Annotated in this window: 54 protein-coding genes and 2 tRNA genes (1 of these 56 cut by a window edge); 32 read left to right on the forward strand and 24 right to left on the reverse strand. The window is 71.5% G+C overall.

What is annotated here, in order from left to right; all coding sequences use genetic code 11:
• Nucleotides 1-128 (reverse strand): helix-turn-helix domain-containing protein (locus tag L6241_RS15285; protein ID WP_368247009.1); only part of this gene is annotated, 128 nt, incomplete at its 3' end.
• A gap of 303 nt (nucleotides 129-431) precedes the next feature.
• Here L6241_RS15285 and L6241_RS15290 point away from each other — a divergent pair.
• From L6241_RS15290 to L6241_RS15305, 4 genes are all read left to right on the forward strand, one after another.
• Nucleotides 432-950: an SRPBCC domain-containing protein gene (locus L6241_RS15290; protein WP_368246958.1), complete on the forward strand. Its 519-nt coding sequence runs from the start codon at nucleotides 432-434 to the stop codon at nucleotides 948-950.
• A gap of 261 nt (nucleotides 951-1,211) precedes the next feature.
• Nucleotides 1,212-3,053, forward strand: a complete 1,842-nt coding sequence (locus L6241_RS15295) for a phosphoenolpyruvate carboxykinase (GTP) (protein ID WP_368246959.1) — start codon at nucleotides 1,212-1,214, stop codon at nucleotides 3,051-3,053.
• Between the two features lie 252 nt (nucleotides 3,054-3,305).
• Nucleotides 3,306-3,944, forward strand: coding sequence for a type IV toxin-antitoxin system AbiEi family antitoxin domain-containing protein (locus tag L6241_RS15300; RefSeq protein ID WP_368246960.1), 639 nt, complete (start codon nucleotides 3,306-3,308; stop codon nucleotides 3,942-3,944).
• Nucleotides 3,945-3,973: 29 nt separating this feature from the next.
• Nucleotides 3,974-4,282: an endonuclease domain-containing protein gene (locus tag L6241_RS15305; RefSeq protein WP_252975251.1), complete on the forward strand. Its 309-nt coding sequence runs from the start codon at nucleotides 3,974-3,976 to the stop codon at nucleotides 4,280-4,282.
• A gap of 163 nt (nucleotides 4,283-4,445) precedes the next feature.
• On the opposite strand, the gene L6241_RS15310 is transcribed toward L6241_RS15305, so the two are convergent.
• On the reverse strand, nucleotides 4,446-4,667 hold the full coding sequence (locus L6241_RS15310) for a hypothetical protein (protein ID WP_368246961.1): 222 nt from the start codon (nucleotides 4,665-4,667) through the stop codon (nucleotides 4,446-4,448).
• 1,969 nt (nucleotides 4,668-6,636) lie between these two features.
• On the opposite strand from L6241_RS15310, the gene L6241_RS15315 reads away from it, so the two are divergent.
• The 3 genes from L6241_RS15315 (at nucleotide 6,637) to L6241_RS15325 (ending at nucleotide 11,246) form a co-directional block, all read left to right on the forward strand.
• On the forward strand, nucleotides 6,637-7,962 hold the full coding sequence (locus tag L6241_RS15315) for an acyl-CoA dehydrogenase family protein (protein ID WP_368246962.1): 1,326 nt from the start codon (nucleotides 6,637-6,639) through the stop codon (nucleotides 7,960-7,962).
• A 64-nt stretch (nucleotides 7,963-8,026) separates the two neighbouring features.
• Complete coding sequence (locus tag L6241_RS15320; protein ID WP_368246963.1) at nucleotides 8,027-9,289, forward strand: acyl-CoA dehydrogenase family protein; 1,263 nt, start codon at nucleotides 8,027-8,029, stop codon at nucleotides 9,287-9,289.
• A gap of 169 nt (nucleotides 9,290-9,458) precedes the next feature.
• Nucleotides 9,459-11,246 carry a S8 family serine peptidase gene (locus L6241_RS15325; protein ID WP_368246964.1) on the forward strand — a complete coding sequence of 596 codons (1,788 nt, stop codon included), beginning with the start codon at nucleotides 9,459-9,461 and terminating at the stop codon, nucleotides 11,244-11,246.
• 70 nt (nucleotides 11,247-11,316) lie between these two features.
• Here the strand turns inward: L6241_RS15325 and L6241_RS15330 are convergent, their stop codons facing one another.
• Genes L6241_RS15330 through L6241_RS15340 form a run of 3 tightly spaced genes read right to left on the reverse strand, consistent with a single transcriptional unit; the run spans nucleotide 11,317 to nucleotide 12,779 of the window.
• Nucleotides 11,317-12,066 (reverse strand): helical backbone metal receptor, encoded by a 750-nt coding sequence (locus L6241_RS15330; RefSeq protein WP_368246965.1) that lies wholly within the window; start codon nucleotides 12,064-12,066, stop codon nucleotides 11,317-11,319.
• 10 nt (nucleotides 12,067-12,076) lie between these two features.
• Nucleotides 12,077-12,403 carry a DUF202 domain-containing protein gene (locus L6241_RS15335; RefSeq protein ID WP_068272668.1) on the reverse strand — a complete coding sequence of 109 codons (327 nt, stop codon included), beginning with the start codon at nucleotides 12,401-12,403 and terminating at the stop codon, nucleotides 12,077-12,079.
• A gap of 10 nt (nucleotides 12,404-12,413) precedes the next feature.
• Nucleotides 12,414-12,779, reverse strand: coding sequence for a YidH family protein (locus tag L6241_RS15340; RefSeq protein ID WP_368246967.1), 366 nt, complete (start codon nucleotides 12,777-12,779; stop codon nucleotides 12,414-12,416).
• Nucleotides 12,780-13,109: 330 nt separating this feature from the next.
• Here L6241_RS15340 and L6241_RS15345 point away from each other — a divergent pair, with 330 nt between their 5' ends.
• Entirely contained in the window at nucleotides 13,110-15,506 is a 2,397-nt protein-coding gene (locus L6241_RS15345; RefSeq protein WP_368246968.1) for an SIR2 family protein, read from the forward strand.
• A gap of 39 nt (nucleotides 15,507-15,545) precedes the next feature.
• Here the strand turns inward: L6241_RS15345 and icmF are convergent, their stop codons facing one another.
• Nucleotides 15,546-18,779 carry a fused isobutyryl-CoA mutase/GTPase IcmF gene (gene icmF / locus L6241_RS15350; RefSeq protein ID WP_368246969.1) on the reverse strand — a complete coding sequence of 1,078 codons (3,234 nt, stop codon included), beginning with the start codon at nucleotides 18,777-18,779 and terminating at the stop codon, nucleotides 15,546-15,548.
• Nucleotides 18,780-18,858: 79 nt separating this feature from the next.
• On the opposite strand from icmF, the gene L6241_RS15355 reads away from it, so the two are divergent.
• Together L6241_RS15355 and L6241_RS15360 are read left to right on the forward strand one after the other, a co-directional pair.
• Entirely contained in the window at nucleotides 18,859-19,359 is a 501-nt protein-coding gene (locus L6241_RS15355) for a MarR family winged helix-turn-helix transcriptional regulator (RefSeq protein ID WP_068272677.1), read from the forward strand.
• Between the two features lie 156 nt (nucleotides 19,360-19,515).
• Nucleotides 19,516-20,052: a hypothetical protein gene (locus L6241_RS15360; protein ID WP_368246970.1), complete on the forward strand. Its 537-nt coding sequence runs from the start codon at nucleotides 19,516-19,518 to the stop codon at nucleotides 20,050-20,052.
• A gap of 114 nt (nucleotides 20,053-20,166) precedes the next feature.
• On the opposite strand, the gene L6241_RS15365 is transcribed toward L6241_RS15360, so the two are convergent.
• From L6241_RS15365 to L6241_RS15380, 4 genes are all read right to left on the reverse strand, one after another.
• Entirely contained in the window at nucleotides 20,167-20,544 is a 378-nt protein-coding gene (locus L6241_RS15365) for a CrcB family protein (protein ID WP_251719923.1), read from the reverse strand.
• Entirely contained in the window at nucleotides 20,541-21,011 is a 471-nt protein-coding gene (locus tag L6241_RS15370) for a CrcB family protein (RefSeq protein WP_251719924.1), read from the reverse strand. The genes L6241_RS15365 and L6241_RS15370 overlap by 4 nt, the downstream gene beginning before the upstream one ends.
• Nucleotides 21,008-22,225, reverse strand: coding sequence for a pyridoxal phosphate-dependent aminotransferase (locus tag L6241_RS15375; RefSeq protein ID WP_191563748.1), 1,218 nt, complete (start codon nucleotides 22,223-22,225; stop codon nucleotides 21,008-21,010). Before L6241_RS15375 ends, L6241_RS15370 begins: the two co-directional genes overlap by 4 nt.
• A 123-nt stretch (nucleotides 22,226-22,348) precedes the next feature.
• A complete protein-coding gene (locus tag L6241_RS15380) occupies nucleotides 22,349-23,026 on the reverse strand; it encodes a 4a-hydroxytetrahydrobiopterin dehydratase (RefSeq protein WP_354587427.1) in 678 nt (225 codons plus the stop codon).
• 116 nt (nucleotides 23,027-23,142) lie between these two features.
• Here L6241_RS15380 and L6241_RS15385 point away from each other — a divergent pair, with 116 nt between their 5' ends.
• From L6241_RS15385 to pntB, 3 genes are all read left to right on the forward strand, one after another.
• Entirely contained in the window at nucleotides 23,143-24,162 is a 1,020-nt protein-coding gene (locus L6241_RS15385; RefSeq protein ID WP_368246972.1) for a hypothetical protein, read from the forward strand.
• A 162-nt stretch (nucleotides 24,163-24,324) separates the two neighbouring features.
• A complete protein-coding gene (locus tag L6241_RS15390) occupies nucleotides 24,325-25,866 on the forward strand; it encodes a Re/Si-specific NAD(P)(+) transhydrogenase subunit alpha (RefSeq protein WP_368246973.1) in 1,542 nt (513 codons plus the stop codon).
• Nucleotides 25,866-27,296, forward strand: coding sequence for a Re/Si-specific NAD(P)(+) transhydrogenase subunit beta (gene pntB, locus L6241_RS15395; RefSeq protein ID WP_368246974.1), 1,431 nt, complete (start codon nucleotides 25,866-25,868; stop codon nucleotides 27,294-27,296). The genes L6241_RS15390 and pntB overlap by 1 nt, the downstream gene beginning before the upstream one ends.
• A 98-nt stretch (nucleotides 27,297-27,394) precedes the next feature.
• Here pntB and L6241_RS15400 read toward each other — a convergent pair whose 3' ends face one another.
• Entirely contained in the window at nucleotides 27,395-28,312 is a 918-nt protein-coding gene (locus L6241_RS15400) for a hypothetical protein (protein ID WP_368246975.1), read from the reverse strand.
• Nucleotides 28,313-28,562: 250 nt separating this feature from the next.
• Between L6241_RS15400 and L6241_RS15405 the strand changes: the two genes are divergently transcribed.
• Both L6241_RS15405 and L6241_RS15410 read left to right on the forward strand, forming a co-directional pair.
• Nucleotides 28,563-28,898, forward strand: a complete 336-nt coding sequence (locus tag L6241_RS15405) for a PadR family transcriptional regulator (protein ID WP_368246976.1) — start codon at nucleotides 28,563-28,565, stop codon at nucleotides 28,896-28,898.
• Complete coding sequence (locus L6241_RS15410) at nucleotides 28,895-29,890, forward strand: permease prefix domain 1-containing protein (protein ID WP_368246977.1); 996 nt, start codon at nucleotides 28,895-28,897, stop codon at nucleotides 29,888-29,890. Before L6241_RS15405 ends, L6241_RS15410 begins: the two co-directional genes overlap by 4 nt.
• On the opposite strand, the gene L6241_RS15415 is transcribed toward L6241_RS15410, so the two are convergent.
• From L6241_RS15415 to L6241_RS15430, 4 genes are all read right to left on the reverse strand, one after another.
• Entirely contained in the window at nucleotides 29,884-30,597 is a 714-nt protein-coding gene (locus tag L6241_RS15415) for a PH domain-containing protein (protein WP_368246978.1), read from the reverse strand. The genes L6241_RS15410 and L6241_RS15415 overlap by 7 nt on opposite strands.
• A gap of 5 nt (nucleotides 30,598-30,602) precedes the next feature.
• Nucleotides 30,603-30,776, reverse strand: coding sequence for a hypothetical protein (locus L6241_RS15420; protein ID WP_191564115.1), 174 nt, complete (start codon nucleotides 30,774-30,776; stop codon nucleotides 30,603-30,605).
• Nucleotides 30,777-30,902: 126 nt separating this feature from the next.
• Nucleotides 30,903-31,541, reverse strand: coding sequence for a uracil phosphoribosyltransferase (gene upp / locus L6241_RS15425; RefSeq protein ID WP_368246979.1), 639 nt, complete (start codon nucleotides 31,539-31,541; stop codon nucleotides 30,903-30,905).
• Nucleotides 31,542-31,551: 10 nt separating this feature from the next.
• Entirely contained in the window at nucleotides 31,552-31,935 is a 384-nt protein-coding gene (locus L6241_RS15430) for a DUF2500 domain-containing protein (RefSeq protein WP_368246980.1), read from the reverse strand.
• 27 nt (nucleotides 31,936-31,962) lie between these two features.
• On the opposite strand from L6241_RS15430, the gene tadA reads away from it, so the two are divergent.
• From tadA to L6241_RS15445, 3 genes are all read left to right on the forward strand, one after another.
• The gene (gene tadA, locus L6241_RS15435) at nucleotides 31,963-32,448 is read left to right on the forward strand and encodes a tRNA adenosine(34) deaminase TadA (protein WP_354587435.1); all 486 of its coding nucleotides are present in this window, start codon (nucleotides 31,963-31,965) and stop codon (nucleotides 32,446-32,448) included.
• Between the two features lie 37 nt (nucleotides 32,449-32,485).
• Nucleotides 32,486-32,575 (forward strand) — tRNA-Ser (locus tag L6241_RS15440).
• Between the two features lie 194 nt (nucleotides 32,576-32,769).
• Nucleotides 32,770-32,892, forward strand: coding sequence for a hypothetical protein (locus L6241_RS15445; protein WP_354587436.1), 123 nt, complete (start codon nucleotides 32,770-32,772; stop codon nucleotides 32,890-32,892).
• Nucleotides 32,893-33,025: 133 nt separating this feature from the next.
• On the opposite strand, the gene L6241_RS15450 is transcribed toward L6241_RS15445, so the two are convergent.
• The gene (locus L6241_RS15450; RefSeq protein WP_368246981.1) at nucleotides 33,026-34,120 is read right to left on the reverse strand and encodes a hypothetical protein; all 1,095 of its coding nucleotides are present in this window, start codon (nucleotides 34,118-34,120) and stop codon (nucleotides 33,026-33,028) included.
• 180 nt (nucleotides 34,121-34,300) lie between these two features.
• Here L6241_RS15450 and L6241_RS15455 point away from each other — a divergent pair, with 180 nt between their 5' ends.
• Together L6241_RS15455 and L6241_RS15460 are read left to right on the forward strand one after the other, a co-directional pair.
• The gene (locus L6241_RS15455; RefSeq protein ID WP_368246982.1) at nucleotides 34,301-34,840 is read left to right on the forward strand and encodes a DUF1990 family protein; all 540 of its coding nucleotides are present in this window, start codon (nucleotides 34,301-34,303) and stop codon (nucleotides 34,838-34,840) included.
• 54 nt (nucleotides 34,841-34,894) lie between these two features.
• Nucleotides 34,895-35,269, forward strand: a complete 375-nt coding sequence (locus tag L6241_RS15460; protein WP_368246983.1) for a hypothetical protein — start codon at nucleotides 34,895-34,897, stop codon at nucleotides 35,267-35,269.
• Nucleotides 35,270-35,282: 13 nt separating this feature from the next.
• On the opposite strand, the gene L6241_RS15465 is transcribed toward L6241_RS15460, so the two are convergent.
• On the reverse strand, nucleotides 35,283-35,780 hold the full coding sequence (locus L6241_RS15465) for a LytR C-terminal domain-containing protein (RefSeq protein WP_123091395.1): 498 nt from the start codon (nucleotides 35,778-35,780) through the stop codon (nucleotides 35,283-35,285).
• Between the two features lie 2 nt (nucleotides 35,781-35,782).
• On the reverse strand, nucleotides 35,783-36,082 hold the full coding sequence (locus tag L6241_RS15470) for a type II toxin-antitoxin system VapB family antitoxin (RefSeq protein ID WP_068272770.1): 300 nt from the start codon (nucleotides 36,080-36,082) through the stop codon (nucleotides 35,783-35,785).
• A gap of 105 nt (nucleotides 36,083-36,187) precedes the next feature.
• On the opposite strand from L6241_RS15470, the gene L6241_RS15475 reads away from it, so the two are divergent.
• Complete coding sequence (locus L6241_RS15475; protein ID WP_368246984.1) at nucleotides 36,188-37,765, forward strand: helicase HerA-like domain-containing protein; 1,578 nt, start codon at nucleotides 36,188-36,190, stop codon at nucleotides 37,763-37,765.
• A 16-nt stretch (nucleotides 37,766-37,781) separates the two neighbouring features.
• On the opposite strand, the gene nadC is transcribed toward L6241_RS15475, so the two are convergent.
• The 5 genes from nadC to L6241_RS15500 all read right to left on the reverse strand — a co-directional run bounded on the left by nadC (nucleotide 37,782) and on the right by L6241_RS15500 (nucleotide 43,614).
• On the reverse strand, nucleotides 37,782-38,666 hold the full coding sequence (gene nadC, locus L6241_RS15480; protein WP_123091394.1) for a carboxylating nicotinate-nucleotide diphosphorylase: 885 nt from the start codon (nucleotides 38,664-38,666) through the stop codon (nucleotides 37,782-37,784).
• The gene (locus L6241_RS15485) at nucleotides 38,666-40,147 is read right to left on the reverse strand and encodes an L-aspartate oxidase (RefSeq protein WP_368246985.1); all 1,482 of its coding nucleotides are present in this window, start codon (nucleotides 40,145-40,147) and stop codon (nucleotides 38,666-38,668) included. Before L6241_RS15485 ends, nadC begins: the two co-directional genes overlap by 1 nt.
• Nucleotides 40,144-41,160, reverse strand: a complete 1,017-nt coding sequence (gene nadA, locus L6241_RS15490) for a quinolinate synthase NadA (RefSeq protein WP_368246986.1) — start codon at nucleotides 41,158-41,160, stop codon at nucleotides 40,144-40,146. Before nadA ends, L6241_RS15485 begins: the two co-directional genes overlap by 4 nt.
• Nucleotides 41,161-41,469: 309 nt before the next feature.
• Nucleotides 41,470-42,348, reverse strand: coding sequence for a hypothetical protein (locus L6241_RS15495; protein ID WP_123091391.1), 879 nt, complete (start codon nucleotides 42,346-42,348; stop codon nucleotides 41,470-41,472).
• Between the two features lie 33 nt (nucleotides 42,349-42,381).
• On the reverse strand, nucleotides 42,382-43,614 hold the full coding sequence (locus tag L6241_RS15500; RefSeq protein ID WP_368246987.1) for an acetyl-CoA hydrolase/transferase family protein: 1,233 nt from the start codon (nucleotides 43,612-43,614) through the stop codon (nucleotides 42,382-42,384).
• A gap of 133 nt (nucleotides 43,615-43,747) precedes the next feature.
• Between L6241_RS15500 and L6241_RS15505 the strand changes: the two genes are divergently transcribed.
• The 11 genes from L6241_RS15505 to L6241_RS15555 all read left to right on the forward strand — a co-directional run bounded on the left by L6241_RS15505 (nucleotide 43,748) and on the right by L6241_RS15555 (nucleotide 54,910).
• Nucleotides 43,748-45,604: a glycoside hydrolase family 3 protein gene (locus tag L6241_RS15505; protein WP_368246988.1), complete on the forward strand. Its 1,857-nt coding sequence runs from the start codon at nucleotides 43,748-43,750 to the stop codon at nucleotides 45,602-45,604.
• A gap of 13 nt (nucleotides 45,605-45,617) precedes the next feature.
• Nucleotides 45,618-46,925, forward strand: a complete 1,308-nt coding sequence (locus L6241_RS15510; RefSeq protein ID WP_368246989.1) for an exo-beta-N-acetylmuramidase NamZ domain-containing protein — start codon at nucleotides 45,618-45,620, stop codon at nucleotides 46,923-46,925.
• Between the two features lie 10 nt (nucleotides 46,926-46,935).
• Complete coding sequence (locus tag L6241_RS15515; RefSeq protein ID WP_368246990.1) at nucleotides 46,936-48,249, forward strand: serine hydrolase domain-containing protein; 1,314 nt, start codon at nucleotides 46,936-46,938, stop codon at nucleotides 48,247-48,249.
• Nucleotides 48,250-48,258: 9 nt separating this feature from the next.
• A complete protein-coding gene (locus L6241_RS15520) occupies nucleotides 48,259-49,146 on the forward strand; it encodes a MurR/RpiR family transcriptional regulator (protein WP_368246991.1) in 888 nt (295 codons plus the stop codon).
• 45 nt (nucleotides 49,147-49,191) lie between these two features.
• Nucleotides 49,192-50,190: an N-acetylmuramic acid 6-phosphate etherase gene (murQ, locus tag L6241_RS15525; RefSeq protein WP_368246992.1), complete on the forward strand. Its 999-nt coding sequence runs from the start codon at nucleotides 49,192-49,194 to the stop codon at nucleotides 50,188-50,190.
• Complete coding sequence (locus tag L6241_RS15530; RefSeq protein ID WP_368246993.1) at nucleotides 50,187-51,485, forward strand: ABC transporter substrate-binding protein; 1,299 nt, start codon at nucleotides 50,187-50,189, stop codon at nucleotides 51,483-51,485. Before murQ ends, L6241_RS15530 begins: the two co-directional genes overlap by 4 nt.
• 49 nt (nucleotides 51,486-51,534) lie before the next feature.
• On the forward strand, nucleotides 51,535-52,434 hold the full coding sequence (locus L6241_RS15535) for a carbohydrate ABC transporter permease (protein WP_123091385.1): 900 nt from the start codon (nucleotides 51,535-51,537) through the stop codon (nucleotides 52,432-52,434).
• Nucleotides 52,431-53,255, forward strand: coding sequence for a carbohydrate ABC transporter permease (locus L6241_RS15540; protein ID WP_123091384.1), 825 nt, complete (start codon nucleotides 52,431-52,433; stop codon nucleotides 53,253-53,255). Before L6241_RS15535 ends, L6241_RS15540 begins: the two co-directional genes overlap by 4 nt.
• 13 nt (nucleotides 53,256-53,268) lie before the next feature.
• A complete protein-coding gene (locus tag L6241_RS15545; protein WP_368246994.1) occupies nucleotides 53,269-54,228 on the forward strand; it encodes an N-acetylglucosamine kinase in 960 nt (319 codons plus the stop codon).
• Nucleotides 54,225-54,755 carry a hypothetical protein gene (locus tag L6241_RS15550; protein WP_368246996.1) on the forward strand — a complete coding sequence of 177 codons (531 nt, stop codon included), beginning with the start codon at nucleotides 54,225-54,227 and terminating at the stop codon, nucleotides 54,753-54,755. The genes L6241_RS15545 and L6241_RS15550 overlap by 4 nt, the downstream gene beginning before the upstream one ends.
• A gap of 65 nt (nucleotides 54,756-54,820) precedes the next feature.
• Nucleotides 54,821-54,910 (forward strand) — tRNA-Ser (locus L6241_RS15555).
• A 62-nt stretch (nucleotides 54,911-54,972) separates the two neighbouring features.
• On the opposite strand, the gene L6241_RS15560 is transcribed toward L6241_RS15555, so the two are convergent.
• Nucleotides 54,973-55,969 carry the 3' portion of a benzoate/H(+) symporter BenE family transporter gene (locus L6241_RS15560; RefSeq protein ID WP_368246997.1) on the reverse strand. The gene runs 209 nt beyond the window's last position, so 997 of the gene's 1,206 nt are visible here — the last part of the coding sequence; its start codon lies beyond the right edge, outside the window; the stop codon is at nucleotides 54,973-54,975.

Below are 55,969 nucleotides of genomic sequence, written 5' to 3' on the forward strand. Positions count from 1 at the left end.
CCCTCGGCTCGGTACCTGGCCATCCACCGTGACACGGTGGGCTGAGAGACCCCGTACTGCTGCGCGGCTTCGGCCTGGGTCAGACCCAGCCGGGTGATCGCGGTGATGACCAGCTTGGCTTTCAACACCTACGTATCGCAGCCGTCCCGGAGTATTCACATGTCGCGAGACATGCCTTTCACATGTCGTGAGACTCCACACCTTCGGGCGCACTCTGTGTTGAGACAGAGGGACGAGGGCCTCGGCCCGGCGGATGCGCCGGCCGAGGCCCTCGTCGTGTCCCCAGGGGTGGTCGAGGTGTGAGAGCCGACCGCGGCCGCGACCTCATGACGGTCCACGCCGACCTGCTGCCCTACGCTCGCCGGCATGGGGACGATGCTGCTCTCGGACCGTCGGCTGCTCCAGTCAGGTGCGCGGCGGGGGTGGCCGGCGTGACGACGCCCGAGGAGCACGAGAGCGCACGGGTGCTCGGCAGCCTGCGCGCCGAGGACGGCCGCGGCGTGGTGCGTCTCGAGGACCGCGTCCGGGCGGCGCCCGACGACGTGTGGTCGGCGCTCACCAGTCGTGACCGCCTGGCGGTGTGGCTCGGTGAGGTCGACGGCGACCTGCGCGAAGGGGGCGAGCTGAGAGCCCGCTTCGTCGCGACCGGCTGGGAGGGCGTGGTCCGGGTGCGCGAGTGCCGACCGGGCGAGCGCCTCGTCGTCGAGACGAGCACCCCGGACCAGCCCGACGGGCGCTTCGAGATCAGCCTCGACGTCGAAGGGGAGCGCACCCACCTCGTCGTCGAGGACCACGGCGTCCCGCTCGACCAGGTCGCCGCCTACGCAGCGGGCGACCAGGTGCACGTCGAGGACCTCGTCTCCCACCTCGGCGGAGGTGAGCGCTGCGACGCCCGCGCGCGCTTCGAGGTGCTGCACCCGCTCTACCAGCGGCTCGGCCTGCTCGGCTGACCGACAATGTCGGGGCTCGTTTCTTGCAGGACGTTGCAAGTTCGGGGCCGTTCTCTGCCCGGCATCAGGCCTGGTCAGCAGGCTCGTGACGAGTGGCTCACACTTTCCTGGCGATCCCCGGCCGGGTGGTCTAGCGGGGGTCCCAGGCGTGGTTAGGTGGGCCCGCGGACGCCGTCGCCCGTGGTGACGAGACGAGTCACCCGACGACGTCCTGCGGTCCCGGCGCGGACGCGCCGGGGTGTCATCGAAGGGCGGAGAAGCGTGATCACGACGACGGCCGATGTGGACCAGGCGCTCGAGGCGGCAGGTCTGACCAACGAGTCCGTGGCGCAGTTCGTGCGCCAGTGGGCCGAGCACACCGGTGCAGAGCGGATCGAGGTCGTGAGCGCTGCTGACGACGCGCGCCTTGTGCAGGAGGCGCTCGAGGCCGGCGAGCTCAAGCCGGCGGGCGAGGGGATGTACTACTCCCGCTCCTTCAGCAAGGACACCGCCCGCTCCGAGGAGCGCACCATCGTCGCGACGAGCGACGAGGCCGACCGCGGCCAGTACAACAACTGGAAGCCGGCCTCCGAGGTGCGCCCGGTCGTCGAGGGCCACATGAAGGACGCCCTCGCCGGCAAGACGATGTACGTCATTCCCTACCTCATGGCGCCGAAGGGGTCCGCCCTCGCGAAGTTCGCGGCGGGCGTCGAGCTCACCGACAACCGCAACGTCGTCATGCAGATGATCCGCATGGCCCGCGTGGGCGTCGAGTACATCAACGACATGGGTGACGACTTCGTGCGCGCCGTCCACGTCACCGGTGACCTCGAGAACCTCAAGCAGGGCACGCCCGACGACATGCGCAACTTCGTCACCGTCGCCGACGAGCGCACGATCCTGCACTTCGGCAGCTCCTACGGCGGCAACGCGCTGCTCGGCAAGATCGCCCACGGCCTGCGCCAGGGCTCCTACGACGGGTGGAAGAACGGCTTCCTCGTCGAGCAGTTCATGCTCCTCGGCATCACCGACAAGCAGACCGGCAAGAAGTACAACATCGCCGGCGGCTTCCCCAGCGCCTCGGGCAAGACCAACCTCGCGATGACCCTGGCGCCCGACGCCCTCGGTGACCGCTACTACGTCGAGTTCTACGGCGACGACATCGCGTGGATCTGGGTCGACGAGGACGGCGTCTTGCGCGGCTTCAACCCCGAGAACGGCGTCTTCGGCGTCGCCAAGGACACGAACGAGAAGACCAACCCGACGGCGATCGAGTCGATCCAGCCCGGCTCCGGAGCGATCTTCACCAACGTCGCCTACAACGAGAAGACCGGCGACGTGTGGTGGGAGGGTCGCGGCGAGCGCCCGAGCGACCTGGACGGCTGGCTGGACTGGAAGGGCGAGCGCATCGCCGACCGGCCCGAGGACGAGATGGACGCCCCCTGGGCGCACCCGAACTCGCGCTTCACGACAGTCCTGTCGCAGGTGCCCAACGTCGCCGATGACTACGAGGACCCTCGCGGCGTCGAGATCCACGGCATCATCTTCGGCGGCCGCACCCGCGACCGCGAGCCGCTCATCCGCGCCATCGACGACCTCGCAGAGGGCGTCTACGACGGGCTGACGCTCGGCGCCGAGGCGACCGCGGCGGCGGACGGCAAGGAGGGCGTGCTGCGCTACGACCCGATGTCGATGCGCCCCTTCATGAGCTACGGCGAGGGCGCTTACGCCCAGCACTGGCTCGACGTCGTCGGCCAGGCGAAGAACCAGCCGGTCTTCGCCCACGTCAACTGGTTCCAGCGCGGCGAGGACGGCCGCTTCCTGTGGCCGGGCTACCGCGAGAACCTGCGTCCCCTCGTGTGGCTCATGCAGTACCGCGCCGGCGAGGTCACCGGCCAGCGCACCCCGGTCGGCGTCATCCCTACCCGTGACGAGCTGCTGCTCGAGGGCCTCGACGAGCAGGCGCTTGCCGACCTCGACACCGTCCTCACGATCGACAAGGCGCGCTGGCAGGAGGAGATGGGCTACCGCGAGGAGCACCTCCAGCAGTTCCACGACCTGCCCGAGCAGATCTGGCAGGCGCACCGCCGGGTCGCGAAGGACCTCGAGGACCTCCAGGGCTGACACCCCTTCGCCGCAGCACGAGACCCGCGCACCCGACCACCGGGTGCGCGGGTCTCGTCGTCGCCGCACGGTGCACCCGCCGACCCGCAGATGTCGGCGCCGGCCTGAGTCACAACCCCCGCAGACGTCGGCATCCCGAGCACCCCTCCGGGATGTCGGCACGCGCCCGGGTTGCAACCCGAGCATCTGCCAACTTCTGGGGGCTGTGGAGAACTGAGTGCCGGTCGGTGGGTGCGCCGCAACGATGAGGTGATGGACCCACGACTCGCTGCACGGGCGGTCGCCCGAGGAGACGTCTTCACCCGGGCCGACGCGCTTGCCCTCGACCTCGACGACCGGCATCTACGTCGCATCTGCCGCAGCGGTGAGGCGATCCGGGTGCGACGCAACGCCTACGTCCTCGGCGCCGCGTGGGAGGGAGCCGATCCCACCGAGCGGTTCGCGATGCGGACGCGTGCCGTCCTCGCTGCCCGCCAGAACGCCCACGACATCTCCAGCCATCGCAGTGCTCTGGCCCTCCACGGGCTCCCGGTGCTCGACCCCCACCTCGCCGACGTCGAGCTGGCCTCGGACGTGCTCCGGGTCAGACGTGACCGCGGCTTCCGCCTCTACCCGCGCGCTATCGGCACCATCGACCCCGAGGTGAGCGGGGCCACCCCCGACGAGCTCGAGAGCGGGCGTCTCGTGGGCGCGGGATCGGCTCCGACCGGGTCATCGCGTGCTGTGCCGATCCCCGTCGCGGTTGCCAGACACTTCTGGGGCACGGGCTTCCCCATGCCCTTGTCGCGCTCGATGCAGCCCTCCACGAGGGCCGGTGCACCACTCCCGAGGTCGAAGCGGTCGTCGCTCGGCTCGTCGGGGCGGGCGCGAGGTCTCATGGCTACCGGCTGATCCGCCTCAGCGACCCGAGATGCGAGTCGGTGGGCGAGTCGAGAGCCCGGCTCGTGCTCGTCGAGCTCGGTCTGGACGTCCGTAGCCAGGTGGCGATCTACGACGACGACGGTGACTTCGTCGGACGCGTCGACTTCCTCGTCGACGGCGATGTCGTCGTCGAGTTCGACGGTGCGGTGAAGTACGACGGCGCCGAGGGGCGTGATGCTCTCGTGGCGGAGAAGATCCGCGAGGACCGGCTGCGGGCTCTCGGCTACCGCGTCATCCGCCTCACCTGGGCCGACCTCGACCGCCCGTCGTACGTCGCGGGTCTCATCCGACGGGCGCGTGGATCATGAGCCTCGGATGTTGGCAGGTGCGTGAGGTGCAACCGGTGCTGGTGCCGACGTCTCGGGGGAGTGCTCGGGATGTTGGCAGGTGCGTGGGTTGCAACCGGGGCTGGTGCCAACATCTCGAGGCGCGAGGCGCGAGGCGGGAGCCCCACCTCGCCAGGCGTCCCCGTCAGCGGGTGCGGGGGTCGACGTCCTCGAGGGGCTCGAGGCCCTGGACGGCACGGGCGGCGTTGACGCGCTCGAGGCGCTCGGCGCGCATCCGGTAGTGGGGGTCGCGCATCCCGCTCTGGGTCGCCGGGCCGAAGAAGGTGTAGAGCACGTACCGGCTCCGCCACAGCAGCCGGTAGCCCAGGCTCAGCCCGGTTCGGTCCTTCGGGATGTGTTTGGCCATGCGATCAGCCTAGGGCGGGGTCCTCGGCCTCGGCGACCACCGGTGGCGAAAGGGAAGGGTCGCCCTTTGGCTACGGCCGATGCCGACGACGGAGTGCTGCTCGCAGTCAGGTGACTCGGACCCGCCAACGGTCCCGTCGCGTCGGTGGTGACCGTCGATGCCGCGCTGACTAGGGGCTGACCACGGGCGAGCTTGCGGTGCACGCGAGCGTGAGTTGACGGCCGTCCGAGGTAAGCCGCTTCCTTCCGCCTACTCAACCAAGATCGATGGGGAGCGACCCGCCTCACTCCTAGGCGCAACGTCGCTCGCGCGAGGGGTCGTGCTTGAGATGCTCGGTAGACGGTTGGTGAGATTCTGGTGCTCGCCCGCTAGCCACCAAGGAAGGCGCATGCTACGTTCCGCAAACAGTCGAGACTGGCGGCAGGGGAGAAGAATGGTTGGTATGCGGCGAAGTCTGGCCTCTCTGGGCGTCGTTGTTGCGCTGGCGGTAAGCGCATCTACGCCGGCGACCGCCTCGGAGCCTGGACTGGAGGCCTCAGTGCTTGCTGAGATTTCCGACCCGTCATCGATCGACGACGCGTACGCGCGGGATGATTTCGAGATTGTTGTCGAGTCGGGTCAGTCGGTCCAAAGCGGAGGGTATTCCCTGGGGCCCCGTCCACCGTGGGGGACTTGTCCTTGGAACGCCAAGTTCTCGAAAGTAGTCTACGACTATGGCTCGATCGTTCTCCAGTGCGGAGACTCAAAGATGGGTCTTGAGCACATCTCCGACCGCCACCGATCTGAATTTAAGACGCTTGCGGCGATGGGAAACCTTCAGTGGCAAGATATCGTTCACTGGGCGATCTATTACAATCAGAAGGACCCTGACCACAAGAAGGTGAATCAGTCAGACGGGTGCCGTGACCGAGTCCTGAAGCTGGTCAACAAGCGAAACGGTCAGGTTGTCTGGACTACGAGATTCATGCTGATCTACGGCGCCAGCACCGGCCGAGTCGTGACTGTGTATCCCACGAGCAGAGTGTGTTAGGCGAATGCCGCAGCCTGGGTGTGTGAGTTCTCGCGAAGTGGCTGCGAGTGTGCTCGCGCATCTCTCGTCGCGTTGGGGAGTGGTTGATTCTCGGCCAGAAATTGGTCTCTTGCGACTTGCGACCCGTGGTGGCGTGGTCCAGGTTCATCTCAATCCAAATCTATTCGACCAATGGTTTGAAAGCCTCGACTTCGATTCGGTTGAAGATTCCGAGCTGCCCCCTGCTCATCTGATATGTATTTGGATTGAGGAGATTTTTCAATCGACCTCTTTCGGAAATTCAAACTGTGTCCTCTTACAGGCCAGGGGCGGTGGATTCATCGAGCTAACCCATGCATTTAAGGGCGGACCCGCGGGTTAATCGGATATTTGAGGTGCCGCAGTAGGCAAGGCACAACATCAAGGAAGCCCCGGGGTGGCGATGGCCCGCGCAGTTTGCCCTCCGAGTTAGTGATCTACCTTGCTTTGCGAGGGCGACTAGCGCGACGAGCGCATCAGACCTGGTGGCTGAACCTTTCCCGCGTTCTTCGCTCGTCCTCAGATCGACCATCTTCCGCCGTCTTAACGAGATCGGACTTGAGGTCGGCGGACTTTGTCGCGAGTCCACCGCGCCCCCCCGGGGCGTCGATCCACATCAAGCGTGCCGCTTGGGGTTACGAAGACGTCCATAACATCACGCGGTGACTTGAGACCTAGAAGCGCAACGCCGAATGGGTCCCGACAACACTGCTGGCCGGGGTGCGTGTCTATGTCTGCACGGGCTGTCGACACATACGCGGTGCGAGGGCATGACTCGATCTGCACAGCTCTGCGTGGTGCGGCTCACGAGGTGACGGGGTTACCGGTACGAGCGGTAGCAGGTACTGTCGGTATCGCACACCTGGCCGACGTCGCCTCGCGCGACCGGTCGCCGACGAGCGTCACGAAGGGGTATGCCGCATGGCCACCACCGAATCCACGTCGCTGGCCGACAAGGGGCAGCGTCTCGGGCTCCGCCTCATCGCCAAGGCCGGCGGTCTGCCCGGTCTGAAGGACCCGAAGGTCCGGGCGACCGTCGAGCGGTACCTCTACAAGGGCACGGTGACGAGCTTCCGCGCGCAGACCGCCGCCGGTCGCGCCTTCGCGAAGAAGAAGGGCTCGGGCCAGGCCGCCCGCACCGCACCCGCGCGCCCCCGCCAGATGTTCGACCTCACGCCCACCGAGGACCAGCAGATGATCCAGTCGGTGGCGCGCGAGCTCGCCGACGAGGTCGTCCGTCCGGCGGCGAAGCAGGCCGACGCCGACCGCGCCGTCCCCGCCGAGGTGCGCAGCGCCGCCGCCGAGGTGGGCCTGCACCTCATCGGCGTGCCGGCCGAGCTCGACGGCATCGCCGAGGAGCGCTCGGCCGTCACCGCCGTGCTCGTGCTCGAGGAGCTCGCCCGCGGCGACATGGGCATCGCCACCGCGATCATGGCCCCGGCCGCCGTCGCCACCGCGATCGCCAGCTACGGCGACGCCGACCAGCAGGCGACCTACCTGCCCGAGCTGACGGGGGAGGACCCGCCGGTCGCCGCGCTCGCGCTCATGGAGCCGCAGCCGCTCTTCGACCCGCTCTCGCCCCGCACCACCGGTCGCACCGAGGGCGACGAGGTCGTCCTCGACGGGGTCAAGGCCCTCGTGCCCGGCGCCGACCGGGCCGAGCTCTTCGTCGTCAGCGCGAGCGTCGACGGCCAGGCCCGGCTCCTCCTCGTCGAGCCCGGCACCCCTGGCGTCGAGGTCGAGGACGACCCGGCGATGGGGCTGCGCGCGGCGCGCACCTCGCGCCTGCACCTCACCGGCGTGCGCGTCCCCTCGGCCCACCTCCTCGGCACGACCGACGACCACCTCGACGCGGTGCGTCGCGCCCGGCTCGCGTGGTCGGCCGCCGCCGTCGGCACCGGCCAGGCCGTGCTCGACCAGGTCTCGCAGTACGTCACCGAGCGCACCGCGTTCGGCGAGCCGATCGGTCACCGCCAGGCCGTCGCCTTCACCGTCGCCGACATGGCCGTCGAGATCGCTGCCCTGCGCCTCGTCGTGTGGAAGGCGGCTGCTCGCCTCGACCGCGGCGAGGACGCGTCCGCCGAGATCGCCCAGGCCCGCGCGCTGACGTCCCGCCACCTCACCCTCGTCGGGAGCAACGGCGTGCAGATGCTCGGCGGCCACGGCTTCGTCAAGGAGTTCGACAACGAGCGCTGGTACCGCGACCTGCGCGGTGCCGGGCTGCTCGAGGGCACCCTGCTCGTCTGAGCGGGCCGCTCGTCCCCCCTTCGCTCATCCCCCTTCGTCCCCCGACACGACAAGGACTGCCGACATGATCGACCTCGAGGTCCCGAAGAAGTTCCGCCCGCTCGTCGCCCAGGCCCGCGGCATGGCCGAGGAGGTCTTCTGGCCGATCTCGCGCAAGTACGACCGCGCGGAGCACGAGTACCCGGCCGAGCTCGACCTCGTCTCGGCCGTCATCGACGGGCTGAGCGACTCGGGCGCCGGCCAGGGCGCCGGCGCGTCCTCCTCGACCCGGGCGAAGGACGACGGCGCGACCGAGGGCGACGTCGCCGCCGTCGGGTCCGGTCGGCGGGCGAAGGGGGAGCGGGAGAACAGGAACGGCTCGAACCTCTCCTCGGTGCTCTCGATCCTCGAGACCTGCCGCGGCGACGTCGGGCTCACCCTGTCGATCCCGCGCCAGGGGCTGGGCAACGCCGCGATCGCGGCCGTCGCCACCGAGGAGCAGAAGGCGCGCTACGCCGGCAAGTGGGCGGCGATGGCGATCACCGAGCCCGAGGTCGGCTCGGACTCCGGGGCGATCCGCACGACCGCGGTCAAGGACGGCGACGAGTACGTCATCAACGGCGAGAAGATCTACGTCACCGCGGGGGAGCGGGCCGAGCTCGTCGTCGTGTGGGCGACCCTCGACCGCAGCCTGGGCAAGCAGGCGATCAAGTCCTTCGTCGTGCGCCGTGACAACCCCGGGATGCGGCTCGTGCGGCTCGAGCACAAGCTCGGCATCCGGGCGAGCGACACCGCCGCCTTCAGCCTGCAGGACTGCCGGGTGCCCGCCGAGGACCTCCTCGGCGACCCGGAGATCCGCATCGAGGGCGGCTTCGGCGGCGCGATGCAGACCTTCGACAACACCCGGCCACTCGTCGCCGCGATGGCCCTGGGCCTGACCCGCGCGAGCCTGGACCGCACGACCGAGCTGCTCGCCGACGCCGGCGTCGTGCCCGACCCGGACCGGCCGGCGGCCACCCAGCCCGCGGCCGCCGCCCGGCTGCTCCAGATGGAGGCCGACTACCAGTCGGCCTACCTGCTCACCCTTCGTGCGGCCTGGATGGCCGACAACGGCAAGCCCAACTCGATGGAGGCCTCGATGGCCAAGGCGAAGGCCGGGCGCACGTGCGTCGAGGTCTCCCTCGCCTGTGTCGAGCTCGCGGGCGCGACCGGCTACGCCGAGACCGAGCTGCTCGAGAAGTGGGCGCGCGACAGCAAGATCCTCGACATCTTCGAGGGCACCCAGCAGATCCAGCTGCTCGTCATCGCCCGCCGGCTGCTCGGCTACTCCAGCCGCGAGCTGAAGTAGTCAGCTCCTGGCCGGGCCCGACCCGGGCACCGAGGGCGGCGACGCGGGGCGTCGGCGCCCTCGCGCGTCCTGACCGAATGCAGACCTTTCGGGGTCTTCCCAGCGTGCGGACCTGCCCCCTAGCCTGACGCCTCTCGGCTCCTTGCCGAGGATCATCGGGAGGACATCCATGCGTCACACGAAGCTCATGGCACTGGTCGGGGCCACCGCCCTCGGTGTCACCGGCCTGGCGAGCGCCACGACCGCCACCGCCGCAGCACCTGCAGCACCTGTCTCCGCGCCGGCCGTGGCCGCGCAGCCCTCGGGCCCGTCGATGACGAGCGGCGCCTACGTCGTCCTCGCCGACAAGGGCGCCGACATCGACTCCGTCGTGCGACGGGTCAAGGCCGCCGGCGGCACGGTCACCTCGATCAACCGCCAGATCGGCATGATCACCGTCGACTCGAGCAACCGCGGCTTCGCCTCGAAGGCCCGCGGTCTGGCCGGCGTCAAGCAGGCCGCTGCCGAGATCTCCGTCGGCCGCTCGCCGAAGAGCGTCGTCACCAAGGACCAGGTGCTCCGGGAGCACCAGCGCAGCGCGGCCGCGACGAAGAGCACGCAGCGCTCCGTCGCCGGCTCGAAGAGCGCGGCCGCGACGAAGGGCGACCCGCTGGACTCCAAGCTGTGGGGCCTGGAGATGGTCGACTCCTTCAAGGCGCGCGCGGTCAACCCGGGCAACCGCCTCGTGCGCGTCGGCGTCATCGACACCGGTGTCCAGGCCAACCACCCCGACATCGCGGGCAACTTCAGCACCGCCCTGTCGAAGAACTTCACCCGCGACATCCCCGCGATCGACGGCGACTGCGAGTACGACGGCTGCGTCGACCCCGCGACGGTCGACCATGGCGGTCACGGCACCCACGTCGCCGGCACCATCGCGGCGAAGGCCAACGGCTTCGGCGTCTCCGGCGTCGCGCCGAACGTCGTCCTCGCCAACGTCCGGGCCGGCCAGGACAGCGGCTACTTCTTCCTCGGGCCGGTGGCCAACGCCATCACCTGGGCCGCCGACAAGCGGATGGACGTCGTCAACATGTCCTTCTACGTCGACCCGTGGGCCTTCAACTGCCGCGGGGGAGCCCCGGAGGACACCCCGGAGCAGGCCGCTCAGCAGGACGTGACGATCGAGACGATGGAGCGGGTCCTCGACTACGCCCACCGCCGCGACGTGACGATGGTCGCCGCGCTCGGCAACGGGCACGACGACCTGTCGAACCCGCGCAACGACCTCGAGAGCCCGAACTTCCCCGAGGGCGTCTCGCACGAGCGCACCATCGACAACGCCACCTGCTTCGACCTGCCGACCGAGGGCGCCAACGTCATCGGCACCTCCGCGGTCGGCCCGTCGGGCAAGAAGGCGGACTACTCGAACTGGGCGACCGACCTCAGCTCGGGCGAGATCGAGGTCTCGGCCCCCGGTGGGTGGTTCCGTGACGGCTTCGGGACCGACACCTTCCGCACGAACGAGAACCTCATCCTCTCGACGGCCTCGCAGCGCTACCTGCAGGAGCAGGGCCTCGTGAGCAAGTGGGGCTACATCACCCAGGACGGCAAGGACGCCGGGGTCATCAAGCAGTGCTCGACGACGCCGGTGAGCAAGGGCGCCAACAAGTGCGGCTACTACGAGTACCTCCAGGGCACCTCGATGGCCGCGCCGCACGCCTCCGGCGTCGCCGCGCTTATCGTCAGCGCACGGGGCTCCGGCAAGGGCATGTGGTTCGGCCACGACTCGCGTGACGTCGCCTACGTGCTCAAGAAGTCGGCTGCCGACCACGCCTGCCCCGAGGGCGGCGTGCAGGAGTACACCAACGAGGGCCGCGACGCGGAGTTCACCGCGACGTGCGTCAGCAAGCCGGGCTTCAACGGCTTCTACGGCGACGGGATCGTCAACGCGTACAACGCGGTGACCTTCAACCGCTGACCCGTCAGCACGACGAAGGGGGACCGGTCGCCACGGCGGCCGGTCCCCCTTCGTCGTCCCTCCGGGCGGCTCAGCGCAGCTCGCGGTGGGCCTGCACCATCGCCGGGCCGTACCAGGTGAGCAGTCGCCCGGAGACGAGCCGGGTCGGCGTGCGGGTGAAGGCCTCGGGGCCGTCCTCCTCGGTGAAGACGTACGGCTCGTCGGGCAGCCACACCTCGTCGACGCCGTCGGCGTCGACCTGCGTGATCTCGACGGCCGGGTAGCGCGCGGTGCCGTGGGCGAAGGGGTTGTCGTGCCCCATCCGGCGCAGCAGGTCGGTCGTGTAGGTGCGGGGGCCGACGACCATCCACGGGTCGCGCCAGATCGGGACGGCCACGCGGTCGCGGACCGGGGGCGGCGGGCCGCCCCACAGCTCGTCGGCCTCGTCGAGCCAGGTCGGCGCGTCGAGGGCGAGCGGGCCGGTGAGCAGCCGCCGCATCGAGGTCAGGGCCTGCGGCACGGTCTCGATGTCGGTGACCCACACCGCGACCCCGCTCTCGCGCAGCCGGCGCACGTCGAGCTCGCGGTTCTCCTCCTTGTTCGCGACGACGAGGTCGGGGGAGAGGGCTCGGACCGCGGCGAGGTCGGGGTTCTTCGTCCCCCTCACTCGGGCGACGTCGAGGTCCGTAGGGTTCGTGCACCAGTCGGTGGCGCCGACGAGCAGGCCCGGCGCGGTCGCGGCGACCGCCTCGGTGAGGCTGGGGACGAGCGAGACGACCCGGGTCGGTGCGTCGGGCAGGTCGAGGACCGTGCCGAGGTCGTCGGTCAGCGAGCGGGTCATCGCGGCGAGCCTACCGGCTGAGCAGCGCGACGAGCTCGGTGACGCCGATGGCGAGGACGGCGAGCGCGAGCAGCGCCGGGGCGCGGCCGTCCCGGCGCCGGCTCGGCTCCTCGTGCGGCGCGAGGTACCGCCGCCGGCCGAGGACGAAGGCGGCCAGGGCCATGACGAGGCTCGCGGTCATGACGACGACGGCGACCGGTCCGAGGTCGGCGAGCGCGAGGCGACCGACGACGGCGGCACCGGTGGCCGCGGCCAGTGCGGTGCGCTGCCAGGCCAGCGCGGTGCGCTCCGGCTGCGCCCCGGGGGTGGGCGGGCTGGTCGCCGCGTCGGTGCTCACCGCTCGCCGCTCACAGCCCGACGAGGACGAGCAGGACGACGGCGGTGAGCAGCATCAGGCCGGCGACCCCGCCGGCCGCTACGCCGAGACCGGGCAGCGGCTCACGGCGGCGCATGGCGCGCTCGGCCGCCGCCCAGCGCAGCCAGGCGAGCACCGGTGCGAGGACGCCGAGGACGAGCAGGACGACCGCGGCCACCCGCGTCTCGTTCTCGCCGAGCGAGAGGTCGAGGACGTCGATGGCGACACCGGCGGCGAGGAGCGCGAGGCCGGTGCGCAGCCACGCGAGGAAGGTCCGCTCGTTGGCGAGGGAGAAGCGGTAGTCCGGCTCGTCCCCTTCGCCGTAGACCCGGGCCGGCCACCTCTCGCGCGCGCTCACCCGCTCACCGTACTGACGACCCCGCCGGGTCTGACGTGGCGCCGGCGCTGACTTCTTGGGAGCCCCGCCTGCGCAGCATGTAGATACCTGTCCTCCTCGTCGCGGGATGGTTCGGTCCTGACGGCCGCGTCGTGCTTCCCGCGGATCGTCAGAAGTTTTGACCCCGCGGCAATCGGCAGGTTGGCGGGTGTGTGGGCTGTTGTCGAGCATCGACCGGTTGAATTCGCCCGTCGTGACGCGGTCTCATCGCGTCGAGCACCGAACTCACTAGCTCGAAGTCCTGCGGACTGGGAAGTCCATCAGATAGGTTCACGCGATGAGGAGTTCAGTATGATCGACGTCGCTGCTATGGCTGCTGCCATCGAGCCCAGCGCGTGCTCCCTGTTCTTTGGATCTGGGGCTGGAATCTCCAGCGGAGCCCCCACCGGAGCAGGGTTGGCGTCTGCTCTTATGGACGAGCTTGCTCCAGGCGCAGAAATTGACGGCGGCCTAGATGATGTAGCCTCCATTCTGGAGCTCCGGCTGGGTCGTCCGCGCTTAATTGCGGCCTTGAGGAAAATTCTTGAACCGTTGATGCCCGGCGGGGGTTTCGAGGCGCTACCGGCCTTCAACTGGTCCGCGATATACACGACAAACTACGACTATCTCATTGAGCGCTCCTATGCTCGCTCCCGCAGGGCCCTCGCAGTGTCGCGCTCCAATTTCGACTTTTCATTAGTCGAAAAGTCGCCCGACGCTACCCCACTTTTTAAAGTGCACGGTTGCCTTTCGCAGGACATTTCGGACGGCCACCAGGCTAGAATGGTCATAACTGAGGCCGATTATGATGATTACTCGACGTATCGCGAGGTCTTATTCAAGCGACTTGACCTTGATATATCGTCTAAAGACCTAATCGTGATCGGGCACTCTCTCCGCGATCCACACATCAAGGAGTACATGGACAGCGCGGCACGCTTGCATAGAGAGAAGAATGCTCCTGGTCGCCTTTTTGCACTTCTATGGGAAAAGGACGAAGAGCGCGCGGCTCTGATGGAACGAAAGGGATATCAGATTGCATTTGGCGGCCTAGAGGACCTCCTGTCAAACCTACTTGAGACGTCCGCACCAGTGCTAGATGCGACGGCAGAAGGGGACTTTGTTCTACCTCCGGCACTACGACCTCGCACTATAGAGGTTCAGCAGGCCAGGCGTGTTGGGTCCAACGTCATGAGGCTCTTTAATGGCTCAGCCGCCAGTTACTCTGACGTCGAAGATGGCTTCACCTTTCCTCGCGATGTTGAGGTGTCCGGCCGTCAGTCCATAACGGACCGAGAAGCGCTGTCGCTGGTCATTACTGGCACCGGCGGAGTTGGAAAAACAACTCTCGCGCGACGACTGCTGGTTTCCCTCGCCGACACTGGATATCTTTGTTGGGAACACGATAACAACTTTCCTTTCGTCAAGAGTGACTGGCTAGCGGTCGAGGCTAAGCTTCGCGAGGCTGGACTCTACGGCGTACTCCTTATTGATGACTGCCCTCCATTGCTGAGTCAGATCAACCAGTTAGTGGGATCACTGGCGGAGTTGGACTACTCGGCCTTGATTGTGGTGCTGACGGCTGCCTCTCCTCAATGGCGGCCAAGGACAAAGAACCCTGTCATATTCGAGAGAGGTGAGGAGATCGTTCTTAGCCGATTGAGCGATGCTGATATTCGTGAATTGATCAACCTGCTAGACCGTAAGCAATCCGTAAAGCATCTAGTCGCCCCCATCTTCTCGTCGGCGACAGCGGTCGAGAAGTTTTCCCTCCTTCGTCGCAGGTGCGGTGCGGACATGTATGTCTGCCTGAAGAACGTTTTCGCCACTGAGTCTCTCGACAGTATCCTACTCCGTGAGTTTGCAGATCTTTCAATTGAAAACCAGGAGATGTACCGTTTGGTGGCTGCCCTCGAGGCCACAGGTGGGCAAGTCCATCGCCAGTTGGTGCTCCGCCTCCTTGGAGTAGAGTCGGGGACCATATCGGCCATGTTGAACTTTCTTGAGGGTGTGGTTGATGAGTTTGACATCAAGCCGCATGATGGACTCTTTGGTTTGTCAACACGACATCGTGTTATCGCGCAAACAATCACAAAGTATAAGTATGCAGACGAGGTCGAGCGCTATAGTTTACTCAAGCGCGTAATCGCCGGTTTGAATCCGACGCTGTTTCTCGAACTCCGCATGGTCCGCGAAATTTGTGATAAGGATTATGGGATTGGGAGCCTGTCGTCAGAAGAAGAGCAGGCGGAGCTCTACAGGAGTCTGATTACGCTCGCACCTGCCGAGCGAATCCCCCGACATCGACTGGTCGGGCTCTATCTCCGCAGCGGTGAATTCGACCTCGCAGAACGTGAACTGCAAGATGCTGTCGAAGCGGTGGGGCTAGACCCGCCCCTGGCGAGATACGAGGTAATGCTCTCCATCAAGCGTTCCCAAACGACGCCGGGAATCATGGATGAGGATAGATACGCGCTATTGCTCAGAGCGTATGCGAAGGCCCAAGCTGCGATCCGCCGATTTGAGAAGGATCCATATTCTCGAATTGTCCGGGCCGATGTGGCGTTGGCGGTGGCAGAATTGACGAAGGACACCACGCGACTGGACGAAGCGATTGCTGACCTGGAACTCGCTTACAGTGAACTTCGAGAACCTAACCTCAATAGTGCGTTGCGCCGAATGCGGGACGTGAGGAGAACCTTTGGTTGAGTCTCGTCTGCAGGGAGCCCACCCTTCATTCTCGCCGGCTCAGACGTTGCGCCGGTACTGGCCGCCGACCTCGAAGAAGGCGTCGGTGACCTGCTGCAGGGTGCACACGCGGGCGGCGTCCATGAGGACGGCGAAGGCGTTCTCGGTGCCGGCCGCGGCCGCCTTGAGCCGGTCGATCGCCTCGGTCGCCTCGTCGCGGTGGGCCTCCTGGTAGGCGCGCACGCGCCGCAGCTGAGACTCCTTCTCCTCCTCGGTGGCCCGGGCCAGCTCGACCTCGACGGGCGCCGCGTCGTCGCCGCGCTCGGCGAGGAAGGTGTTGACCCCGACGATCGGCAGGCTGCCGTCGTGCTTGCGGTGCTCGTAGAGCATCGACTCGTCCTGGATCCGCCCGCGCTGGTAGCCGGTCTCCATCGCGCCGAGCACGCCGCCGCGCTCGTTGATCCGGTCGAACTCGGCGAGCACGGCCTCCTCGACGAGGTCGGTGAGCTCGTCGATCACGTAGGAGCCCTGGAGCGGGTTCTCGTTCATCGACAGGCCCCACTCGCGGCTGATGATGAGCTGGATCGCGAGCGCCCGGCGCACCGACTCGGGCGAAGGGGTGGTCACCGCCTCGTCGTAGGCGTTCGTGTGCAGTGAGTTCGCGTTGTCGTAGAGGGCGTTGAGCGCCTGCAGGGTCGTGCGGATGTCGTTGAAGTCCATCTCCTGCGCGTGCAGGCTGCGCCCGCTCGTCTGGATGTGGTACTTCAGCTTCTGGCTGCGCTCGTTGGCGCCGTAGCGCTCGCGCATCGTCACCGCCCAGATCCGCCGGGCGACCCGGCCGAGGACGGCGTACTCGGGGTCCATGCCGGAGGAGAAGAAGAAGGACAGGTTCGGCGCGAAGTCGTCGACGTCCATCCCGCGCGCGAGATAGGCCTCGACGTAGGTGAAGCCGTTGGCCAGGGTGAAGGCGAGCTGGCTGATGGGGTTCGCCCCGGCCTCGGCGATGTGGTACCCGGAGATCGAGACCGAGTAGAAGTTGCGCACCCCCTGCTCGATGAACCACTCCTGGATGTCGGCCATCATCCGCAGCGAGAACTCGGTGGAGAAGAGGCAGGTGTTCTGCCCCTGGTCCTCCTTGAGGATGTCGGCCTGGACCGTGCCACGCACCTGCTGCAGCGCGCTCGTGCGCACCTCATCGGCCTCGGCGCCGGTGGGCTCGCGGCCCTCGCGGGCGCGGAAGGCCTCGAGCTGCTGGTCGATCGCGGTGTTGAGGAAGAAGGCGAGGACCGTCGGTGCGGGGCCGTTGATCGTCATCGACACGGAGGTCGTCGGGTCGACGAGGTCGAAGCCGTCGTAGAGCTGCTTCATGTCCTCGAGCGTCGCGACGGAGACGCCCGACGTGCCGACCTTGCCGTAGATGTCGGGGCGCTCGTCGGGGTCCCGGCCGTAGAGGGTCACCGAGTCGAAGGCGGTGGACAGCCGGGTCGCGCTCTGGCCCTGGGAGAGCAGCTTGAAGCGTCGGTTCGTGCGGAAGGGGTCGCCCTCGCCGGCGAACATCCGGGCGGGGTCCTCCCCTTCGCGCTTGAAGGGGAAGACGCCCGCCGTGTACGGGAAGACGCCCGGCAGCCCCTCGCTGCGCAGGAAGGTGACGAGGTCACCGTGGTCGGTGTGCCGGGGCAGGGCGACCCGGCTGATCCGGTTGCCCGACAGGCTCTCGCGGGTGAGGCGGGTGCGGATCTCGCGGTCGCGGATCCGCACGACCTGCTCGTCGCCCGAGTAGGACTCGACGACTCCCGGCCAGCCCTGCACGAGCTCGGTGACCTCGGCGGGCAGGTCGGCGCGAGCCTGCTCGAGGAGCCGGCGCACGTCGTCGGCGCCCTGCCCCTCGGGCAGCTCCTGCGCGACCGCGTCGATCCGCTGCACGCGACGGGCCGCGGTGGCCAGGCGTCGGGTGTCCTCGTGCCAGCCGCGCACGGTGGCGGTGATCTCGGCGAGGTAGCGCACGCGCTCAGGTGGGACGACCTGGCCGATCCGCGTGGAGTGGCGCGTGTCGACGCGGGGGAGGGTGCCCTCGGTGACCGGCAGCCCGTGCTCCGCCAGCGCGTCGCGCAGGTGCTGGTAGAGCGCGGTGACGCCGCCGTCGTTGAAGGTCGCGGCGCTCGTGCCGAAGACCGGCATGTCGTGCGGCTGGGCGCCGAAGGCCTCGCGGTTGCGCACGAGCTGGCGGCCGACGTCGCGCATCGCGTCGGCGGCGCCGCGGCGCTCGTACTTGTTGATCGCGACGGTGTCGGCGAAGTCGAGCATGTCGATCTTCTCGAGCTGGCTGGCCGCGCCGAACTCAGGGGTCATGACGTACATCGCGTGGTCGACGAAGGGGACGATCGCCGCGTCGCCCTGGCCGATGCCGGGGGTCTCGACGAGGACGAGGTCGTGGCCGGAGGCCTTGGCGATGTCGATGACCGCGCTGAGGTGCTCGGGGATCTCGTGCGCCCCGCGGGTGGCCAGGCTGCGGAAAAGGACGGGGCTGGCACCGTCGTCGCCGATCGAGTTCATCCGGATGCGGTCGCCGAGCAGGGCGCCGCCGCCCTTGCGGCGCGTGGGGTCGACGGCGATGACCGCGACCCGCAGCTTGTCCTCCTGGTCGACGCGGAAGCGGCGCACGAGCTCGTCGGTGAGCGAGGACTTGCCCGAGCCGCCGGTGCCGGTGAGCCCGAGGACCGGGGCGGCGTGCTGGGCAGCCGCCTCGCGGATGCGGGCGAGGAAGGTCTCGTCGAGGCGTCCCCCTTCGGCTCCGGTGATCGCCCGGGCGACGGCCGCCCGGTCGCCGGCGAGGACGGCGTCGACGTCGGCCGGCCCCTGCTCCCACAGGTCGACGTCGCACGTCTCGATGAGGGTGTTGATCATGCCCGGCAGGCCGAGGCGCTGGCCGTCCTCGGGCGAGAAGATGCGCACGCCCGCGTCGCGCAGGCGCTGGATCTCGGCGGGGACGATGACGCCGCCACCGCCGCCGAAGACCTGGACGTGCCCGGCGCCGCGCTCGCGGAGCAGCTGGACGAGGTACTCGAAGTACTCGACGTGCCCGCCCTGGTAGGAGCTGATCGCCACGCCCTGGACGTCCTCGTCGATCGCCGCCTGGACCACCTCGGCGACGGAGCGGTTGTGCCCGAGGTGGATGACCTCGGCCCCCTGGCTCTGGAGGATGCGCCGCATGATGTTGATCGACGCGTCGTGCCCGTCGAAGAGGGCGGACGCGGTGACGAAGCGCACCGGGTGGGTGGGCGTGTGCAAAGACATGACTGAGCTCCTGTAGGACGTCGGTGTCACCTCAAACAGTAGGACGTCCAAATATTGCGCGTCAATGTAAGATGCTGCCGTGCTCTCCTTCGACCCGATCGACGCGGCGCGCACCCAGTGGGTGGAGCGCGGCTGGGTCGAGGCCGCCGACGGGATGGCCGCGGTGACCTCGGTGATCCGGGCGCACGCGATCCTCATGCGCCGGGTCGACGCGGCTCTGCAGGGCAGCGGGGTGACCTTCGCGCGCTACGAGGTGCTCATGCTCCTGGGCTTCACCCGCCACGACGCCCTGCCGATGCGCGCGATCAGCTCGCGCCTGCAGGTCCACCAGAGCAGCGTGACCAATGCGGTCGACCGGCTCGAGGCCGCCGGGCTCGTCGCCCGCAGCCCCCACCCGCAGGACCGCCGCACCGTGCTCGTCGGCATCACCCCCGAGGGCGCCCGCGTCGCCCGGGAGTGCACCCGGCGGCTCAACGACGAGGTCTTCGGCGCCCTCGGCCTCTCGGAGCAGGACACGACCACCCTCGTGGAGGTCCTCGCCCGGATGCGGGCGGGTGCGGGGGACTTCGAGCTCGGGTGAGGGTCCGGCGAGTCCCTCGAGCCCCAAGTTTCTCGGGTGACCCGATAAACCCCGGGTGAGCATGAGTAAGAAACTCTTGCGAAGCCGGGGTTTGTCTTGCTGAGCGGGCGCGGACCGGTCCGCTGTGGTGCGATGGGGCGGAGCAAAGGGGGAGCCATGGGCATGCGGGTCGCGACACGTGTCGTGGGGTGCCTGGCTGCCGTGACGGTGGTCGGCGGGTGCGGCGAGGGAGTGCCGGCCGGTCCCGGCGGGTCCTCGACCTCGACGCCGCAGCCGAGCAGCACGTCGGGCGCGACGCCGGACCCGACCTCTGACCTCGTCGCTCCCCACCACGAGGAGAACGCCGCGGCCACGCGTCGGCAGGACCCCTCGCCGCGCGACTCGAGTGCCGCCCGGGCGGCCCTGCCGAGAGTGCGCTCGGCGCTCGAGGCCCAGCGCCGCCGCGGCGAGATCGACGTCGGCGCGACGCAGGCGACCGTGCGGGGGCTGGGCTACGACGACGCCGACGTCGAGGTCCTCGACATCGCAGCGCACCTCGGCGACCCGGCGGCCACCCCGGGGGTCCTCGTCGGCATCGCCACCGGCCCGCGCACGTGCCTCGTCGGCGCCGTCACGCAGCGCCGCGTCTCGCTCGAGGTCGACGGCACCGGCCCGCCCGGCGAGTACCGCTGCGTCGCCCCGATCACCCACTGACCGCGTCGGCGAGGTATGGAGATCCGTTCGCACCCGCCCCCTTCGCGGGACCGATTGCCATACCTCGGCGACGGGGAGGAAGAGGGGTGCGGGGAGGGAGGGCGGCGAAGGGGGTCAGGCCAGGGCGCTGCCGAGCGTCCACCCGAGGACGACGACGAGCAGGCAGCCGATCAGGCTCACCGCGAGGTTGACCACCGCGACTCGGGCGCGGCCGGCGCGCAGCGCTGCCGCGACCTCGACCGCGTGGCTGCTGAAGGTCGTGAAGGCGCCGCACCAGCCGGCGCCGACGAGCGCCAGCACCCATCCCGGGCCGCCGGATGCGACGACCGCGGCGACGAGCCCGAGGACGAAGGACCCGACGACGTTGACGAGCACCGTGCCCCCGGTGGGTGTCGCCCCGAGCGCCCGCCGCGCCCACCCGACGACGAGATGACGCGAGGTCGCCCCGGCGGCACCTCCGAGGGCGACGAGCACGAGGTCGACCCCGCTCACAGCTCGTCCTCCTCGACGACCGACCCGGCATGGGTGTCGTCGCCGCCGAACCACCCGTGTCCGAGCGCGAGGCCCGCCACCGCGGCACCGACGCCGAGCACGAGCGTCAGCACGACGTAGAGGAGCGCCTCGCCCGCGCGACCGTCGGCGAGCGTCGTACGGACGTCGAGGACGAGCGTGGAGTAGGTGGTCCACCCGCCGAGCAGGCCGACCGCGGCGAAGGGGCGCACGAGCGGGTGCGTGGAGCGGCGGGTCTCGAGCCACGCGACGAGCAGCCCCATGGCGAGCGCTCCGCTGAGGTTGACGACGAGGGTCGCCCAGGCCAGCCCGCCGGCCGCACCGGGCAGGGCGAGGCTCACGAGCCACCGCCCGGCCGACCCCAGGGCGCCGCCGAGCGCGACGGCGCCGATCTCGGCGCGAGGGGGTGCCGCGGCGGGCGCGGCGGGGGTCGCCCCCTTCGTGCTCACGCCCGCATCGACTCGAGGAAGTCGCCGATCCGCCCGATGGCCTCGGTGAGCAGCTCCTCGTCGGGCAGGCAGACGACGCGGAAGTGGTCGGGTTCGAACCAGTTGAAGCCGGTGCCGTGGGTGACGAGGATCTTCTTGGCCCGCAGCAGGTCGATGACGAAGGCCTCGTCGTCGGCGACGGGGTAGACCTCCGGGTCGAGCCGGGGGAAGCAGTACAGGGCGCCCCGCGGCTCGACGCAGCTGACGCCGGGGATGTCGTTGAGCAGGCGTGAGGCGAGCTTGGCCTGCTCGTAGAAGCGCCCGCCGGGCTCGACGAGCTCGGTGATCGACTGGTAGCCGCCGAGCGCGGTCTGGATCGCGTGCTGCGCGGGGACGTTGGCGCACATGCGCATGTTCGCCAGCAGGGTGAGCCCCTCGAGGAAGTCCTCGGCGAGGTGCTTCGGGCCCGAGATCATCACCCAGCCCGCGCGGTAGCCGCACACCCGGTAGGCCTTGGAGAGCCCGGAGAAGGTGAGGCACAGGACGTCGTCGCCGGCGAAGGACGCGGCGTGGTGGTGGACCGCGTCGTCGAAGATGATCTTCTCGTAGATCTCGTCGGCCATGACGACGAGGTCGTGGCGCCGGGCGATGTCGACGAGCCCCCGGACGGTCGCCTCGCTGTAGACGGCGCCGGTGGGGTTGTTGGGGTTGATGATGACGATCGCGTGGGTGCGCTCGGTGATCTTGGCCTCGATGTCGGCGAGGTCGGGGTCCCACCCGTTGCTCTCGTCGCAGCGGTAGTGCACGGGGGTGCCGCCGGCCAGCGCGACGGCGCCGGTCCACAGGGGATAGTCGGGGGCGGGCACGAGGATCTCGTTGCCGTCGTCGACGAAGGCCTGGAGCACCATCGAGATGAGCTCGGAGACGCCGTTGCCGATGTAGACGTCCTCGACGGTCGTCTCCCGCAGGCCGCGCGACTGGTAGTACTGCGCGACGGCCGTGCGCGCCGAGTAGATGCCCTTGCTGTCGACGTAGCCCTGCGCGTCGGGCAGGTGCCGGGTCATGTCGGCGACGATCGCCTCCGGCGCCTCGAAGCCGAAGGGGGCGGTGTTGCCGATGTTGAGCTTGAGCACCTTGTGGCCCTCGGCCTCGAGCCGCTGGGCCTCGGCGAGGATCGGTCCCCGGACGTCGTAGCGGACGTGCTGCAGCTTGAGGGACTGGCGGATCGGGCGCATGCCCGCATCCTCGCAGGGCCCCCGCCGGCGCCGCGCCCGGGTTTCGTCCGTCGGCGCGTCGCGGGCAGGGGCCTCGAAGGCGTCGTCCTGAGGTGCGACGCAGGAGCCTCGAAGGGGGGAGCCTCAGCGCCCTGTCGAGGTGCAGATGCAGGAGCGGTTGCCGTCGGTGTCCTCGACGACCCAGAAGGAGGGGGCGGCCGCGTCGCTGACGAGCCGACCACCCGCGTCGAGCACGGCCTGGAGCCGGCGCTCGACGTCGTCGTGGGGGACCCACACGTCGAGGTGCCACCGCTGCTCGACGGGCGGCGGCGGCAGGGTCGGGTCGCCGGGGTCGGCGTCGCCCGGGGTCTGCCACCAGATCGTCGGCACCTGGCCGCTGGGGTCGACCGGCTCGCCGTCCTTGAGGTCGCTGCCGAGCAGCGCTGCGTAGTAGGCGCCGTGCGTGCTGCCGTCGTCGGTGTCGAGACCGATGTCGAGCTGGGTGAGGCCGGCGACGTCCGCGGTGACACCGAGCTCGCGGGCGACGGCGGAGATCTCGCGGGCGAGGTCGATGTCGCGGCTGGTGATGCCGTCGACGTCGTGGCTCGACATCGAGATGACCACCTCGGGGTAGGTGAGGGTGATGTCGGGGTGGTGGTCGGCTGCTTCGGCGAGGGCTCCGACCCGGTCGACGAGGGCGAGGCCGGTGGCGAAGTCGCCGGTGCGGTAGCGAGCCCGGATCACCCCCAGGAGCTGGCGCCAGTCGTCGAGGCCGGACTCGACGACCTCGGCGGTGGACAGGGTCTGCTTCGGGTCGCTCATGACGTGATCCTCGCGTGCCCGGCGGCGGTCGTCCAGGGCAGGCGGGGGCCTGCTCGCCGCTAGAGTCGTCGCGACGGCCGCCGGGGTCGTCATCAGCGTCTGCCGGAGGTCCCGTCGTGCCGAACATCGGTCCCATCGAGCTCCTCGTCTTCGCGGTGCTCTGCGTGCTCCTCCCGGTGGCCGCCGTCGTGGCGATCGTGCTGCTCATGCGCCGCTCGAAGCAGCAGGAGAGCGCGGTCCCCTCGTACGACGCGATCCGCCAGGCGGCGGCCGAGCAGACGCCCGGCGCGCACACCCGCTCGAGCGGCACGGCGGCCTACGTCGCGCCCCACGAGAGCACCTCGCCCTCCGGGGCCTGGGAGGGCTCCGACGAGAGCGGCGCAGCGCCGCAGGAGACCTCGACCGAGCCGACGCAGGTCTTCAAGGCGAGCAGCGCCGAGCCGGCGAGCAGCACCGAGGGGACGGGCAGCACCGAGCCGGCCAGCGCCATCACCGAGAGCGCGCCGACCGCAGCCGGCACCGACCCGCAGCAGGCGCCCGTCGTGCACGCGCCGAGCGACGACGTCGAGCAGACGGTGCGCATCTCGCGCAGCTCGGCCCGACCGGTCGAGGACCTCAGCGCGTCGCCGAGCACCACCTCGAGCACCCCGCCGCCGCCCCCTTCGCCCGCGGTCTCCCCGTCCTCCGAGCCGGCTCCCGCTCCTGAACCGATTAGGACCGAGCCGACCACGCCCGAGCCCGCACCTGCCCCCGAGCCCACCCTCGCCCCCGAGCCGGTCGCGCACCCGTCGGCCCCCGACCCGGTCGAGCCGCCGCCGGCCCCCGCGCCGGCCGTCACCGACGACCCGGGCCACACGTACTGGGACGACGAGGAGGCCGAGCGCGAGCGTCGGGCCGAGTCGCTCGCCGACGACGACACCACCCCGCCGGCCCGAGCCGTCGTCGACGGCGGCTACGGATGGGGTTCGGCCGCCCCCTTCGCCGACGGCTCGATGCCCCCGGGGCACCCGGTCAAGGGCCACCGTGAGTGGATGCAGTACCACGAGCCCGGCAGCCCCTGGTACGACGAGACGACGGTCGACGTGTGGTTCGCCGACGCCGCGACGGCCGAGCGGGCGGGCTTCCACCGGGCGTGAGCCTCGCGGTGCCGACCGCGTCTCACGATGTGAGGCGCCGAGGGCGGCGCGTCTATCGGTGCGGTCACAAAGTCGGGCGTCGTCGACGGCGAGGCAATAGGTTCGGGCCAGCCGAGGGCGCCCGCGTGCGCCCTGTCCCCAGCGCTTCGCGAAGGATCGCCGATGCAGGTTGGAGTACCCGCCGAGTCCAGGCCCGGGGAGACCCGGGTGGCCGCGACACCGAAGACCGTGGGGCAGGTCGTCGCCCTCGGCTACGACGTCGTCGTCGAGAGCGGGGCCGGTGCCCGGTCCTCGTACCCCGACGAGGCGTACGCCGAGGCGGGCGCGCAGATCGGCACCGCCGCCCAGGCCTGGGCCGCCGACGTCGTCGTGCGCGTCAACGCGCCCACCGAGGCCGAGCTGGCGATGATGCGGCCCGGGGCCACCCTCGCGAGCCTCCTCGCCCCGGCGATCGACCCCGCGGCCGTCGATCGGGTCACCCGGGCCGGGATCACCGCGCTCGCGATGGACGCGGTCCCGCGCATCTCGCGCGCGCAGTCGCTCGACGTCCTGTCCTCGATGGCCAACATCGCCGGGTACCGCGCCGTCATCGAGGCCGCGGGCGAGTACGGCGGCCTCTTCACCGGTCAGGTGACGGCCGCGGGCAAGATGCCCCCGGCGAAGGTCCTCGTCTGCGGGGCGGGCGTCGCCGGGCTCGCCGCGATCGGCACCGCGGGCAGCCTCGGCGCGATCGTGCGCGCCTTCGACGTGCGGCCCGAGGTCGCCGAGCAGGTCGAGTCGATGGGCGCGGACTTCCTCACCGTCGACGTCGTCACCGAGCGCTCGAGCGACGGCTACGCGAAGGAGGCCGGCGAGGACTTCGACCGGGCAGCCGCGGCGCTCTACCTCGAGCAGGCGCGCGACGTCGACATCATCATCACGACCGCGCTCATCCCCGGACGCCCCGCGCCCCGGCTCATCACCGCCGCGATGCTCGACGCGATGCGGCCGGGCTCGGTCGTCGTCGACATGGCCGCGAGCAACGGCGGCAACGTCGAGGGCTCGGTGCCCGACGAGATGGTCGTCACCGACCACGGGGTGAAGATCATCGGATACACCGATCTCGCCGGCCGCCTGCCCACCCAGGCCAGCCAGCTCTACGGGACGAACGTCGTCAACCTGCTCAAGCTGCTGACCCCCGGCAAGGACGGGCAGCTCGTCCTCGACCTCGACGACGTCGTCGTGCGCGGCATGACCGTCGCGCGCGACGGCGAGACGCTGTGGCCCCCGCCGCCGGTGCAGGTCTCGGCCGCCCCGGCCCCACCCCCTTCGACCGAGGTGGCCCCACCGCCGCCGCCGAAGGAGCCGATGAGCCCGACGACCCGGCTCGCGCTCGGCGGGGCGGGCGCGCTGCTCTTCCTGCTCGTCGCCGCGGTGAGCCCGGCGCCCTTCCTCGGGCACTTCATGGTCTTCATGCTCGCGGTCGTCGTCGGTTTCTACGTCATCGGCCACGTCCACCACGCGCTGCACACGCCGCTCATGTCGGTGACCAACGCGATCAGCGGGATCATCGTCGTCGGTGCGCTCCTGCAGGTCGGGCACGACGGCGGGGTGGCCGTCTCGGCGCTCGCCTTCGTCGCCATCCTCCTCGCGAGCATCAACGTCTTCGGCGGCTTCACGGTCACCGCGCGGATGCTCCAGATGTTCCGGAAGGGTGACGCCTGATGTCGATCCCGCTCACCCTCGTCCAGGGCGCCTACATCGTCGCCGGGCTGCTCTTCATCCTCGCGCTGTCCGGTCTGAGCAAGCACGAGACCGCTCGATCGGGCAACCGCTTCGGCGTCGCCGGCATGGCGATCGCGCTCGTCGTCACCGTCCTCGCCGCGACCGTCGGCACCTCCGTCGGGGGTCTCGAGGTCGACGAGGGCGCCGGTCTGGGCGGCTTCGTCCTCATCGCGCTCGCCATGGGCATCGGGGGGGCGATCGGCGTCGCCCGGGCCCGCCGGGTCGAGATGACCGGCATGCCCGAGCTCATCGCGCTGCTCCACTCCTTCGTCGGCCTCGCGGCCGTGCTCGTCGGGTGGAACTCCGCCTACGAGGCGAGCGCGAACCCCAAGATCCACGACGGCGAGGTCGCGGTCGGTGTCTTCATCGGTGCCGTGACCTTCACCGGCTCGGTCGTCGCGTACCTCAAGCTGTCGGGGCGGATGAAGAGCTCGCCGCTCGTGCTGCCCGCGCGGCACGTGCTCAACCTCGGGGTGCTCGTCGCCTTCGTGCTGCTCACGGTGCTCTACGTCGTCGTGCCGCACGACCAGGACGCCCTGCGCCAGAGCATCCTCGGCGTCATCACCCTGCTCGCCCTCGGTCTCGGCTGGCACCTCGTCGCCTCGATCGGCGGCGGCGACATGCCCGTCGTCGTCTCGATGCTCAACAGCTATTCGGGGTGGGCGGCGGCCGCGGCCGGCTTCCTGCTCGGCAACGACCTGCTCATCATCACCGGTGCGCTCGTCGGCAGCTCGGGTGCGTACCTCAGCTACATCATGTGCCGGGCGATGAACCGCTCCTTCATCTCCGTCATCGCCGGGGGCTTCGGCTCCGACGGCGCGGTGACGGGGGAGGAGCGCGACTACGGCGAGCACCGCGAGATCACCGCCGAGGGGGTGGCCGAGCTGCTCTCGGACGCGTCGTCGGTCGTCATCGCGCCCGGGTACGGCATGGCGGTGGCCCAGGCGCAGTACCCCGTCGCCGACCTCACCGCGCGGCTGCGGGCGAAGGGGGTGGACGTCCGCTTCGGGATCCACCCGGTGGCCGGCCGTCTGCCGGGCCACATGAACGTCCTGCTCGCCGAGGCGAAGGTGCCCTACGACGTCGTGCTCGAGATGGACGAGATCAACGACGACTTCCCGCAGACCGACGTCGTCCTCGTCATCGGTGCCAACGACACGGTCAACCCGGCCGCGGCGGAGGACCCGACGAGCCCGATCGCCGGCATGCCGGTGCTCGAGGTGTGGAACGCCGCGGACGTCGTCGTCTTCAAGCGCTCCATGGCGTCGGGGTACGCGGGGGTGCAGAACCCGCTCTTCTTCCGCGAGAACACCCAGATGCTCTTCGGGGACGCGAAGGACCGGGTCTCCGACATCCTCAAGGCCCTCTGACCCCCCTTCGCCCCGGCCCAGCTTTCCCGCCCAGGGCGGGAAAGCTCGACCTCGGGCAAGAACATGTCCTTCCCAGAGTCGAAGGTTCTTGCCCGAGGTCAGGCGGGGCGGACGTCCTGGCGTGCTCGGCGCACCATGGCGGCGACCTTGCCGGGGACCCGCAGGTCCGCCCACGTCACCCGGACGACGACGTAGCCGAGCCGGCGCAGCGCGTCCTCGCGCTTCTTCTCCCGCCACAGCACCGAGGGGTCGCCGTCGGCGTACTTGATGCGGCCGTCGAACTCGACGACCACCCAGTCGTCGACGAGCAGGTCGACCCGGGCGACGAGCTCGCCGTCCTCGTCGCGGATCTCGACCTGCGGCACCGCCACGATCCCGGCGATGCTCAGCTGGCAGCGGGTCTGGCTCTCCCCGACGGACTCGGACCGAGCGTCGACGAGCGCCAGCATCGAGCGGACCCGGCCGGCGCGGGGCCACCGGCGGACGTCGTCCAGCGCAGCAGACAGCTGCTCGAGAGTGACCGCCCGGGAGTGCAGGGCGTGGTCCGCGCTGACGACCCCGGCGACCGGTCCGGAGTCCATCGCCACCTCGACGAGCGCCTGGGGGAGCGCGGTCGTCGGGCCGAGCGACGTCTCGACGACAGGGCCGGTGGAGCGTCGGAAGACGGCTCCCTTGACCCCGGTGCCGCGGTCCTTGGACCACCGCAGGACCGGCCGGCTGAGATCCGCACCAGACACGGCCGCGCCGTGCGCGAGGACCGCGCTGACGCCGGTGAGCGCGCCCTGGGGGTACAGCAGCCGCAGCGCTGCGCACAGCCTCAGGTGCCGGCCCTCGGCGTCCTCGCCGGGTGGAGGCGGCAGCGTGTAGACGCCCCGGAAGGGGTGCTCCAGCTGCCGGTGGCCGGCGAGCTCGACGAGGTCGCTCGGGAGGAGACCCAGGACACGGGCCTGGGCAGTGGTCAGGGCACCGCGCTGACCGTGGGCGAGCTCGACGACCTCGGCGGGGAGAGTGCGCATGCACGAGGGTCTGCTGCTCGCAGGCGTGCGTCGCGGGGGTGTCCCCGTCCTGTGGATGGCCGCTCCTACAGCGCGTCGTCTGTGGACGGTGTGCGAAGGGGGGACCGGTCCCCCTTCGGGCAAGAAGGTTCGACCTCGGGCAGGGACATTTCCTTCCCGAGGTCGAGCTTTCCCGCCCTGGGCGGGAAAGTGGGGGCAGGTGAGCATGTGTCGTAGACAATAGTGTGTGACGCACACTATGATGTGACGCATGGACGAGGAGCTGCTGGCGGGGCACATGCAGGAGCTGCGGCGCGGCACGGTCGTCCTCGCGTGCCTGGCGGTCCTCGAGCAGCCCCGGTACGGATACGCCCTGCTCGAGACGCTCGACGCCGGAGGCTTCGCCGTCGACGGCAACACGCTCTACCCGCTGCTGCGGCGCCTGGAGAAGCACGGCCTGCTGACGAGCGAGTGGAACACCGACGAGGCCCGGCCGCGGAAGTTCTACCGCACGAGCCCGGCCGGCGCGCGGGTGCGCGCCCACCTGATGCAGGAGTGGCGGTCGCTCGACCGCGCGATCGACGCACTGGAGACGGAGACGCCATGAGTCCCAGCACCCTCACCGACCGCTACATCTGGACGGTCACCCGACAGCTGCCGCAGGAGAGCGGCCCCGACGTCGCCCGCGAGCTGCGCGTCACCCTCGAGGAGGCCGTCGAGGACCGCGTCGCCGCGGGCGAGGACCCGAGCGCCGCCGAGCGGGCTGCGGTCGCCGAGCTCGGCGACCCGGACGTCCTGGCCCGCGAGTACGGAGGCCGGCCCCAGCACCTCGTCGGCCCGGCCGTCTACGCCGACTACGTCCGTCTGCTCAAGGTGCTGCTCGCCGTCGTCCTGCCGTGCGTCGTCCTCGGGGTGCTCATCACCCAGTCGCTCGCGACCGACCGGGGCTTCGGCGACGTCCTCGGCCGCACGATCGGCGCGGTGCTGCAGACCGGCGTGCACCTCGTCTTCTGGACCACCCTCGTCTTCGTCATCGTCGAGCGCAGCCGCAGCGAGTCCGAGCGCGACGCCCCGATCACGCCGTGGGACCCCGACCAGCTGCCCGGGGACGCGCCGTGGCGTGCGCCCCGCTTCGGCGAGATGGCCGCCGAGGTCAGCTTCAGCGCGGCGATGGTCGTCCTGCTCGTCTGGCAGCTCTCCGGGGTGGGGGAGCGAGGCGTGCAGGTGCTCGACCCGCAGCTGCCGCTCGTGTGGAAGCTCGTCCTCGTGGGCCTCTTCGTCCTCGACGCCGCCGTCTCGCTCGCTGCCTGGCGGGTCGGGCGCTGGACGCCCACCCTCGCGGCCGTCAACGTCCTCGCGAACGTCGTCTCCGCCGTGCTCCTCGTCTGGCTGCTGCTCAGCGACCAGCTGCTCACGGACCTGCCGACGGTCTTCGCCGAGCGCTTCGGCACCGACCTCGACTGGTCGGTGTCCTACCCCGCCGTGGCCGTCGGGATCGTCGTCATCTGCGGGTGGGACGCCGTCGCCTCGGTCCGTCGCGCCTGGCTCGTCCGCGATGGCTCGACGCGCAGCGGGGGCCGCCGGCCGTCGGCTCAGTAGGCGTCGGGGTCGTACGGCGGGAGCTCGCCGGTGTCGTCGTCGCGGGTGCGACGCACGAGGTCGGAGCTGCGGTAGATCGGCTCGTGGTGCGGCGCAGGGTGCGGCGGGGTGCCGACGTAGCGGCCGTCGACGACGCCGAGGCGGGTCGCGTAGTCCTGCGAGGTCTCCCAGGCGCGGTCGTCGCCCCCTTCGTCCTCGTCCTCCTCGCCCGGCACGACGCCGAAGACCACCGAGCAGATCGCCCGGTAGTTCTCGTCGGGGTCGGGGACGAAGGCGATCCGGGAGAGGGCCTGGTCCTGGCCGGCGCTCTCGAGGATGAAGGTGCCGTAGCCGAGGACGCGCCCGACGAGGGAGCGCTCGTAGCCCATGTCGGTGACCTTCTTCAGCGGCATCATCGAGACCTTGTGGTTGATCCACCCCTCGAAGAGCACGACGCGCTTGTCGGTCGCGACGACCCGGGTGTGCCGCCACTCGACCCACTGCCACAGCGCCCACAGGACGACGGCGAGCCAGACCAGCCACACGAAGGACAGCACCTGGCTGCCCGAGTCGGACGTCGAGACGTCGAGCCAGCCGGCGACCACGGTGGCCCCGACGACGGCGAGGGCAGGCTTGAGCAGGACGATCGCGTGGTGACGGATCTCCGCCACCGGGGTCTCGCCGGGGAGGAGATAGCGCCGAAGGCCCCGGTGGGCGACCTCCTCCATCGGGCTTACCTCGCGATCAGAGAGTCGAAGAAGCGGCCGATGTTCGTCACGCCGTTGCCGATGACGTCACCCGCGGTGCCGACGATGTCGGCAGCCTCGCTGGGCGAGGTGAGGATCGCGTAGATGAGGAAGATCGTGAGCAGCCAGAGCAGGATCTTCTTGATCGGTGGCGTGGACATGACTCTCTCTCCGCAGCAGGGGTCGACGACCAGGGGCCGGGCGTCGGCCTGAGGTCAGTGTGGCAGATGTGACTTCTGGGGCCGGTCGTCCGACACGCCGGGGCGAGGACCCACGGCGAAGGGGGATCAGACGACGCCGTAGAGGCGGTCGCCCGCGTCGCCGAGGCCGGGGACGATGTAGCCCTGCTCGTTGAGCCGCTCGTCGACGGCGCCGGTGACGAGGGTGACGGGCACGTCGAGATCGGCGATCTGCTCGCCCAGGGTCTCGATGCCCTCTGGCGCGGCGAGGAGGGTGACGGCGGTGATGTCGTCGGCGCCTCGGTCGACGAGGTAGCGGATCGACATCGCGAGGGTGCCGCCGGTCGCGAGCATCGGGTCCAGGACGTAGCACTGGCGGCCCGAGAGGTCGTCGGGCAGGCGGTTCGCGTACGTCTTCGCCTCGAAGGTCTCCTCGTCGCGCAGCATGCCGAGGAAGCCGACCTCAGCCGTCGGCAGCAGCCGCACCATGCCGTCGAGCATGCCCAGGCCGGCGCGCAGGATCGGCACGACGAGCGGCTTGGGAGAGGAGAGCTTGACGCCCTGGGTCGCCGAGACCGGGGTCTCGATGTCGAAGGGCTCGGTGCGCACCTCGCGCGTCGCCTCGTAGGCGAGGAGGGTGACGAGCTCGTCGGCCAGCCGGCGGAAGGTCGGGCTGTCCGTGTCCTTCTTGCGCAGGTAGGTCAGCTTGTGAGCGATCAGCGGGTGGTCGGCGGTCAGGACGCGCATGGCCCCGAACCTACCGCGCGAAGCCGCTCACGCCATCACGCCGGAAGCCCTTGAAGCGGGTGCCCTGGCGGGTCAGCTGCCCACGGTCGCCCTCGGCGAGCTGGGCGTAGTCCTTCGCCGAGATCGCGAGCTCGTCACGTCGGCCGTCGGGCAGCTCGAAGGTCGCGTGGTACCAGGTGGACGCCGAGGAGTCCCCGTGGCCGCCGCTCACGGAGGTGCGCTTGCCGGTGACGCGGGCGGTCAGCGTCTCGTCCGGCGAGGCGTTGTTGCGGCTCCACTGCATCGAGCCCCGCACGACCGCGGTGAGGAGGATCCCGATGACGAGCACGAAGCCGAGGGCGATGATGACGACGACCGTCGTGGCGAAGGGGTCGTCGGGAAAGCTGTCGAGCATGGGTCCTCCTCGGGAGAGACTGTGGGCATGACGCGCTCGGCACATCCTGCCCGTCCCGGTCGCGATGCGGAGGCCGAGTGGATGCGTCGCGCGCTCGAGCTCGCCGCCGCCGCGGGGGAGCGTGGCGAGATCCCGGTCGGTGCTCTCGTCCTCGACCCCGAGGGCGCAGTCGTCGGCGAAGGGGGCAACACCCGCGAGGGCGAGGCGGACCCGACCGGCCACGCCGAGATGACCGCGCTGCGGCAGGCCGCACGCTCCCTTCGCACCTCGCGTCTGGACGGCTGCACCCTCGTCGTGACGCTCGAGCCGTGCCCCATGTGCGCGGGGGCCGGCGTCCTCGCGCGGGTGGACCGGGTCGTCCTCGGCGCATGGGACCCGAAGACCGGCGCGTGCGGCTCGGTGTGGGACGTCGTGCGCGACCGGCGCTCGCCGCACCGGGTCGAGGTCGTCGGTGGGGTGCTCGAGGAGGAGTGCTCGCGGCTGCTCGTCGACTTCTTCTCGCAGCGACGCTGATTTTTCGCTGCCGACGCCCCGTTGTAGAGTCACCGGCGGTGGCGTGTCCGAGCGGCCTAAGGAGCGCGCCTCGAAAGCGCGTGTGGGTTCACGCCCACCGTGGGTTCAAATCCCACCGCCACCGCCAGCATCGCCGAAGCCCGGTGGACCGTCACGGTCCACCGGGCTTCGTCGTGCAGGGGGAGAGCTGAGGCCTATGCTCCGCAGACATCCCCCCTCCTGATCGGAGCGACGATGTCAACCTCATGGCTCAGGCACCCTGACGGCACTCTGTGTCGTCGACGAGTCCTAGCAGTCGTCCTCGGGCTGGTCTTCCTCGGCGTGGTCGCCGCCGGGGCGGCGGGCTACGTCTCCGGCCCGCTCTACTGGGGGCTGTACGTCGCTCCCGTCGCGGTGCAGGTGGTGCTGCCCTCCTGCCGCAAGCACGGACCCGAGGCCGCCTAGGTCGCCTACGACGCCGACGAAGGGGGGGCGGGCGATCTCGTGAGCGGCGGCGGCCGCTCATCGCGACCAGGTGATGCGCTCGCGCCGCCTGTCGTCCATCGCACCACCTCGCCTCATCCGTGTCGGGCCTGGCTCAACCCCGGACGACGCGGCGCACCACGGCGCCGGCGCCCAGGAGGAGCCCGCCGACGAGCATGAGCCCGCCGACCGGGCTGCGGTCGAGCGAGCCGCCGTCGGTCTGGACCACGGCGGGCACACGGGGCGCCTCGTCGGCGGGGTCTGCGGTACCCGGCGCACCGTCGACGTCCACCGGGGTGACCGGCGGGGTCGGCTCCGACGTCGCGTCGTCGCACGCCTCGACGTCGACCATGCCCGTGCCGAAGAAGAAGGCGCCGGACTCGAGTCCGTCGAGGAGCACGCCGATCTCTCGCAGCTCTTCGAGCTCCTTCTCGGTGATGGTGTAGTCGTCCGGCGCGGCGGCTCGTCCGCCGAGCGCACGGGGGAGGCTCTTCGCGGCGCCCTCGACGGACTTCTGCGTCAACGCCGGACCTGCCATGCCCTCCTCGAAGTCATCATCATCCGTGACACCCGTCAGCCAGAAGGAGCCGACCCGCGAGTCGAAGGCGATCCAGTCGTAGGCACCCTCCGCCACCGTGAGGGTCTCCGTGGCACCGGGGTCCAGGGTCTGCTCGACGTAACTCGTGGGCTCCCAGCTCTCCCAGTCCTCAAGGGTCACGGTGACCTCGGCGTCCGAGGGGTTGGTGAGCGTCACGCTCTCGCACTCGGTGCTCTCGACCGTGACAGCCGGCTGCTCCACGGGCGCGCACCCGGTGCTGTCGAGGGTCACCTCGACGGTCTCGGCGCTGCCCGGGGCGAGGACGTAGCCCTCGTCGGCGGTGACGTCGAGCGTGAGGGTCAGCTCGTCGGGCCAGGCCTCGAAGAGGTCCCCGGACTCGTCCTCCGACACGAGCGCGGCGATGACGCCCGGCAGCTCGACGCCCTCGGGGAAGATCACGCGCTCGCGGTCCGCAGTGATCGAGTACGTCACCCCCTCCGTCTCCGGGATGACGATCGTGTCCTGCCCGACCCCGCAGGCCTGGTCCGAGACGACAGGCGTCGCCGCGGTGACGGGCGCCGGGTCGGCGGCGTGGGCGGTGGCGACCGGCGCGCCGAGCGTCAGCCCGGAGAAGGCGATGAGCGTGGCGGCAGTTCGGGTGCGCGAGGGCATGGAGGGTCTCCGGAGGGGACAGGCCGTGGCGGGCGAAGGGGGTGGCGGGGCTCAACCTAGACGGTCCAGGAGGATCTGACAGGCCGTCCTGAACTACTGCTCCGAATCGGTACCGACGCGGAGCCACCCCTGGTCCGACGACGGCGTCGCGGCCCGCCCGGCCGCCATGATGGACCTGTGATGACCCTGCGGCCCGACCTCCCCTCCGCCCTGCGACGGGCCGCCGCGGAGCAGCCCGCTCCGGGGGTGTCGGGCTGGCTGACGGCGCCGCCGCCGAGGGTCCATCACGTCGAGCGCGTCCAGCCGCTGCCGGCCGGCTCGGACGTCGACCGCTGCGCAGCGGCGCTCATGTCCTGGGGGATGCACCGCGCCGCCGGGCTCCAGGTCCGCGCCGACCGCGACGTCGAGCTCGGCGCCACGGTCGTCCTCGGTCTGCGGCTCGGCCCGGTCGTCGCCGTCTCGCCCTGCCGCGTCACCTCCGTCGTGCGCGAGGACGGGCGCGTCGGCTTCGAGTACACGACCCTGCCCGGCCACCCCGAGACCGGGGTCGAGCGCTTCGAGGTCGTGCGCGACGAGCACGGCGCACGCGTCGAGATCTCCGCCGTGAGCCGGCCCGCCTTCCTCGGGAGCCGGGTCGCCCCCTTCGTCTCCCGTCGGGTGCAGGCCGCGATCACCGACCGCTACCTCGCGGCCGCGCTCGCGGCGGCCACCGGCCGGTAGGGCCGGGGAGGGCTCCCCTTCGCGCGGCCGGGGCCGCTCTGGTTGGGTGGGGCCATGCGCGCACGAGCCACCGGATCCCTCCTGGCCCTCGCCCTGACGACCGCGGCGCTCGCCGGCTGCCAGGTCGACAAGTGGTCGGAGAAGTGCACGACCGACACCCAGCTGCGCAGCTGCGAGATCTCCGTCTCGGGCAGCAAGTTCAACGACCTGCCCTTCCCCGTCTCCGGACCGGTCCTCGGCAGCGTCGGCGACCGCTTCCGGCTCGAGTCGGCCACCGAAGGGGGAGCCGCCACCTTCTCCGCCGGGGGCACCGAGGGCGGTACCTACACGTGCGAGCAGGGGCAGAGCGTCTCCGTCGGGGACAGCTCGGTCGAGTGCCGCGCCGTGGGCGACGGCTCGCTCGACTTCACCATCAGCCGCGTGCGCTGACCCCCCGGCGCTCTCAGCAGCGGCGGGCGACGGAGAGGGGCTCGAGGTCCTCGAAGTCCTTGCCGACGACGACGTCGATGATCGAGCGCACGCGCTTGTCGCGGACCTTCTGCATCGCGCCGGCGTGCCGCCCGACGACCTTGACCTTCGGGGCGCCCTTGTCGCCGTAGCGGATGAGCCCGACCCCGCCGACGCGCCCGCCGTGGTAGTTCTCGATCTTGCGGATCTGGAAGCCGCGCTTGCGCAGGTCACGCGCGACCGATGCCGCGAGCCCGTCCCGGCCGGTGCCGTTGTAGACGTTGACGACGACGTCCTTCGGCTGGATCGCGCACACCGAGCTCGTCGACGCCGACGCGCCCGGCTGGCGACGGCCCTCCTCGTCGGCGCGGATGTAGCTCATCGCGTACCAGAAGGCGAAGAAGAGCAGGAGGAGCACGACGAGCACCGTGACGAAGGTGCGCCGTCCCTGCGACCGACCCCGGTCGGCCTCCTCGTAGTCCCCCCGCGCCATCGTCAGCCCTCGAGCTCCAGCACCCGTGCGTGGATCGTCGGACGCTGCTGCAGCGCGGCGCGCACCGCGCGATGCAGCCCGTCCTCGAGGAAGAGCCGGTCTCGCCAGGACACGACGTGCGGGAAGAGGTCGCCGTAGAAGGTCGAGTCCTCGGCGAGCAGGTTGTGCAGGTCCAGCGAGCTGCGCGTCGTCGTCAGCAGGTCCAGACGGATCATCCGCGGCGGGATCTGCGCCCAGTCGCGGGCGGAGTCGTACCCGTGGTCGGGGTACGGGCGCGAGTCGCCCACGGCCTTGAAGATCACGCCGCCACGATAGGGGCACGACCCGTCAGCGCCCACCCGGGGCGGGGCGCCGTGACCGACTCGTCACCACCCCTTCGCCCGCCGCCGTGTCCTACGCTCGGGCGGGTGACGACGACGCCGCTCCTCGACCAGATCCGCGCCGGCTACACCTTCGACGGGCCGGTGCTCGAGCTCGGCGCCGCCGTCGTCGACGGCGCGACCCATGCCGACACCCCCGTGCGCATCCCGCTGTCGGTGCTCAACCGTCACGGGCTGGTCGCGGGCGCGACCGGCACCGGCAAGACCAAGACGCTTCAGGTCATGGCCGAGCAGCTCGCGGCCCAGGGCGTCCCCGTCTTCCTCGCCGACATCAAGGGCGACCTCTCCGGTCTGGCGAGCCCCGGCGAAGGGGGAGAGAAGCTCACCTCGCGCGCGGCGGAGGTCGGGCAGACGTGGACCGCCGCGGGCTTCCCCACCGAGTTCCTCTCGCTCGGCGGCATGGGCAAGGGCATCCCCGTGCGCACGACGATCACGTCCTTCGGGCCGACGCTGCTCAGCAAGGTCCTCGGGCTCAACGACACCCAGGAGTCGAGCCTCGGCCTCGTCTTCCACTACGCGGACAAGCAGGGCCTGGCGCTGCTCGACCTCAAGGACCTGCGGGCGGTCATCACCCACCTCACGTCCGACGAGGGCAAGGAGGAGCTGAAGGCTCTCGGCGGCCTGTCGAAGGCCACGGCCGGGGTCATCCTGCGCAACCTCATCGCCTTCGAGGACCAGGGCGCCGACGTCTTCTTCGGCGAGCCCGAGCTCGACACGGCCGACCTCCTGCGGGTCGCGCCGGACGGCCGCGGGATGGTCACCTGCCTCGAGCTGCCCGCGGTGCAGGACCGCCCCCAGCTCTTCTCGACCTTCCTCATGTGGATGCTCGCCGACCTCTTCCACGACCTGCCCGAGGTCGGCGACGTCGACAAGCCCAAGCTCGTCTTCTTCTTCGACGAGGCGCACCTGCTCTTCGACGACGCGTCCAAGCCCTTCCTCGACGCGATCGAGCAGACGGTGCGGCTCATCCGCAGCAAGGGCGTCGGCGTCTTCTTCGTCACCCAGAGCCCGAAGGACGTGCCCTCGGGCGTGCTCGCCCAGCTCGGCAACCGTGTGCAGCACGCGCTGCGCGCCTTCACGCCGGAGGACAGCAAGGCGCTCAAGGCCGCGGTCTCGACCTACCCCCACACCGAGTACGACCTCGCCGAGCTGCTGACGACGCTCGGCACCGGCGAGGCCGTCGTCACCGTGCTCTCCGAGCGGGGCGCTCCCACCCCCGTCGCGTGGACGAAGATGCGCGCGCCCGAGTCGCTCATGGCTCCCAGCGCCGAGGGCGTCGTCGACGGCGCGATCGTCGGCTCGGCCCTCGCCCGGAAGTACGCCGAGCCGGTCGACCGGGAGTCGGCCTACGAGCTGCTCGCCGCCCGCCTGACGAAGGCGCCGACCCCCGAGCAGGCGCCGGCGCCGGCTCCCACCCAGCCGCCGGCGCCGCAGGGCGCCCCGCCGGCACCCGCACCCCGGGGCCGGGCGCCCAAGGAGCAGCCCGGGGTGGTCGAGCAGGTCGTGCAGTCCTCGGCCTTCCGCTCCGCGCTGCGCTCGGCCGGCACCGTCATCGGGCGCGAGATCACCCGCTCCCTCTTCGGCACCTCGCGCCGCCGCCGCTGACGGCCGAGGCCGGGCGCTACAGGTCGAGCGCGACGTCGAGCCACGGGGCGCTGTGGGTGAGCGCCCCCGCGGAGATGACGTCGGCACCGGCCTCGGCGAGCGCGCGGATGCTCGTCTCGGTGACACCGCCGGAGACCTCGACGAGCAGACCGCTGCGCGCGGAGCGGATCGCCGCCACCGCCGCTCGGACCTCGTCGGGCCCCATGTTGTCGAGCAGGACGACGTCGACGACCGGTCGAGCGCCGGCTGCGACCTGCTCGGACTCGATCGCGAGGAGCTCGTCGAGCTGGTCGAGGGAGTCGACCTCGACCTCCACCCGCGTCATGTGCCCCACCGGGCCCGGGCGTCGACGCACCCGCTCCAGCGCGGGTGCGAGACCGCCGGCGAGACCGAGGTGGTTGTCCTTGACCATGACCGCGTCGTCGAGCCCGAGGCGGTGGTTGGCACCACCGCCGTGGCGCACGGCCCGCTTCTGCGCGGCACGCAGGCCCGGCACTGTCTTGCGGGTGTCGACGACGACCGCGCCCGTGCCCTCGACGAGGTCGACGAGCCGGGCGGTGGCGGTGGCGACCCCGCTGAGCAGGCCGACGAAGTTCAACGCCACCCGCTCGCCCGTGAGCAGCGAGCGTGACGGTCCCTCGACGTGCGCGACGACGTCGCCGGCGCTCACCCGGTCGCCGTCCTCCGACGAGAGCCGCACCCGCACCTGCGGGTCGACCTGCGCGTAGGTCTCGACGACGAAGTCGGTGCCCGAGACCACCCCGTCGGCCCGGGCGACGAGCGTCGCTTCGCCGCGGGCGTCGCGGGCGATCGTCGCGAGCGAGGTGATGTCGCCGAGCGTGCCGAGGTCCTCGTCGAGAGCGGCCCGGACGAGCGGGGCGACGTCGCGGGGGGCCGTCATCACGCCACCGCCGGGGCGGGGGCGTCGGCGCGCAGGTGGGCCCCGAGGCTCTCGCGGCGGGCCAGCGCCCGGCGGGCGACGAGCCCGCCGAGGAGGGCGTCGTCGCCGGGCAGGTCGTCGAGCCGGCCGATGGCCTGCGCGAGGCCGTCGGCGTCGCGCACGACACCGACGAGGTCGGACATCACGGCGCGCACCTCGACCGAGGCGATCTCCGGCGACGTGGGCGACGCGCGTCGTCCGTCGACGGGCGCGAGGGTGGTCGTCCGCTCGGGCGGCACCGGGTCGACGCGGTCCGTGGCCCATGAGGCGGTCCGCCCGGGCCAGCAGGCGACGTCCTGCGCGACCGCAGTGCCCATCACCCCCGCCTCGAGCAGCGAGTTCGAGGCCAGCCGGTTGGCCCCGTGCAGACCGGTGCACGCGACCTCTCCGCACGCCCAGAGCCCGGGCACGTCGGTACGGCCGCGGGCATCGGTGAGCACGCCGCCCATCTGGTAGTGGGCGGCGGGGCGCACCGGCAGGAGGTCGCGTGCGGGGTCCAGCCCCATGTCGGCACACCGCTGCGCGAGGCCGCGGAAGTGCTCGAGCAGGTCGGGGACGTGGCGGCAGTCGAGCGCGACCTGGCGCCCGAGCACGCGCTCGCGGTGGACCGCGGCGGCGACGACGTCGCGCGGGCTCACCTCGTCGACGAAGCGTCGCCCGTCGGAGAGGAGGTGAGCGCCGGCGCCACGGACCGCCTCGGTGACCAGCGGCAGGGGAGCCCCCGAGCCGCCGCCGACGTCGAGGCTCGTGGGGTGGAACTGCACGAGCTCGAGGTCGGCGAGCCGGGCCCCGGCACGTCCGGCGAGGACCACCCCGCTGCCCCAGGAGCCGAGCGGGTTCGTCGTGTCGCGGTAGAGGGCGGCGCCGCCACCCGTCGCGAGCACGACGCGGCGGGTCCGCAGCTCCAGCGGACCGTCAGGATCCAGCACGAGGACGCCGGCGACGCCGTCGTCGTCGACGAGCAGCTCCAGTGCTCGCCCGCGGACGACGGCGACGTCGGAGGTGGCGGCGACCTGCGGCGCGAGGGTGTCGACGACCGCCGCTCCTGTGCGGTCGCCGCCGACGTGGCAGACCCGGTGCCGGCCGTGGCCCCCTTCGCGCCCGAGGGAGAGCTCACCGGAGGCGTCCCGGTCGAAGGGGACGCCGGCCGCCACGAGCTCGGCGACGAGAGCGGGGGCGGCCTGGGTCATCCGGGCGATCGTCGCGGTGTCACCGGCGAAGGACCCGGCCCGCGCGGTGTCGTCCGCGTGCTGCTGCGGGTCGTCCCCGGGGCCCACCGCCGCGGCGATGCCGCCCTGCGCCCAGGCGCTCGCCGTGCCCTCGCCGAGGCCGGCGGGGGCGACGACGACGCACGGGCCGCCGAGGTGACGGGCGACGCTCAGCCCGGCGAGCCCGGACCCCACGACGACCGGGGCGTCGGTCTCGACCACGCGCGCGCTCACGACAGCTCCAGCATGCGCTCGACCGCGCGGCGGGCGGCCGCGGCGGTGGTCGGGTCGAGGACGATCTCCGGGCCGCCCGTCTCGAGGGCGAGACGGATCTTCGTGAGGGTCGACCGGCGCATGTGCGGGCAGATGTTGCACGGCTGGACGTAGTGCAGCCCGGGGTCGGCCGCGCGGATGTTGTCGGCCATCGAGCACTCGGTGATGAGCGCGACGTGCGGCGGTCGGTGGGTGGTGACGTAGTCGATCATCTGGGCCGTCGAGCCCGCGACGTCGGCGGCGGCGACGACCTCGGGCGAGCACTCCGGGTGGGCGAGGACGGTGAGCCCGGGGGTCTCGGCCCGCAGCTGCTCGACCTGCGCGACGTCGAAGCGCTCGTGCACCTCGCAGCGGGTCGGGTGGGTGATGACGTCGACCCCGGTCGCCCGTGCGACGTTGCGGGCGAGGTACTCGTCGGGGATGAGGATGACGCGGTCGACGCCGAGGTGGCGCACGACCCGCTCGACGTTGCCCGAGGTGCAGCAGATGTCGCTCACGGCCTTCACCGCGGCGCTGGAGTTGACGTAGGTGACGACCGGCACGCCCGGGTGCTCCGCCCGCAGGGCGAGGACGTCCTCGGCGGTGATGCCGTCGGCGAGCGAGCAGCCCGCGGTGATGTCGGGGACGAGCACGGTCTTCGCGGGGTTGAGCAGCTTCGCCGTCTCGGCCATGAAGGGCACGCCCGCGAGCAGGATGACGTCGGCGTCGACGTCCTGGGCACGCTGGGCGAGGAGCAGCGAGTCGCCGACGACGTCCGCGACCCCGTGGAAGATCTCCGGCGTCTGGTAGTTGTGCGCGAGGACGACGGCCCGCTTCGAGCGCTTGAGCTCCTGGATCGCGACGACGTCCTGAGCGAAGGTCGCCCACTCCGTCTCGGGGATGACGTGCCGCACCCGCTCGTAGATGTCGCGGGTCGCCTCGACGGCGTCGTGCGCAGGACGGGTCCCCGGGGTGGGGAGGCTGGTGACGGACATCTGCAGCTCCTTCTGCTGACTATGAGCACATGCTCAGGTTGAGCATAAGCACGGGAAGCGAGCCGCGGCAAGCCGGTGATACCCGGGATGTCGGCAGATGCGTGGGTTGTGACTGGCGCGGGTGCCAACGCCTCGGGGGAGGGGTCCGGGATGTTGGCAGATGCGTGGGTTGTGACTGGCGCGGGTGCCAACGCCTCGGGGGAGGGGTCCGGGATGTCGGCAGATGCGTGGGTTGTGACTGGCGCGGGTGCCAGCTTCTAGGGGGTGGGTCGGCGAGAGGGGTGGGTCGGCGAGAGGGGGGGGAGGAGGTCAGCGGGTGCGGGGGCGGGGGAGCTTCGTGCCGACGTGGCGGCGCTCGGCGTGCACCTCGCTGCGGAAGCGGTAGAGCGCGGCGGGGCGGCCGCCGGTGTCGCGCTCGGTCTCGCCGGTGGGCTCGACGAGACCCAGCTGGTCCTGGACGGTCCGCCGGAAGTTCTGCTTGTGCAGGCGCTGGCCCGCGAGCGACTCGACCGTCGCCTGCAGCCCGCCGAGGGTGAAGTCCGGGGGCATGAGCTCGAAGATCACCGGGCGGTACTGCAGCGTCGAGCGCAGCCGGGCCAGGCCCGTCGCGAGGATGCGGCGGTGGTCGTGGAGCATCGCCGGCCCGAGGCCGTCGCCGTCGCCGTCGCGATCGCCGGACTCGGCGACGAGACCCGCCTCCCAGAGCAGCTCGTAGCGCTGGAGCACGAGCTCGGGGCGCCAGGCCCAGTCCGCCATGCCGAAGGCGTGCCGGGCCCGCTCGAGCCGCTCGGCGTCGTCACCGGCCCAGCGCAGCGCGCGCTCGCCGAGCTCGCGGGCGAGCTCGGGGACGCCGTCCCGGGCGTCCTCCCACGGCAGCAGGTCGTAGACGTCGAGCCAGCCGCGCTCCCCCTTCGCCCGCGTCAGTCCGAGGTAGGAGATGGCCACGGTGCGCCCCGCCCGGCCCGAGCGGCCGACGTCGGCGAAGGTGTAGAGCTGCTCGACGAAGCCGAGCTCGACCCCTTCGCGCTCGCGGGTCCACGCCCGCAGACCCGCCTGGAGGGAGCGGTGCTCCGGCTCGAGCGGTCCGTGGGGCAGGGCCGGCGGGGCGCCGGACGCCAGCACGCGGGGGCTCCCCTCGTCGACGCTGAGGATCACAGCGACGAGCTCGGCGGCGATGGAGGAGGGCACGGGCGCTATCTCAGCACGCGGCGAAGGGGGCCGTCACGCCAGCCCGAGGGCGGCGGCCTCCTCCCACAGCTCGTCGCGCACGCTCGGGTGGGCCGCCTCCTCGATGAGGTGGCGCGCCTGCGCGCGCTCGTCGTGGCCGGCGATCCAGGCGACGCCCTGCTCGGTGACGACGGCGCTGTGCTGGAAGGAGGTCACCGGCTCGTCGACGAGCGGGACGATCGTCGAGACGTCGGCGCGCGGGTGCCAGCTGCGCAGCGCCATGAAGGCGCGGCCGCCCTCGCTGTGCGACGCCCCGACCGTGAAGTCGGTCTGCCCGCCGAAGCCGGAGTAGATGCGCGCCCTGATCCGAGAGGCGTTGGCCTGGTCGAGCAGGTCGACCTGCAGCGCCGTGTTGACCGAGGTCATCCGCGGCTGCTGGGCGATGCGGGCGGGGGAGTTCGTCGTCTCGGTGCGGGTCAGACGCACACGGGGGTTGTCGTGCACCCACGCGTACAGCTCGGCGCTGCCGAAGACGAAGGAGGTGACGAGGGGGACGTCGGGGTCGAGCGCGCCGGCCTGCTCGAGGCGCAGCACGCCGTCGCCGAACATCTCGGTCCACACGCGCAGGCCGCGGCGCTGCGCGATGCCGGCCATCACGGCGTCGGGCACCTCGCCGATCCCGGCCTGGAGGGTCGAGCCGTCGCGGATCTCGGCGGCGACCCGCGCGCCGATGACCGCGGACGCGTCGTCGGCCCCGGCGCGCGCCGGGTGGGTGAGCAGCGGTGCCTCGACCTCGACGAGGCCGTCGAGCAGGTCGACCGACAGCTCGGCGTCGCCCGAGGTCCACGGCATGCGCGGGTTGGCCATCGCGATCACCGGGGCACCGACGGCCCGGGCCGCCTCGACTGCGCCGGGGAGGATGTTGCACTCGAGACCCAGGCTCACCCGGCCGTCGCGGGGCGGGGTCGTGTGGAGCAGCACGGCGTCGGGCCGCAGCGCGCCGTGGAAGAGGCGCGGCACCATCGACAGCCGGCTCGGCACGTAGGACAGGCGGGGATGGCGCCGGAAGCCCGGTCCGACGAAGGTCGTCTCCGGCACGACCCCGTCGTGGACCGGCAGCCCGGGCTGGGCGTTGAGCAGGTGCAGGCGGGCGCGGGGGAGCCGGGCGAGCACCGCCTCGACGAGCGGCACGGGTGTCGCGAAGTTGCCCGAGGCGACGACCCGGGGCTCGACAGCCCCTCGTGCCTCGACGAGCGATGCGGCCTGGTCCAGGGTCATGGACTGCATGCACCCATCCTGCCCCGGCCCCGCGCCGCTCCGGTTGCGGGCCCGCTGTGCTGTGACTAACTTCCATCGAAGACGAATGACGCGTGAAATTTTCACGCACCCACCCGGTCGACGAAGACCCCCAGGAGGCGTCATGAGCCAGTACCGACCGTCCCGCCGCACTGTCGTCACGGGCAGCGCCGCCGCCGTCCTGGCCGCCGCGACCCCCGTCGGCCACGCCGTCGCCTCGCCGGGGCCGGGTGGTCCCGGGCGCGGCGACGGTCGCCACCGGGCCTGGGCGCGCAAGACCCTGCGCGAGATGACCCTCGAGCAGAAGGTCGGCCAGCTCTTCGTCCAGCACGTCTACGGCTCGGACGCGACGACCCCCGACCAGCGCAACGTGCCGCTCTACGGCGTCGCCGCCCCCGCGGACGTCATCCGCCGCTACCACCTCGGTGGGGTCTGCTACTTCGCGTGGACCGACAGCGTGCGCGACCCCGAGCAGATCCTCGGGCTGTCCAACGGCCTCCAGCGAGCCGCCCTCGGCGCCGACCGCCACGGCAGGGGCGGGCCCGGCCGCGGCAAGGGCGCACGTGTGCCGCTGACGATCTCGGTCGACCAGGAGCAGGGCGTCGTCACGCGCATCGGCCCGCCGGCCACCCAGCTGCCCGGGTCGATGGCGCTCGGCGCGGGCCGCAGCGCGACCGACGCCCGCACGGCCGCCGCGATCACCGGCCGCGAGCTGCGGGCCATGGGCATCACGACCGACTTCGCCCCGGTCTGCGACGTCAACGTCAACCCGCTCAACCCCGTCATCGGGACCCGCTCCTTCTCCTCGCGCCCCGAGCTCGCCGCCGAGATGGTGCGCGCGCAGGTCCGCGGCTACCAGCGCGACGGCTCGGTCTCCTCCTCGGGCAAGCACTTCCCGGGCCACGGCGACACGGCGACCGACAGCCACGTCGCCTTCCCCGTCATCACGCACAGCCGCGAGGAGTGGGAGGAGCTGGACGCTCCCCCCTTCGTCGCCGCGATCGCCGAGGGCATCGACATGATCATGACCGCGCACCTGGCGATGCCGGCCTTCGACGACTCGGGCGACCCGGCCACCCTCAGCCGGCCGATCCTCACCGGTCTGTTGCGCGAGGAGCTCGGCTACGAGGGCGTCATCATCACCGACTCCCTCGAGATGGAGGGCGTGCGCCAGAAGTACGGCGACGCCGAGGTCGCGGTCCGTGCCCTCGAGGCCGGCGCCGACCAGCTGCTCATGTCGCCCGCGCTGCAGAAGGCGCTCCCGGCCGTCGTCGCCGCCGTCGAGAGCGGACGAATCAGCCGGCGCGAGCTCGACGCGAAGGTCACCCGCGTCCTGCTCATGAAGGCCCGCCGCGGCGTCGTCGACCACCCGTACGCCGACCCCACCCGTCTCTCCTCCGCCGTCGGCACCCCGCGCAACCTCGCGGCTGCCGACGCCATCACCGACCGCACGACGACCCTCGTCACCAACGACGACGGCGTGCTGCCGATGACCGCGGCGGGGTCCTCGGTGCTCGTCACCGGGTGGGGCGCGACGACGACGAAGACCGTCGCCGACGAGCTGACCGCCGCAGGCGCCACGACGACGCTGTCGACGACGGGTGCCTCACCCACCGACGCGCAGATCGCGTCCGCCGTCGCCGCGGCGAGGGGGAAGGACGCCGTCGTCGTGCTGACGATGAAGGCCTGGGACACCGCCGTCACCGACAAGACCCGCGGTCAGCAGAAGCTCGTCGCCGCGCTGCAGGCCAGCGGCGTGCCGACCGTCGTCGTCGCCGTGCGCGACCCCTACGACATCGCCCACCTCGGTGACGTCCCGACCTACCTCGCGACCTACGCCTACAACGCCGTCGCGATGGGCGCCCTCGTGCGCGTGCTCACCGGCGAGGTCGAGCCCACCGGCACCCTGCCCGTCGACATCCCCGCCGCCGACGACCCCGGCACCGTCCTCTACCCCTTCGGCCACGGCCTTCGCTACTGATCAGGAGCACGTGATGAGCACCCCCAGCAGACGACTCTTCATGGCCGGCGCCGGCGGCACCGCCGTCGCCGCCACCGCGGGCGCGGTCCCCGCGGTCGCCCACGGCCGCCCCGGCGGGCGCCGGGTGCGCACCGGCGCCGACATCGCCGCCGCGAGCGGGTGGTCGACCCTGCGCGGCCAGAAGGTCGGCGTCATCACCAACCCGACGGGGGTCACGGCGGACCTGCGCTCGATCGTCGACGTCATGCACGAGTCGGGGCAGGTCGACGTCGTCGGCGTCTTCGGCCCGGAGCACGGCTTCCGCGGCACCGCGCAGGCCGGCGAGTCCGAGGGCACCTCGGTCGACCCCCGCACCGGCATCACCGTCTACGACGCGTACGGCGCCGGGCCGGACGCGCTGACGACCATGTTCCGCACCGCGGGCGTCGAGACCGTCGTCTTCGACATCCAGGACGTCGGCTCGCGCTTCTACACCTACATCTGGACGATGTACACGGGCATGCGCGCCGCCCACCGCGTCGGCGCCCGCTTCGTCGTCCTCGACCGGCCCAACCCGATCGGGGGCGTCGCGCGCGGCCCGATGATGACGGAGAAGTACACGTCCGGCGTCGGTGCCGAGGCGGTCGTCCAGGCCCACGGCATGACCGTCGGCGAGGTCGCGCGGTACGCGAACCGTCACTTCATGGACGAGGACGAAGGGGGACGCCTCGCCGACCTCGACGTCGTCGAGTGCACGGGGTGGCGGCGCGACATGCTGCACGCCGACACCGGACTGCACTGGGTCATGCCGAGCCCGAACATGCCGACCGCCGACACCGCCCTGCTCTACCCGGGCACGGGGATGTTCGAGGGGACCAACCTCAGCGAGGGCCGCGGCACGACCCGCCCCTTCGAGCTCGTCGGGGCGCCCTACGTCGACCACCGCTGGGCCGAGCGCCTCGAGCGGGCGGACGTCCCCGGCGTGCTCTTCCGGGAGGCGTACTTCACCCCGACCTTCTCCAAGCACTCCGGTGCCGTCTGCGGCGGGGTCCAGGTGCACATCACCGACGCCGCGAAGGTCGACCCCATCCGGGTGGGCGTCGAGATGCTTGTCGCCCTCAGGGCCCTCTACCCCGACTTCGCGTGGCGCCAGGACAGCTGGGACACCGCCCGGCCGTACTGGATCGACAAGCTCACCGGCTCGACCCGCCTGCGCGAGATGGTGACGGCCGGGTCCTCGGCCCGCGAGGTCATGGCCGCGTGGCGCTCCGAGCTCGCCGACTTCGAGCGGCGCCGTCAGCCCGTGCTGCTCTACCCGGGCCCGCGTCGGGCGGGGCGCTGAGATGGCAGCCGTGGGCCGGCGCGCCGTGCTCGCGTCGATGGGCGGCGCAGGGGTGACCTTGCTCGGCGCCGGGCCCTCCCTCGCCGGCGGGGGGCGTCGACCGGAGGTGCTGCGTCCCGGGCACCCTCACCACGTCGGGCTCGACCCGGCGCCGATCGAGGCGGCCCGGGCCGCGATCCGCGGGTACCTGGAGCCGCAGGCGAACGGCTACCCGATGTACCCCGGGGCCGTCGGCCTCATGGCTCACCGCGCCCGGGTCGTCGCCGTCGAGGTGTGCGGCGACGCCGTGCGGTACGCCGACGCGACGACCGAGCTGCCCCCGCGCGAGCGGGCCGAGATGCGCCGCGACACGGTCTTCGACCTCGCGTCCGTGAGCAAGCTCTTCACCTCGATCGCGGCCGTGCAGCTCGTCGAGGAGGGTCGGGTCGAGCTCGGCGCACCAGTCGCGCGCTACCTGCCCGAGTTCGGCGCCGGCGGCAAGGAGGGCGTGACCGTCCAGCACCTGCTGACGCACACGTCGGGCTTCGTCGCGTGGCTGCCGCTGTGGAGCGCCCACCCCGACCGCGCCGCGCGCATCGCCGCGGTGATGCGCCAGCCCACGCAGGACCCGCCCGGCACGGTCTACCGCTACTCCGACCTCAACCTCATCGCGCTCGGCGTGCTCGTCGAGCGGCTCCGGGGCAGGCCCCTCGACGTCGTCGTCCGTGACCGCATCACCCGCCCGATCGGCATGCGCAGCACGGGCTACACCCCCCGGCGCGCGTCTCGCTGCGCGGCGACCGAGTACCAGACCTCGCCGCCGCGCGGGATGGTGCGCGGCGAGGTGCACGACGAGAACGCGTGGTCGCTCGACGGCGTCGCCGGGCACGCCGGCGTCTTCTCCACCGTCGACGACCTCGCGGTGCTCGCGCAGACGCTGCTCAACGGCGGGAGCTACCGCCACGGGCGGATCCTGCGCCCGGCCTCGGTCGAGCTGCTCGTCACGGACTACAACGCCGCCTTCCCCGGCAACGCGCACGGGCTGGGCTTCGAGCTCGACCAGCCCTGGTACATGGACGCCCTGTCGGGCCCGCGCACCGCCGGGCACACCGGGTACACGGGCACCTCGCTCGTCGTCGACTTCTCCTCGCAGTCCTTCGCGATCCTGCTGACCAACCGCGTGCACCCGTCGCGGTCGTGGGGGAGCGTCAACCCCGCTCGGCAGGCGTGGGCGCGCGGCCTGGCCCTCGCCCAGGGCCGCGAGCCGCTGCCGTCGGCGCGGCGTGCGAGCGACCCGCCGGGCTACACCGCCCAGGACGCGGAGACCCGCGGCGCGGCGTCGTAGCGTATGGCCATGACGCGACGGCCCGAGGACCACGACCACCTCGGGACCTCGTTGCTCGTGCGCCTGCGCGGGGCGCGGCCCGGTCTCTCGCCCGCCGAGGACCGGGTCGCCGAGCTCGTCCTCGCCGACCCGCGCGCGGTCGCCGGCCTGACGATCTCCGAGCTCGCCGGGCAGGCCCGGACGTCGGAGACGACCGTCCTGCGCTTCTGCCGACGGCTCGGTCTGCGCGGCTACCCGCAGCTGCGGCTCGCCCTCGCCGAGGAGTCGGCCCGCACCCCGGCGAAGGGGGTGGGCACCGGCGACATCAGCGCGCGCGACACCGTGCAGGACGTCATCGCCAAGGTCGCCTACGCCGACACCCTCGCCGTCGAGGAGACCGTCCAGCAGCTCGACGAGGCCTCGCTCGTCGCCGCCGCCGACGCGATCGCCGGCGCCGGCCGGGTCGACGTCTACGGCATCGCCGCCTCGGGGATCGTCGCCGCGGACCTGCAGCAGAAGCTGCACCGCATCGGCATCCCCGCCTTCGCCTGGCTCGACCCCCACCTCGCCCTGACGAGCGCGACGCTCCTCGGCCGCGGAGACGTCGCTGTGGGCATCTCGCACTCGGGCACGACGGTCGAGGTCCACGACGTGCTGAGCGCCGCCGCCGAGCGTGGTGCGCGCACCGTCGCCGTGACCAACCACCCGGGCAGCCCGCTCGCCAGGGCAGCCGACGTCGTGCTCACGACGGCGGCCCGTGAGACCGAGCTGCGCTCGGGCGCGACCGCGAGCCGGATCGCCGCGCTCACCGTCGTCGACTGCCTCTACATCCTCGTCGCGCAGCGCAACCTGCGTCGCCCGCGCCGAGCCGTCGAGGAGACGAAGCAGGCGGTCGCCCGCCGGCACATCCGCAACTGATTTACATCTGTTGCCGCCTCGATGTAAATCGTTTACGTTGCTCGTGTGCACAGCGACGTCACGGTGATCTCCCCGACCGAGGGGCGCAACCCCGCCACGGTGGGGCTCGACACGATGAGCACCCTCGCGCTCCTCGAGGCCCTCAACGCCCAGGACGCGATGGTGGCCCCCGCGGTCGCGCAGACCCTCCCCGAGCTCTCCGTGCTCGTCGACTCCGCGGTCGCCGCGATCCGCGCGGGCGGGCGGGTCCACTACGTCGGTGCCGGCACCTCCGGCCGGCTCGGCGTCCTCGACGCCGCCGAGCTGCGCCCCACCTTCAACGCCCCCGACGGCATGGTCGTCGCCCATCACGCCGGCGGCCCGTCGGCCCTGCTGCGCGCGGTCGAGAACGTCGAGGACGACGTCGAGCAGGGGGCGGCCGACCTCGCCGGGGCCACCGGTCGCGACGTCGTCATCGGCCTCACCGCCTCCGGACGCACCCCGTACGTCGCCGGCGCGCTGCGCCGGGCCCGCGAGGTCGGCGCCGTCACCGCCCTGGTGACCTCGAACCCCCAGGCCGAGCTCGCCCCCTTCGTCGACCACGTCGTCGCCCCCGACACCGGGCCCGAGGCCCTCTCCGGGTCGACCCGGCTCAAGGCGGGCACGGCGCTCAAGCTCGTGCTCAACGCCTTCTCGACGGCCGTCATGGTCCGGCTCGGCCGGACCTGGTCCAACCTCATGGTCGACGTCGTCGCGACGAACGCGAAGCTGCGCGGGCGCCTCGTCGTCATCCTCGTCGAGTCGACCGGCGCCTCGCCCGAGCAGGCCCGCGAGCGTCTCGCCCAGGCCGACGGCGAGCTCAAGCCGGCCCTGCTCTCCCTGCTCGCGGACGTCGACCTGCCGACCGCCCGCGACGCCCTCCACGAGGCCCAGGGCGTGCTCGCCGACGCCCTGCGCCGGCTCGACCCCTCGGCGACCGGCCCCGCAGCGGGCCCCACGACGACGTCCGGCGCGGCCGCGACGGGCACCACGGACAGCATCACTAGGAACGGAGACACGCCATGATCGGTCAGCGCGGACGGGCCCTGGCTCTCGCGACCACCCTCGGTCTGGGGATCGGCCTCGCCGGCTGCGCCCCCTCGAGCTCGGAGAGCGGCAGCGGCAGCGGCGGCGAAGGGGGCGAGACGACGCTGACCGTGTGGTCGTGGCGCGTCGAGGACCAGGCGGCCTACGAGAAGATCTTCGACGCCTACGAGGCGAAGAACGAGGGCGTGACCGTCGACTTCAAGACCTTCAAGGCCACGGAGTACAACAAGATCCTCGCGACCGGCCTCTCGGGCTCGGACGGCCCGGACGTGCCGCAGGTGCGCTCCTACGGGCAGCTGCAGCCGACGATCGCCTCCGGCTCCCTCGTCCCCCTCGACGACGAGATCGACCTCGAGGGCTGGGACGACAACGCCGTGGCGAGCGCGAAGGGGACCGACGGCTCCCTGTACTCCGTGCCGCTCGCGACCCAGACGGTCCAGATGTTCTACAACAAGGGTCTGCTGGAGGAGAAGGGCCTCGAGGTCCCCACGTCGTGGGAGGACTTCGTCGCGATGAACGACGCGCTCCTGGCGGACGAGATCACCCCGATCGCCGTCGGGGCGAAGGACGACTGGACCCTGCCGATCGTCCACGAGGTGCTCGCCGCGCCGCGCTTCGGCGGGGCGGACTTCCAGGACGCCGTGGCCACCGGCGAGAAGGACTTCACCGACCCAGACTGGGTCGCCTCGGTCCAGGTGGTCGGCGACCTCAAGAAGTACATGCCCAAGGACGTCACCGGTCTGGCCGCGACCGACGCCCAGACGATGTTCACCTCCGAGCAGGCCGCGATGATCCCCGGCGGGTCCTTCGACCTCGCCGTGCTGCAGAAGGGCAACCCGGAGATGGAGATCGGCACCTTCCAGGTGCCCGCGCCCCCCGGCTCGCCCGAGGGCTCGGAGCCGACGACCGCCGGCTGGTCCGACGGCAACTTCGCGGTGTCGAAGAAGTCCGAGCACCAGGAGGCGGCCATGGAGCTCGTGCGCTGGATGGCGACGAAGGAGTTCGGCCAGATGGTCGCCGACGAGGTCAAGCAGCTCTCCGCCGTCCCCGGCGTCACCTACGGCGATCCCGTGCTCGGCGAGATGGCGAAGAGCTACGAGGCCAACCCCTCGCCGTACCTGCTGCTCACCGACTTCCGCTACGGCTCGCCCGCCGGCACCGACCTGCTCGGCACCGGGATCCAGGAGATGCTCCTCGGCGACAAGGACGCGACCCAGGTCAGCTCCGAGCTCGACAAGGGCGTGAAGTCCTGGTTCGAGCCGACGAAGAAGTGATCGCGGCCCCCGTCGCCGCGCGCGTGCGTCGCCTCCTCGGGAGCGCCCGATGAGGCGACGCACCTCGCTGCTCTTCGTCACCCCCGCCCTGCTCGTCTTCGGCGTCTTCGTCCTCTACCCGATGGTCACGGCCTTCTCCTACGCCTTCTACTCGTGGGAGGGGACGCGGCAGGTCGGCTTCGCGGGGATCACGAACTTCCAGGCGCTCGTCACCAGGGAGCCCTTCCGCACCGACCTGCCCCGCGCGCTGTCGCACAACCTCATCTTCTTCGCCGGGACGATGCTGCTGCAGAACACCGTCGGTCTGGGGATCGCCGTGCTCCTGCACACCCGTGAGCGCACCCGGCGCATGCTCCAGACCCTCTACGCCATGCCCTACCTCGTCAGCCCGATCGTCATCGGCTACCTGTGGACCCTGCTGCTCTCGCCGGCCTTCGGACCGGTCAACACGCTCCTCGACGCGGTGGGTCTGGAGAGCTGGGCGCGGCCCTGGCTCGGTGACCCCGACACGGCCCTGTGGGTCGTCGTGCTCGTCAGCGTGTGGCAGTGGATCGGCTTCCCGGTGCTGCTCTACGGCGCGGCGCTCGGCGGCATCCCCGAGGAGCTCGGCGAGGCGGCACGCGTCGACGGCGCGAGCCACTGGCAGGCCTTCCGCAAGGTGACCCTGCCCCTCCTCGTGCCGGCCATCGGCACGGTGAGCGTGCTGACCTTCATCTTCGCGATGGAGGCCTTCGCCCTGCCGTACGCCTTCGGCGGGTCGACGGGCAGCCCGGCGCGCTCGACCGACTTCGTCTCGTTGCTCTTCTACCGCACGGCCTTCGACTCCGGCGCGACGGACTCGATCGGCACCTCCTCGGCGCTGGCGACCGTGCTCTTCCTCGTGATCTTCGGCGGGGCGATGCTCGCGACGTCGGTCCTGCGCCGGCACGAGCGGAGGATGCGCGCATGAGGGGCCGCGCCGTCGGGGGCCCCGTGGCGTCGGTCCTGCTGTGGACCTACGCCGCCCTGGCCCTGCTGCCGCTCGTCATCATGCTGCTCAGCAGCTTCCGCACGAACGGCGACCTCATCCGCGACCCCATCGGGATCCCGTGGCCGCTGTCCGTCGAGAGCTACAAGGAGGCGTGGACCACCGGCAGCTTCGCGACGTACTTCGGCAACAGCCTCGCCGTGACCATCGGCGCGGTCGTCGTCTCGACGACGGTGAGCACGATGGCCGCCTACGGGCTGGCGCGCTCGCGCTCGCGGGTCATGCAGGCCGTCGAGTCGCTCTTCATCTCCGGCCTCATGCTGCCGATCCACCTCGCGCTGCTGCCGATCTTCTACCTCTTCGACTCGGTGGGGCTCGTCGACTCCCGTCTCGGCCTGTCGCTCATGTACGGCGCGTCGGGCATCCCCTTCTCGATCTTCGTCCTCACGACCTTCTTCCGGCAGCTGCCCGAGGAGCTCGAGGAGGCCGCGCGGCTCGACGGGGCGAACGCCTGGCAGACCTTCTGGCGGATCATGGTGCCGCTCGTCAAGCCCGCCGTGGCCACCGTCGCGGTCTTCCGCTTCGTGCCGATCTGGAACGACTTCCTCTTCCCGCTGGTACTCCTGCGCGACGAGGCGAAGTACACGCTCCCGGTCGGCCTGACCCAGTTCTTCGGCGAGAACGCGACGAACTTCGCCGCGGTCTTCGCCGGGCTGGTCATCACGACGGTGCCGCTCATCATCCTCTTCCTCGTCGCGACGAAGCAGATCGTCGCCGGCTTGACCGCCGGCATGAGCAAGTGATCCGCTGCGCGCCATGAGGTGCCTCGCGGTCGACGTCGGCGGCTCCGGCCTGCGGGTGACGTGGGCGGGGGAGCGCCCCGGACCGGTGGGCCGGTCCGGGGGAGTGCGGCTCGGCCCGACGGGGATCGACTCGGCCGACCTCGTCGAGCGCGCCCTGTCGCTCGCCGGCGAGGTCGACGACGGACGGGGCGAAGGGGTGGACCGCCTCGTGTGGTCGACCCGGGGTCTCATGCTCCAGGACCCCGGGCCGCTGCGGGAGATGCTCGTCGCGCGCACCGGCTGCGGGCACGTCGCGATCGTCAGCGACGCCGTCGGCTCGCTCGTCGGTGCTCTCGGAGCGGTCGAGCCGGGCGCGGTCGTCGCCGCCGGCACGGGTGCGGTCGCCTTCGCGACAGACCTCGACGCGACCTGGCGCCGGGTGGACGGCTGGGGGCACGTGCTCGGCGACGAGGGCTCCTCGGCATGGCTCGGGCTGGCCGGGATGCGTGCGGCGCTGCGTGCGGTCGACGACCGGCCCGGGGGCTCGCGCGCACTGCTCGACGCCGCCCGAGAGCTGCTCGGGGACCCCGCGACCTGGCCCCGCCAGACGATGACCGGACCCCACGCCCCGGCGCTGCTCGGCTCGATGGCGCCGGCCGTCACGGCTGCGGCGGACGGGGGTGACGAGGTCGCGGCCGAGCTGTGCGCCCGGGCCGGCACCGCGCTCGCCTGCTCGCTCCTCGACGCGGCGGCCGGGCTGCCCGACGTGCCCCTCACGGCTGTGGGCGGGCTGCTCGGCGCCGCCCGGGTCCGCGCCGCCCTCGAGGAGGAGGTGGCGCGTCACGGACGGGTCCTGCGACCGGCCGACGGTGACGCCCTCGACGGGGCGCGGCTGCTCGCCCTTCGCTGGCGGACGCACCAGCTGCCGCACCACGAGGTGCACCTGCGCTCCGCGGGCGCGCCCCCCGCCCAGGTGGCACGATCGGGGTCGTGACGACGACGCGGACCTCGTGGGCGGCCCGGTGCGCCGCGGCCATCCTCGTGGCCACGGCGGCCCTCGGCGCGACCGCGTCGGCGGGCCGGGCGGTGGAGGACGTCCCCTGGACGGGGCAGACCTGCGAGGCGGCCTTCGTCAGCCGGCACGCGGTGAGCGTCCTGCTCGAGGACGACGTCTACGGCCATCCCGCCGTCCTCGTGCCCGAGGCGCTCGTGACGAGCGACGTCGACTGGCAGACCAAGGCGCGCAAGCGCGACCACCGGCTCGCGCGCTCGGTGACGACGCGCACCGGTGAGCACGAGCTGCGGCCTGGGCGTGTCCTCTCGGTGATGATCCCGTGCGCCCTCACCCGCAGCTGGGTGACGCCGGCGGGGATGCTCGCCCGCTCGACGCTCTACGTCTCGGCGACCGGCGGCTCCGCGGCCACCCCGGTGTGGGGTCGGGACCTCTACCCGACCTCCTCGCTGGGGGTCGTCAAGGTCGCGACGACACCCCGCGGCGACGCGCTCTACGAGATCGGCTGAGCCCGCCCTGGAGGACGCCCGGGCTCGATTCGGTCGCGACGCGAGGGTCGGGTACCCTCCCCGGTGGAGGATTCGCATAGTGGCCTAGTGCGCACGATTGGAAATCGTGTTGGGGATGAAACCCCTCATGGGTTCAAATCCCATATCCTCCGCCACCAGCTCCCCGAGCCCCTCCAGGGCCGGGGAGCTCTTCGTTGCCCGGGCCTGGCCGTCTCGCTCAGGCCGCGCGGGCCCGCCGTCCCCGCAGCCGCACGAGCGCGAGCAGCGTGCCGCCGGCGACGAGGCCCCAGAAGGCGCCGCCGATCCCGGCGATGCTCACCCCCGACGCGGCGACCGCGAGGGTGAGGGCCGCGGCCTCGCGGTGCTCGGTCGGCCCGAGGGCGGCCGCGCCGGAGGCGGCGAGCGTGCCTAGCAGGGCGAGCCCGGCGATCGACTCGAGCAGCCCGGCGGGGGAGGCGGAGGCGACGGCGACGACGAAGGGGGTCAGCGCCCCGCACACGAGATAGGTCACGCCGCACGCCACACCGGCGGGCCAGCGTCGACGGGGGTCTGGCCCGGCCTCGGGGCCTGCGGCCAGGGCGGCGGAGATCGCCGCGAGGTTGATGGCGTGGGCGCCGAAGGGCGCGGCCGCCGCCGTCGCGACGCCGGCGTAGAGGAGCGGCGGGCGCGGGTCGGGCTCGTAGCCGAAGGAGCGGAGCACGGCCAGGCCGGGCAGGTTCTGGCTCGTCGTCGTGACGACGACGAGCGGCACGGCGATGGCGAGCAGGGCGCCCGGGTCGAGCACCGGGGTGGTCCAGGTGAGCACCGGGGCGAGGTCGTGCAGGCCGAGGTCGCCGGGCGACCCGGCGACGAGCACGACGACGACCGCGGCGACGAGGGCCAGGGGCACCGCCCATCGGCGCACGAGCACGAGGGCGAGCGCCCACACCACGACGACGGGGGCGATGACGGCCGGGTCGGCGGCGAGGGCGCGGAAGGGGGCGACGCACAGGACGAGCAGCACCCCGGCGAGCATCGCGCTCGCGAGCTCGGTGGGGATCGCCGCGACGAGCCGGGCCAGCGGGCGCACGAGGGCGAGCAGCGCGAGCAGCAGGCCGGTGGCGAGGAAGGCCCCGACGGCTGCCGGCCACCCGCCCGCCGGGACGGCCGCGCTGGCCAGGAGGGCGGCCCCCGGGGTCGACCAGGCGAGGGTGATCGGCATCCGGGTGCGCCAG

It is taken from the genome of Janibacter sp. Y6, from assembly GCF_040900765.1.
Taxonomy (GTDB): domain Bacteria; phylum Actinomycetota; class Actinomycetes; order Actinomycetales; family Dermatophilaceae; genus Marihabitans; species Marihabitans melonis.

Coding starts and splice junctions, on each gene's coding strand:
- L6241_RS15300 (WP_368246960.1), top strand. CDS start 3,306: ATGGACCCACGACTCGCTGCACGGGCGGTCGCCCGAGGAGACGTCTTC.
- L6241_RS15310 (WP_368246961.1), bottom strand. CDS start 4,667: ATGGCCAAACACATCCCGAAGGACCGAACCGGGCTGAGCCTGGGCTAC.
- L6241_RS15315 (WP_368246962.1), top strand. CDS start 6,637: ATGGCCACCACCGAATCCACGTCGCTGGCCGACAAGGGGCAGCGTCTC.
- L6241_RS15320 (WP_368246963.1), top strand. CDS start 8,027: ATGATCGACCTCGAGGTCCCGAAGAAGTTCCGCCCGCTCGTCGCCCAG.
- L6241_RS15325 (WP_368246964.1), top strand. CDS start 9,459: ATGCGTCACACGAAGCTCATGGCACTGGTCGGGGCCACCGCCCTCGGT.
- L6241_RS15330 (WP_368246965.1), bottom strand. CDS start 12,066: ATGACCCGCTCGCTGACCGACGACCTCGGCACGGTCCTCGACCTGCCC.
- L6241_RS15345 (WP_368246968.1), top strand. CDS start 13,110: ATGATCGACGTCGCTGCTATGGCTGCTGCCATCGAGCCCAGCGCGTGC.
- icmF (WP_368246969.1), bottom strand. CDS start 18,779: ATGTCTTTGCACACGCCCACCCACCCGGTGCGCTTCGTCACCGCGTCC.
- L6241_RS15360 (WP_368246970.1), top strand. CDS start 19,516: ATGGGCATGCGGGTCGCGACACGTGTCGTGGGGTGCCTGGCTGCCGTG.
- L6241_RS15375 (WP_191563748.1), bottom strand. CDS start 22,225: ATGCGCCCGATCCGCCAGTCCCTCAAGCTGCAGCACGTCCGCTACGAC.
- L6241_RS15380 (WP_354587427.1), bottom strand. CDS start 23,026: ATGAGCGACCCGAAGCAGACCCTGTCCACCGCCGAGGTCGTCGAGTCC.
- L6241_RS15390 (WP_368246973.1), top strand. CDS start 24,325: ATGCAGGTTGGAGTACCCGCCGAGTCCAGGCCCGGGGAGACCCGGGTG.
- pntB (WP_368246974.1), top strand. CDS start 25,866: ATGTCGATCCCGCTCACCCTCGTCCAGGGCGCCTACATCGTCGCCGGG.
- L6241_RS15400 (WP_368246975.1), bottom strand. CDS start 28,312: ATGCGCACTCTCCCCGCCGAGGTCGTCGAGCTCGCCCACGGTCAGCGC.
- L6241_RS15405 (WP_368246976.1), top strand. CDS start 28,563: ATGGACGAGGAGCTGCTGGCGGGGCACATGCAGGAGCTGCGGCGCGGC.
- L6241_RS15410 (WP_368246977.1), top strand. CDS start 28,895: ATGAGTCCCAGCACCCTCACCGACCGCTACATCTGGACGGTCACCCGA.
- L6241_RS15415 (WP_368246978.1), bottom strand. CDS start 30,597: ATGGAGGAGGTCGCCCACCGGGGCCTTCGGCGCTATCTCCTCCCCGGC.
- L6241_RS15420 (WP_191564115.1), bottom strand. CDS start 30,776: ATGTCCACGCCACCGATCAAGAAGATCCTGCTCTGGCTGCTCACGATC.
- upp (WP_368246979.1), bottom strand. CDS start 31,541: ATGCGCGTCCTGACCGCCGACCACCCGCTGATCGCTCACAAGCTGACC.
- L6241_RS15430 (WP_368246980.1), bottom strand. CDS start 31,935: ATGCTCGACAGCTTTCCCGACGACCCCTTCGCCACGACGGTCGTCGTC.
- tadA (WP_354587435.1), top strand. CDS start 31,963: ATGACGCGCTCGGCACATCCTGCCCGTCCCGGTCGCGATGCGGAGGCC.
- L6241_RS15450 (WP_368246981.1), bottom strand. CDS start 34,120: ATGCCCTCGCGCACCCGAACTGCCGCCACGCTCATCGCCTTCTCCGGG.
- L6241_RS15455 (WP_368246982.1), top strand. CDS start 34,301: ATGACCCTGCGGCCCGACCTCCCCTCCGCCCTGCGACGGGCCGCCGCG.
- L6241_RS15460 (WP_368246983.1), top strand. CDS start 34,895: ATGCGCGCACGAGCCACCGGATCCCTCCTGGCCCTCGCCCTGACGACC.
- L6241_RS15465 (WP_123091395.1), bottom strand. CDS start 35,780: ATGGCGCGGGGGGACTACGAGGAGGCCGACCGGGGTCGGTCGCAGGGA.
- nadC (WP_123091394.1), bottom strand. CDS start 38,666: ATGACGGCCCCCCGCGACGTCGCCCCGCTCGTCCGGGCCGCTCTCGAC.
- nadA (WP_368246986.1), bottom strand. CDS start 41,160: ATGTCCGTCACCAGCCTCCCCACCCCGGGGACCCGTCCTGCGCACGAC.
- L6241_RS15500 (WP_368246987.1), bottom strand. CDS start 43,614: ATGCAGTCCATGACCCTGGACCAGGCCGCATCGCTCGTCGAGGCACGA.
- L6241_RS15505 (WP_368246988.1), top strand. CDS start 43,748: ATGAGCCAGTACCGACCGTCCCGCCGCACTGTCGTCACGGGCAGCGCC.
- L6241_RS15510 (WP_368246989.1), top strand. CDS start 45,618: ATGAGCACCCCCAGCAGACGACTCTTCATGGCCGGCGCCGGCGGCACC.
- L6241_RS15520 (WP_368246991.1), top strand. CDS start 48,259: ATGACGCGACGGCCCGAGGACCACGACCACCTCGGGACCTCGTTGCTC.
- L6241_RS15530 (WP_368246993.1), top strand. CDS start 50,187: ATGATCGGTCAGCGCGGACGGGCCCTGGCTCTCGCGACCACCCTCGGT.
- L6241_RS15535 (WP_123091385.1), top strand. CDS start 51,535: ATGAGGCGACGCACCTCGCTGCTCTTCGTCACCCCCGCCCTGCTCGTC.
- L6241_RS15540 (WP_123091384.1), top strand. CDS start 52,431: ATGAGGGGCCGCGCCGTCGGGGGCCCCGTGGCGTCGGTCCTGCTGTGG.
- L6241_RS15545 (WP_368246994.1), top strand. CDS start 53,269: ATGAGGTGCCTCGCGGTCGACGTCGGCGGCTCCGGCCTGCGGGTGACG.